Here is a 57,671-nt window from a genome sequence, read left to right on the forward strand (position 1 = left end):
CTGTGAGGTATGCTGGAGGTATCAGAAGTGCGAATGCTGACATAAGTAACGATAATGCGGGTGAAAAACCCGCACGCCGGAAGACCAAGGGTTCCTGTCCAACGTTAATCGGGGCAGGGTGAGTCGACCCCTAAGGCGAGGCTGAAAAGCGTAGTCGATGGGAAACGGGTTAATATTCCCGTACTGGTGGTAACTGCGATGGGGGAACGGAGAAGGCTAGGTTGTCCGGGCGACGGTCGTCCCGGTTCAAGCATGTAGGCAGAGTGATTAGGCAAATCCGGTCACTTAATGCTGAGGTGTGATGACGAGCCACTAAGGTGGTGAAGCAATTGATGCCCTGCTTCCAGGAAAAGCCTCTAAGCTTCAGGTTACCAACAATCGTACCCCAAACCGACACAGGTGGTCAGGTAGAGAATACTCAGGCGCTTGAGAGAACTCGGGTGAAGGAACTAGGCAAAATGGTGCCGTAACTTCGGGAGAAGGCACGCTGGCGGTAAGTGAAGTCCCTTGCGGACGGAGCCGAAGCCAGTCGAAGATACCAGCTGGCTGCAACTGTTTATTAAAAACACAGCACTGTGCAAACACGAAAGTGGACGTATACGGTGTGACGCCTGCCCGGTGCTGGAAGGTTAATTGATGGGGTTATCCTTAGGGAGAAGCTCTTGATCGAAGCCCCAGTAAACGGCGGCCGTAACTATAACGGTCCTAAGGTAGCGAAATTCCTTGTCGGGTAAGTTCCGACCTGCACGAATGGCGTAATGATGGCCAGGCTGTCTCCACCCGAGACTCAGTGAAATTGAACTCGCTGTGAAGATGCAGTGTACCCGCGGCAAGACGGAAAGACCCCGTGAACCTTTACTATAGCTTGACACTGAACATTGAGCCTTGATGTGTAGGATAGGTGGGAGACTATGAAGTGTGGACGCCAGTCTGCATGGAGTCAACCTTGAAATACCACCCTTTAACGTTTGATGTTCTAACCTAGGTCCATAATCTGGATCGGGGACCGTGTCTGGTGGGTAGTTTGACTGGGGCGGTCTCCTCCTAAAGAGTAACGGAGGAGCACGAAGGTTGGCTAAGCATGGTCGGACATCATGCGGTTAGTGCAAAGGCATAAGCCAGCTTGACTGTGAGAGTGACGGCTCGAGCAGGTACGAAAGTAGGTCTTAGTGATCCGGTGGTTCTGAATGGAAGGGCCATCGCTCAACGGATAAAAGGTACTCCGGGGATAACAGGCTGATACCGCCCAAGAGTTCATATCGACGGCGGTGTTTGGCACCTCGATGTCGGCTCATCACATCCTGGGGCTGAAGTAGGTCCCAAGGGTATGGCTGTTCGCCATTTAAAGTGGTACGCGAGCTGGGTTTAGAACGTCGTGAGACAGTTCGGTCCCTATCTGCCGTGGGCGTTGGAAGATTGAGAGGGGTTGCTCCTAGTACGAGAGGACCGGAGTGAACGCACCACTGGTGTTCGGGTTGTCATGCCAATGGCATTGCCCGGTAGCTAAGTGCGGAAGAGATAACCGCTGAAAGCATCTAAGCGGGAAACTTGCCTCGAGATGAGTCTTCCCTGTCACCTTGAGTGACCTAAAGGAACGTTTAAGACTAAGACGTTGATAGGCTGGGTGTGTAAGCGTAGCGATACGTTGAGCTAACCAGTACTAATGAACCGTGAGGCTTAACCTGACAACACCGAAGGTGTTTTATCTGAGAGACGAAGAGTAGATAAAGTAGGCTTGTTTAAGATTGATATTACTGGCGACTAACCGAAAGGAAAGAAGCGGGTAATAAAACCGAATTTGCTTGGCGGCCATAGCGCAGCGGTCCCACCTGATCCCATGCCGAACTCAGAAGTGAAACGTTGTAGCGCCGATGGTAGTGTGGGGTCTCCCCATGTGAGAGTAGGGAACTGCCAGGCATTAAATAAGACGAGAAAGCCAACCCACTGGGTTGGCTTTTTTGCGTTTAAGGTTTTTAAATAAAAGTTACAAAGTTACTTTAATTGTTGATAAAGTAATGAGCCTGCCGTCGCGCCAGCAACATCATAAGCAAAATCATGCCAACTCCAACCTGTTCCTTCGGGTCTACTATCATAAAGCTCTTTTGCTACTCCCAAACTAATCGAAAACGATAGACCTATTAATACACCTTCTTTATGGCCATAATTTTGATGTTCTGCATAAGCATTCGCACCCGCTGATGTCACCATAGAAAATAAGAAATGCTGAGCTTTATCTTTGCCTTTCCAATTGTCATTAGCAAAATGAAATGATCGACAACCTGTTAAAGCTATTATTGATAATAAAATAATAGCAGAACTATATTTGAGCTTTAGTTTCATAAAATAAAAGCCTTATTACGGACAATTGATGTTCTTAAATAAGATACATAGAGTATAGAAGATGATTATTGATACAAAAAAGCCTTACTAATATTAAGCAAGGCTTCGGGGGGAGGAAGTGTTAGTGTTAAAGTATACGGCTAATTAATCTATCAACACGAATACGTCGTAACCGTTTGATCAATTTTTTCACTTTAAGTGGGTAAAGTTTAATACTTTCTAGCTCTTGGTAATGTTTTATAATACGTGTTTTTTGGCGAATATAGGCTAGCTCTTTATGCCGTTGCTCATGTAATTCATGTTTAGGATCATGAATTAATATCGCATTTTCTAAATCTAATCCCCATGCCCGTGGGTTAAGATTATTACCTGTAATCAATTGCCAATTATCATCAACCCACACACCTTTTAAGTGATAGGTATTATCACTGTCTTTCCAGAGTCTTACTGTTAATTGGTCATTATCAATAAACCGTTGGAAACGCTGGGTAAATTTACGTAGATTGATCTCATAGAGATAAGGCAGGGCACCAATAATTTTAAACGGCTCTTCAGGTGGGATATAAAAGTCATTTGCCGTTTTATCACCAATAATAATTTCGACTTGTTTGCCATTTCTTAATAAATGGCTGATTTGACGAACAAGGATCGCAGGTAAATTAAAATAAGGTGTGCAAATAACTAATTTTTCTTCTGTAGAAGCCATTAGGTGAGAAATGGTCTTATTTAAGATATTTTTCTTACCTAAACCTACTAAAGGCGTTACTGCTAATTCATGATTAGAAGCATTGGCTTTAATATCATAGCCATCACGTGTGCGTAAATTAAAACGAAATTGGCGTATGCAATTTTTTATTTCAGCACAACGAACTCTATCTTTAATATCAAGACGTTGAATAGCTTCAGATTGCAGAAGATCACTCACAATAAATTGTTTCATTGTGGTCGCTAATTCACTATTTTGAATAATGTGATATCGGTCATAGCGATATTTATCTAGCTTATGCAAATACACATTATTAATACTTGCACCACTATAAATAACCGTATCATCAAAGATAAAGCCTTTAAGGTGTAACACACCTAGCGCTTCACGGGTATTAACAGGGATCCCATAAATAGGGAGCTCTATACCAGGGTGTTGCTGTGCAACATGGTAATACCAATCTGCATTTGTCGCATCAGCAGAGGCACCAATACGCCCACGTTGAGCACGGTGCCAGTCAACAATAACGGTAATGGATAATTCAGGACGTTGTTGTTTTGCGGTGTAAAGCGCATCAAGGATCTCTTCACCAGCCTCATCGTGCTCTAAATAAAGAGCAGTAATAAAGATCTCTTTTTTTGCTTGAGCAATATATTTCAATAAGGTGCTGCGAAACGCGGACGTCTGATAAAGCGTTTCAACATCAGCAACTGACTGAGCTAATTTAGGCAGTTGTGCAAGGTGTTGTTGATGCTTAGCAAGTTTTAGTTTAGACAACATCACAGTGCTTAGTTCTCTTGTTTATGATGGCAGATGGAGCCATCGTCCATGTGGATTTTCTTTAACCGATCTTCTGATCATAACATTAGTTATATGGGATGTACGCATAAAATCATCTTATATAGCTAATTTATCAAAGGATGTGTGAATAATCACACAACAAAACTTTCCCTTATGATGATAGTGCTTACACATTTTTTGGGGCATCAAGAAGTAAGTCAAGATTCACTATTCCTTCATCAAACTGCACTTCTACTGAAAACCCTAACTTCTTCGCTAAACTTATCATGTTACGATTTTCAGGCATGGTTATGGCGGTTAAACGTTTAATACCATGCTCTCTAGTATAGTTGATAAGTTTAGTCATAAGTTGATGACCTAGAGTATTCCCTTTTAAATCAGATCGCACAAGGATAGCAAATTCAGCATGTTGATTATCTGGATCTGCCATTGCGCGGGCTACCCCAATGATTTCCGGATTTTTTTCTGGATTTCGGATAGCGACAAATGCCATTTCTCGATCGTAATCAATTTGAGTCATATTTGCGAGATCGTCATGAGTAAACTCGCTGATCTCACTAAAATAACGATAATAAAGATCTTCTTTTGTCACTTGGTTAATAAAGGTTTTTAGTAGCGGTTCGTCTTCAGGCAAAATAGGGCGAATAAAACAAGGATTGCTGTCTCTTAGGAAAAATGTTTCTTCTAATTCATTGGGATAAGGACGGATTGAGAGCCTTTGATGTGGATCACCTTGTAGTGGTGCTAGCTCCATTGCGACATCTAATAATGTAAAATCATTACCAGAAGCTAGTAGTGGGTGAATATCTAACCTAACAATTTGTGGGCAATCTAAAAGTAGATGAGAAACCTGCACTAAAAAATGACTTAAACTTAAAATATTTAGAGGCTGTAAAGCGCTTCTTGGCTGTATTTTTCCACTTTTAATCGCATTAATCACTAAATAACGGGCAAGAGCCATATTCAGCGGTGGTAAAGCAACAGCAGCCTTAGTTTCAATTTGCCACTCAACGCCTCCCTCACCTAATAAAATTAACGGACCAAAAATCGGATCTTGCTCTATAGCCACTCGCAGTTCTTGAGAGCCGGCTCGATTTGCCATACTTTGCACTAATAAACCCTGAATTTGAGCCTGAGGGTAGAGTTCTGAGACTCGTTCGATAATAGCATGGGCCGCAGATGATACTTCAGAGCTATCACGCAGATAAAGCATGACACCTTGAACTTCAGATTTATGAGGAATATCAGGGGAACGCAATTTTAGTGCAACAGGATAGCCAATTTTTTCAGCTATACTCACCGCTTCTTGTGCATTATGAGCAATCCAAGTAGGGAGTGTATTGAAACCATAAGCTTCCATAATAGGCTGAACTTGGTGTGTATCTAATCGATATTGCTTATTCTGTAATGCCTTTTCAATGCAACGATGTGCTTGTTGTGTATTCATTTTGACATCTAAAGGCAATGCGGGTGTTTCTTTTAACTGTTTTTGATTTCGACGATATTCCACCATATGCATAAATGCAGTAACGGCACCTTCGGGAGTACGATAAGTGGGAATACCCGCTTCACTAAATAGTTTTCGTGATTGTTGAGATGAATATTCTCCGCCCCAGTTAGTGAAGACTGTAAGCCATTTACGTCTTGGGTGTTTATTTATGGTCTCTATTACACGTTGCGCGGTTTCAATGCTCGGTGCAATGGCACTTGGGGTATGAATAAGTAATAAAGCATCATGATCATGGCTATCTAATAAGCAATTGAGCGTCGCAATATAACGCTCAACCGTTGTATCATCACCCAAATTTAGTGGATTACGGATGGTATTTTCTGCTTGGATAACACTTTGTAGCTTTTGTGTCGTTTCATCGGTAAGTTGCGCCAGCTTTCCTGAATGCAAAAATAGTTCATCTATCGCCATTGCCGCAGGTGCAGAACCATTGCTCATAATCATTAATTTTTCGCCTTTTAAGGGCGTCATATAACTTAAGGTTTCAACGGCGGAAAACATTTCATGGGTATCTTGTACGCGCAATAAGCCTGCGCGTTGAAATGCTGCATCATAAGCAATGTCATAACTCGGTGTATCACCCAATAGCAGTTGAGCTTTTTGGGTTCGACCACTTTTTATGACCAAAATAGGTTTATTACGTGACGCACTTCGAGAGGCAGACATAAAACGGCGAGCATCTTTAATATGTTCTAAATGCAATAAAATAGCGCTAGTTTTGCTGTCTCTTGCTAGAAAATCTAGTAAGTCATCGACTTGTATATCTTGGTTATCTCCTAAGGCAATAAAGTAAGAAAACCCAATATTGCGATAATAAGCCCAATCTAAAATCGTATTGGCGACAGCCGCTGATTGTGAAATAAAAGCAAGTTTTCCTTTTTTAACAGGGAGAGGTGAAAAACTGGCATTTAGTCCCTGCCAAGGTGCTAAAAGGCCCAGGCTATTAGGGCCTAGTAAACGGATATGATATTGCTGGCAGAGTGATGTTATTGGCTGAAACTGTTTAGGTTGAGCTGAAAGAACAATAACAGCCTTACAACCTGATTCACCTAATTGCCTTAGCAATTCAAGATTACGGTGATGATGAGTACAGATAATGGCTAAATCAGGAACTTGAGGTAACTTATCAATAGACGGGTAAGTAAAAACACCAGAAACAGAACCACGAGAAGGATTAATTGGAAACACGGGACCGTTAAACCCACCACTGAGCAGGTTTTTCATCATAGTAGTTCCTGCTCGACCTAATTTTTCAGAGGCGCCAATGACTGCAATAGATTTAGGACGTAATAGTGCTTCAAGACCTCGTTGGCTCATATCCACTCCAGAGTTTCATTATCAACTGCTATTCAATGTAGCTGATTTACTCTTCTTTTGCCTGACGTCGATCTGGTTTTCCAAGTAAATATTGTTGACGAAAGTAACTAAAATGAGAAAAAAGTTGTTGTGAGGCTTGAATATCGCCGACATTCTCTAAAATAGAAGCGGCTACTTCTGCTGTACAATGTTGATCTTCTCTTGCTGCCTGGCGAAGTACATACTCACATTTACTTGTTTCATTTAAAGAAAAGAGAGGTAATGAATCGAGATAAGGGCTTTTACGAAACATTTTGCGAGCTTCACTCCAAGTGCCATCAAGGAGGATAAATAAAGGTGGTTTGCTATTTGCAGGGAGTTGGTTATACACAATACGTTCATTTGACGCATAACTTTCAGGAAATACAACATATGCTTGTCTATCAGGGGTATTTATTGCCTCTAATAAGGCTTGTTCAGGCGCTGTACGAGACCATAAAAATGCTAATGTATTGGGCAAAACATCAGCGATAAGCTTTCCTGTATTGCTGGGTTTCATCACTTCTGTATCATACATCAGTAAACAAAATTGGCTTTTTGCTGATTGATCGACGATTGTGTCACAAAGACACTGTTTTTCAGGCAGTAAGCAAAAAGTACAACGTTTTGTACGAAAACCTCGTGCTTTAAAAGGGCGAGTTGAAATTGAGAGTCGATATTGACGAAGTCGAGAAACTGCATTGTCACGCATAACAGATTGACCAATACTCATAAAAAAGAAGCGAATATTATCATGTTCAAAACAAACAAACTATTCGATGTATTTTTATGATAAAAATCATATTGATATACCAGCTTAGTATGATATGAATTAAATTATCAATTGTTCCTGATTAGTTTATCGATTCCTGTGCGTGATTCTCTCGGTGACAGTTGCTAAACTATCATGTAATCTGCGCCCCTATTGCAGTTGGAGAGACAAATGAACGATTCTTATGAAGGTAAAAACGGCAAAGTAAAAGTGATGTATGTCCGTAGTGAGGATAATGCCGATAATAAACCTAAAAAACCATCCCGTCGTCCTGAAAATGGTCGTGGTGATAGCCGTGACAACAGACGCGGTGATAACCGTGACGACAAAAATCGTGATAATAGACGTGGTGATAACAAATTTTCTCGTCGTGATGACCGCAGTGCAGGTAAGCCTTCAGGGCGTGGCGCATCACGTAACGAATCGAAACCTTCTCGCGATAGCGAAGGTGGACGTTTTTCTCCATGGAAAACGGTTTCTCGCCCTGTTGGTGAAGAAGCAATTAAAGAGCATGATGGTATTACAGGTAAGAGCCAAATCGATCCTGAACAGCTTCGTCGCCAACGCTTAGAAGAAACGCGTATTTATGGTGAAAATGCTTGCCAAGCAATGTTTAAAAATCGTCCTGATGCGATTGTACGTGCTTGGTTTTTACAAGATGTTACACCACGTTTTCGTGATGCCTTAAAATGGATGGCTGCAAACCGTAAAGCTTATCATGTTGTTGAAGAAGAAGAGATGGTCAAAGCCGCTCGTACCGATCACCATGGTGGTGTGTGCTTCTTAATTAAAAAACGTGTGGGTCATGATGCAGAAGCTTATCTAAAAGATGCGCCTGAGAGTGATTGTGTGTTAGCACTGGAAGATGTGGGCAATCCACATAACGTAGGTGCAATTATGCGTAGTTGTGCACACTTTGGTGTGAAAGGGGTCATCTCGCCTGATTCTGCGGTATTAGAATCTGGTGCGGCTGTTCGAACCGCAGAAGGTGGTGCTGAATATATCCAAGGTATTGATGCTGATAATTTTGCACAAACCTTAGATAAATTTAAAAAAGCAGGTTATACGCTGGTGGCAACATCAAGCCATAAAGGGAGTGTGCCATTATCAAAAGCACAATTGCCAGCGAAAATGGTGCTTATCTTAGGCCAAGAAAAAGATGGCTTAAGTGAAAGTACGCTAAATCAAGGTGATATGAGCATTTACATCGGTGGTACAGGACATGTTGAGAGCTTAAACGTTTCTGTTGCTTCAGGGGTATTATTAGCAGAATGGTGGCGCCAGCACCAAGGCTAATCGCTTTATTATTTTAATAAATGATAAAAAATCCCGCTTAGTCATGATGATTTAAGCGGGATTTTTATTTATAAGGCCGTACGGTAATAGCCTTATTTCCCAGGCGAGAATGGGGGTTTTGCAAACCAAACTACGATCATCATGACAAGGAAAATACCTGCGGCTAACCAGAAAATCTCATTGGCTGAAATAATTAATCCTTGTTCTGTAATGGTTTTCGCTAAATAGGCGGATGCTTGTTCATTTGAAAGACCAAGATCATTCATTTGTTGGAATGCCATTTGTGAATCTGGATCAAATGGATTAATTTTTTCTACCAAGGTTTCATGGTGAAGTGATTCTCTTTGTGTCCACATTGTAGTTGTTAATGATGCACCAATTGCCCCAGCCAATGTTCTTAAGAAGTTCGAAAGACTTGACGCTGATGCCATTTTTTCTGGCGGTAATCCAGATAATGTCATCGTAGTTAATGGCATAAAGAAACACGCAACCGCTAAACCTTGCCAGAATTGTGGCCATGCTACAGTAGCAAAATCCATTCCTGGCTCGAAGGTATAAGCTCGCCAATAAAAACACACAGAAAACATAATAAAACTGAAACTGATGATATAGCGTAAATCTACTTTACCACCAAATTTACCTATAATCGGTGTGATAATTAAAGGTAATAAACCAACAGATGCTGATGCTAAGCCTGCCCATGTTGCTGTATAACCAAAGACTTCTTGTAAAAGCAGTGGCAGTAAAACAATGGTGCCAAAATAAATCATATAGGCGAGGCTGAGTGTGACACACCCAATGGTAAAGTTCCGACTTTTAAAGAGTGAAAGATCTATCACCGGATGATCATCTGTAAGCTCCCACACAATTAAGAAGCTAAGCGCAACCACGGCCACAATGGTGAGCACAATAATTTCTGTTGAGTTAAACCAATCAAGCTCTTTACCTTGATCGAGCATGATTTGTAAAGCACCTATGCCAACAACGAGTAAAACAAGGCCTATGGTATCAATTGGCTTAATTTCAGTTTTTGTTTCTCGCCCAGCTAAGGTGTTTGTGATACACATAATAATCAACACACCAAACGGAACGTTAATAAAGAATATCCATCCCCAATGATAGTTATCGCTAATATAGCCACCTAAAATAGGCCCTAAAATCGGAGCCACAACAATGGTCACAGACCATAGCGCAAGTGCCATATTTCGCTTAGCGGGTGGATAGTTATTCAATAATAAACTTTGTGATAAAGGGATCAGTGGCCCGGCAACTAATCCTTGAAGTACACGGAAGAAAATAAGCATTTCAAGACTTTGTGAAATACCACAAAGCCAAGACGTTAACGCAAAAAGCGCTGTTGACCACATAAAGAGTCGAACTTCACCGAAGCGTTTTGCTAGCCAACCTGTAATTGGAATGGATATTGCATTTGCCACACCAAAAGAGGTGATAACCCAAGTACCCTGAGAGTTAGATGCACCGAGGTTTCCTGCAATAGTTGGAATAGCGACGTTAGCGATTGTAGAATCGAGAACTTGCATAAAAGTTGCCAACGCAAGTGCGATGGTCATTATGGCAAGTTTTCCACCTTGTAATGGCTCTTTGATCACCTTTACACCTCGCCTTTATTGTCCTGCATTTTGTTCAATAATTTCATTGATCAGTTTATTTATTTCTGACATATCAATCGTTAGAGCATCAGTATGATAAGCAGGTACTTGGCGTTCGCTGTGCGATAGTACTTTTCCATCGAGGTTAATCGTGTCAACGGTTACTTCAGAAGAAAGGCCAATACGTAGTGGTTTTTCTGCTAATTCTTTTTCATCTAATGAAATACGAACAGGTAAGCGTTGAACGACTTTTATCCAATTGCCACTTGCATTTTGAGCAGGTAATAATGAGAAAGCACTTCCAGTTCCCATATCTAAACCTAATACAGTGCCATGATAAATCACTTTTTTACCATAAAAGTCGGTAGTGATTTTTGCTGGTTGGCCGATACGCATATTGGCGAGTTGGGTTTCTTTAAAATTGGCATCAATCCACATACCTGTAGTGGGAACAATCGCCATTAATGGTTTACCTGGTGATACTTGTGCGCCAACTTGCACGCTACGACGTGAAACATATCCGTCAGTCGGGCTTAGAATTTTAGTGCGTTCTAAAGCGAGCCATGCATTACGAACATCGGTTGATGCTTGTAAAACAGAGGGTTGTTGTGCAATGGGCGTATTCAAGATAATCGCTTGATTAGCATTGTATTGTTCTTTAGCAACTTCTAATGCAGCTCTTGCCGTGGAAACCGCTTCTCTTGCGTGTTGAAGCTCTTCTTTACCAATCACATTACGTTCACCCAACACTTCACGGCGACGAAGGTCATTTTGTAATTTAGTGAGCTCGGTTTCGCGTAAAACGATGTTTGCTTTTAATTGACGACCATTAATGATTTGCTGATGCATTTGGCGAACACTGTTAGCTAATGCTGTTTTTGCTTTTTCCAATGCCAGTTTTTCATCACTTGAATCTAATAAAACTAATGGTTCGCCTGCTTTGACAAAATCGGTGTTATCAACATAAACGGTAGTTACTGAACCAGAAATTTGTGGCATTACCATTATTTGATTGCCAGTAACATAAGCATTATCAGTTGTTTCATGATGCCTTAATACCATAAACCAATAAGCGGTGTAAGCCACTCCAGCAAGAATAAATAGAATAGTTAGTAACAGTAGAACATTTCGGCGAGTTCGTTTTTTATTGCGAATGGGAGCCTGAGGGGGGGTATTTTCCTCATTAACACTCATTTAGAAGATCTCCATAAAACCAGAAAAACATCATTAGATATGTTTCCAGTATTGAAACTGGAAACATAATTATAAGGTCAATCTTAGAATAATGATTAGCGTGAAGGTAAATTATAAATGCTAATGGGTAAGTATGTTTGCCGTTTTATGGCGTAAATAGGATTAGATCAATAAAACTATTTATTGTACTACTTATTCACACCCGTTCTCAGCCAAAGTATCTAATTGTAATAACAACTTACGCATGAGCGCTTCAAGTTGTTTTTGTTCTGCTTGATCTAAAACAGACCAGATTTGTTTTAAACATTGATGCTGTGGCGGTAATAAGCTATTTAAAAACTCTTCACCTGCATCAGTTAAGTGGAGATGTAAACAACGACGGTCATTATGACTTTCACGACGCTCAATCCAACCTTGTTTTTCAAGTTCATCGGCAATACGTGTTGCATTTGTTCTTGAAGAACCTAGCGCAGCACTTAGCTCTGAAGGTTGAATACTTCGATTTTCTGTCGTATCTAAAATCATTAGTGCCATAAATAATGTCTCGTTAATACCTTGAGACTTCAGCATATTATTACGACTTTCAAGAAGTTTGCTTTGAACATGCATAGAAAGGCGAGTTAACAAAATTTCTTGATAAGGAATATCTTTGTTAAGTGATTTCTGTTGTGTAGCGCGAGTGTTTAGTAATTCTTCTGTTGGCGTAAATGAGCTTTCCATTTTTAGACACCTTGTTAGTTTCGAAAATTAGGATAATGCTGTTATCAACATGTTAAATGGTATATTAAACACACAATTTAGCAATTTTTATTATTTATAGTCACTATGTTTTTTTGATTATGTTACCTGATTCATAAATTTTTTGAATGATAACATAAAAAAAAGGATAGGTACTTATCTCTTTGCAATAAGTTAGTAAAATCAATTTATCACTTATCTGACAATGAATAGTAGTCTATTTGCGAAAAAACGGATCGTTTTTTACGATAAAACACGTAATAAATTTATTTTTACTGCTAATGGTTACCATGATGATAATAACGATTTTAAATTATCGCCAATGTGCTTTATTGGTAAGATTGATATAATTTTCTTAATAAAGAATGGGATGATGATATACATCAATAGTAATCACGCTGTTAAAACATTCACATTTTATTCTGATTAGAGTGGGATTGTAGGAATAATATAACCCTTCCGTGGGCCTAAAGATTATTCAGCATGGATGATTGGATCATTTCTATAACCTAATAACCAAACAATAAGGCCTATAACGGCAATAACTAATCCAGCAATAGAAACTCCCATCCATCCGTATTGATGATAGGCATAACCGGATAATAAAGAGCCTAATGCCCCGCCAATAAAATAGCTTGTCATATACGCTGCGGTCAGACGGTTTCTCGCATCAGGTAAAATACGATAAATGGTGCTTTGATTCGTGACATGTACTCCCTGAACAGCTAAGTCTAGCAGGACAACGCCAATAATAAAGCTGATGAGCCCAACCCAGTGATAATAAGGTGCAATAATGATAAAACCCCAAGAAAGAAGGAGAATAACTAATCCTATTGTGGTGGTTTTCTTACCTTTTCCTTTATCAACTAATACACCGGCTTTTCCCGCCATCAATGCACCCGCGGCCCCCACAAGACCAAACAATCCAATCACTGCATCAGAGTAGTTAAAAGGATCTGATGCCAGCAAAAAGGCCATCGATGTCCACAATAAACCAAAGTGAGCAAAAATTAGTGCACCAATTAATGAACGAGTTCGAAGTACAGGGGTTGTAACAAATAATTTGAAGATAGAACCTAATAATTGAACGTAATTTAAGTCTGTTTGACTTTTATAAGTAGGTAAACAGCGCCATAACGTAATAGCTAAGATTGTTAGAAAAACACTCGCAACCCAAAAAATACCTTGCCAATTTGTAAATGATGCCATCAGCCCAGACACTGTTCTAGCCAGTAAAATACCCAATAAAAGGCCACTCATAATCGTGCCAACAGCTTTCCCTCGTTGGTGTGGTGCAGCGAGAGTGGCTGCAAAAGGAACTAGAATTTGGGCGACTACAGAGAACATACCAGAGAGCGCGGTACCAATTAACATTACCCAAATGTTCGTTGCCATAGCGGTAATTAATAGCCCACTGGCTGAAATTAATGTCATGGTAATAATGAGTGAACGGCGTTCAAAAATATCTCCCAAAGGCACCAATAGCATCAGTCCTACGGCATAACTGAGTTGCGCCGTGGTAACAATAAATCCGGCTAATGTCGCTGATATATGAAAATAATTTGCGATAGAATCAAGTAGAGGTTGTGCGTAGTAGTTACTGGCGACAACCATGCCTGTAGCAACGGCCATGAGCAGAATAAGGCCTTTACTAAGTGATGTTTGTGGGGCGGTGTTTTCCATAATACTCATAACAAATCATTTGTAAGGTTAATGATAGTAACATGAGTCATTTTTTTGAGAAAAGAATTACTGTGATAAAAATGTTCAATTAATTTGATATAACTCTTTATATTTAATTATTATAACATATTGTTTTATGTACTAAATAACATTATTAATAGTGCTTTTTAATAACTAAAAAGGGTAATAAAGAGAGTAACTAGGTTCCATATCCATTGAATTGAAATGCCAATTATTGCAAAAGAGAATAGGCGCTTCGTTCCTAGCCAGCGAGCTTCCATTGTTTGTTTTTGGGGGCGTTTAGGAAATAGTGTAGAGAGGCTTTTATCAAAGCTAACATCATCTTGATAGCGATATAGAGCTTGAAAAAGATGACTATCAAGCCATAAGCGAAAAAGAGAGTATTGGGTTAATAGAAACAAAACGGAAGCAACAAAAAAAGCCAGTTTATTATGAAAATGAAGGCTAAACACAGGCCATGTACTCAAATAAGGTAAAAGTGATAAAAACAGTAAATAACGCCAACTTTGTGTTAAAGAGCCAATTACTTTGCCACTAGTTTTAGTTGTTAACATGGTTGCCTCGTTATTTAATGTGCTGAAAATGTGAATACCAATTTTGTAGCGCCTCTTGTGTTTCTGGATTTAAAATAACGTGAGGACGAGCTTGAGAGACTTTTTTTATCGCATCCTCTAATGTCGCTACTGTGCCATTATAAACTAACCAAGCAACAACAACGGTTGCACTACGCGAATAGCCTAGTTTGCAATGAATATAAACAGTTCCAGCTTGATTTAGTTGCTCCATTGATAACATTGCTTTGTTAATATCATCTGGAGATAAAGGCAATAAATCGATTTGGGGTTGCGCTAAATAAAGCTTATTTTGACTAAATTTATTTCTTGGCCATTCACAGGTTAAATCAAAGACCGCATTGGCGTTTAATTCGTAAAGAGGGCGACCACCTAATAAAATGCCTTCAGTGACTAAACTTGGTGTTTGGCACTGTTTTAAATAATAACGATAAGTACACCATGCAAAAAAGCGATAAGGTAAGAGGATTATTCGTGCAGAAAGGGGAATTTCACCTTGTGTGTTTTTTTGAAAAATAGAAGCGCCAGCGCCTAAATAACCTAATGTCACAAATGTTAATGTGATTGCAGGCCAGAGAGCAAACCAAAAAGGCCCTTGTAACACAAAGGCTAACAAATAGAACACAGTCGCAGATAATGCATAGTTTTTGGCAATACGCAAACTGCGTTTACTGCCAGTAAAATGCCATCTCCAACGTGAACTTATTGGTAATAAATAGCAAATAAACACACCAGCACCAAAGCCGGTAATAATATCAATGAAATGATGTTGCCACGTTGTGAGTACAGAAATAGCTATTAACAATGACCATAAATTTAAAAAACACTGCCACGATTTAGGTGTATGGGCACGGAAACGTAACCAAATAATCCACAATAAAATAATGTGTAAAGAAGGGGCTTGGTTATAAGGTAAATCGAAGCCTTCTAATTGGGTAAATAACCAACCAGAAAAGCCCTCTGTTGTTGGGCGAATAAAACTAAATTTTAAAGGGAATAATAAAAAACCGGCACAGGCTATAAGAGAGGCAACAATTAAACGCACTCCATGTATAAATTGTTCTCTTAATGTTGTACATATAAGTAGGGAAATACCATAAGCAATATTCACACTCCAATAGGGAATGATTGTCCACGGTAAAAAGGGAATTGCCTTTTCCCATGAATAAACAAAAGAAGGAATATTAGATAAGGTGGAAGTGTAAGTATTGACTTGCATATAAGTTAAATAGAAAAAAGGAGCTAGAAATAACAGCCATACAATCCCAGCAAGCCAGATATTTTTTCTTGATGATGTTATTTGAGAGCGCTGAGTTCCCTCCATACTAAATTTCCTTTTTTGTTTATCGTTTTTTCTATTTTTACAGTTTGCTTAAAATTATCGCTATATGGCAACATATAGCGATAATTCATTTAGCTATAGCGTATTTCGTTAGCGACGTTTTGCTATAGATACACTAAAAATACCCCAGTGATCAATTTGTTGATCGAGCTTTTCAAAACCCGCTTCATCCACTAGTGCATCCATTTCACCTTGACTGCGACAACGCATGATCCATGGTTGGCCATTTTGGTGACTAGGTAATACACGGGCAATCATTTCAAGTTGAGGGTGCCAAGGCTGACAAGTGTAAATCAGTAATCCTCCACTTGGAATTGCTTGTGATAATCCTTTTAAAGATGTTTTTAGCAGATGATTTTCAGGGAATAATTCATAAAGTCCACTCACGATACCTAATGTTGGTGATGGTGAAACTGCACTTAGGCTTTCTGCATCAAAAGCGTTACCCTCTTCAAAACGTACTTTATCTTCTAAATGACGTTCTTTTATGGCAATTCGGCCTTGTTCAACGTTAATAGCGCTATAGTCGCGCATTAAAATTGAATCGACTTTAGCATAGTCATTAATTGCATCAAAAAGATAGCGACCTTGTCCTGCAGCGATATCCATAATATGCACAGGCATATTATTTTGTATTAATTGGCGAATTGCATAGCGGATAGTATTTTCAATATTGATTTTACGTTGGCGAATGCCTTGCCAACCAATACTATTTAAATATTGTCTATCAACAACCCGACCAAATAAGCCTTTCCCTTGAGGCTGATTACGATAGACATAGTCCAGCGTCGATCCGGAATCAAAACCTTTATCGTAACCTAGAGCAACACCTTCAGATGCTTTACCTAAAGTACTCATCGAACGACTAAGCACTTTGTAATAGAGTCTTTTTGGACAATATTTAGGAAGTGGTGTCTGTAATGCGCGATAAACATCTGCACTATGGCTCCAAGTATCTTCATGTTGGTAATCATGTTGATAAAGTGGTTGTGCAAATAAAGTTTCAATAAAACTGCGCATTTTATTGATAGGAATAACTCTGTCTCTCTCACCTAAAGTGTCGTGGTAAAAGCCTGGTAAGACATGTTTTTCTTTGATAGATGTATTTAAACGTTCATAGAAAAGATGTTGAGGATTAGCGTGAACCACATGATCATTGCCTGAAATAAATAATTGTGTTGGTAAAGTAATTGCACTTGCATCTTCAACAACACGATCAGCCGTTTTATAAAGCTCTAATAAAATATTGACGGCAATAGGGCGAGTGATCAGCGAGTCTTGGTTAAAAGAGTCGATGCGACTTTGATCATGAGTTAAGTATTTGGCTTTCACGTATGAATTAACATAAAAGAGCCCGCGAGCTTTTTGCATCAAGGCAAGACCTGTGCGTGCAAAAGGGACATATAATTTCACTTTAAATGCAGGGGAAGCTAACACCATACCGCGGATCTTAGGGGCATAATCGTGTACCCAACCAGTAACTAAAACGGCGCCTACACTTTGACCAACAACCAGAATATTCTCCATTGGAATATTATAGTTGGATGAAACGTAATGAACGAATTCGTCTATATCTTTTATTGAAGTTCCCATTGATGGGCTATAACCGCGAGCACCTTGATTTTTACCATGTCCACGAGCATCCCAAGCAAACATTGAAAAATCAGGAAGATCTAACTCATCCACTAGATGAGAAACACGACCTGAGTGTTCATGGCCTCGGTGAAATAAAATAATTGCTTTTGGTTCAGTGGTAATTTGAGCAGGCCAATGGCGATAATACAAAGATGTTTTATCGCTGGTGGTAAATTCAGACTCAAACATATTCCTTTGAGTTTGATATTGCGGTTGTTGATTCATAACGATGTATCCTTATCTTTATCTGTCATCGTTGATTCTTTTAGTGCGCGATGAATTCGGTGATAACAAGTCAACAAAAGTAATAAATTAATAATAATAAAAAGATAATGCGTGTTTTCTGATAATGTCAGGGAAGGGAATAATCCGATAAAAAAAGCGATAGCACCGAAAATAAAGGCTCTATCACTTTTTCCCATCGGGCCATCATAACGACGAGACGCATGAATAGTTTGGGCAAGCACGCCTAAAAACTCAGTCATTATCATTAAAAAGAGTGCCAGCATGATCCACCAATAGGCTTGTGGAAAAATAAAAGCAAAAGGGAGATAGAGTGCAATATCTGAAATAACATCGCTGGCTTCATTTAATATCGCCCCAAGCGCACTTTTTTGATTATGTTCTCGTGCAAGCATGCCATCTATGGCATTAAGCGCCATACGAAAAAAGAGGACAAAAGGGAGCAATAAAAATAAATGGGGATAAGGATAAAGCAAAAGTAATCCACCAACAGCAATGGATAACAGTAAGGCAAAAAGTGTGACCTGATTTGCTGTGATCCCTTTTGTGAATAACTGTTTTACATAAGGGCGTAAAAGAGATTGAAACTTGGGTTTTAGGTCATAAATTGTCATGACGCATCCTTGTGTTCAAAAGTGCGTATATTACCTCATATTATTTATTTTATTATTAACTGATTTTTATCTCGTTGAATATCATTATTTTAATTGTTTAATTTATTCAATAATTAAAAGAGAATGTGATATTTGAAATTTACTTGAATTAATAATTAGATAGCTGATTAAATAAAGAAAAAGAGAAGGAGTATAATGATAATTATCAGATTGTTCTGTGTTTTTCTTATCATTTCTCTTTATAATTGATTAAATTTTCTTTAGTAATTTTTATGTAATCATGATTCGTTAAGCAAATGAAATGAACTAAAAATAGGGATAAGTTATTTCCTCATAATAACCAATGAAATTAGTTTAATTCATTATAAATATTATTTTAGATGAGATTTAAATCTAACAAGAATGTATCAATAGTGTAGTTATCTGTATTGAGTGATAAATGCAAAAAAACTAGATAATGATAATTATTATCATTATCATAATTGGCGATGTTAGTTACAGCTCTAATCATTTATCAAACCAATAACCATATAAAAGATACGACTATTATGATCCATTTCTTAGCAAAAAATGATGCTTATCGTCAGGGAATTGGGATATTTTCATTTTCATCATCAGCGATTGCATTATTATTGACTTCACTTACTTCGTTAAATAGCTATGCGACTGAAAGTGTAAAACCAGAAATAACGACACCGGCTAAATCTGATATATCTATACAATCAAAACCGCGTGAGAATATTATTATTGAGCCTATTTACGTGATGGGGGAGCTTAATTCGAGTGTTGATGCTGGGAGTACGGTTCTGACACTAAAAGATATTGATCGAATTCAGCCTAATAATATTGCAGAGCTGGTGGACAAATTACCCGGAATTTCATCTTCTGGTTCCCCAAGGCCTGGTGGTCAAACATTGAATATCTGGGGGATGGGTAATCCTGAAGATATTAAAATCACACTTGACGGTACGCCCAAAACCTTTGAAAAATATCGTCAAGGTTCAATTTTTATTGATCCCGAATTAATACGTCGCCTTGATGTTGATAAAGGCCCTCATAATATTACTCAAGGTAATGGTGGGTTTGGTGGTTCAGTAAGAATTGAAACCAAAGATCCCGATGACTTATTATTACCCGATCAGAATATTGGGATGTTTTTAAAATATGGTCACCATACAAACGATAGACAAAATCGTTATAGTGGTGCGGTATACGGTAAATTACTTGATGGGCAAGCAGACGGATTATTCTATTTTAACCGTCGTGAAAGTGATGATCTGAGACGTCCTGATGGAACTAAATTTGGTTATTCACAATCTGATCAAGATTCTTTTTTAATTAAAACCAATATCTACCTAACCGAAGCACAAACATTAACGTTATCAGCATCGCGCTCAGAAAGTGATGGCTGGACACCTTGGGCGGCTAAACGTGATGAATTAGCTAAACCTAGTCAAGCTGACGTAGATAAATATGGCTTTGATGCGGCGATGAAGCGCAAATTAGTTTATCGTGATCAAAAAGATGACACCTTCAGTGTGAAATGGAATATTCAGCCAGTTGATTCCGATTTAATTAATTTAACACTGACTTATGGTTATTCAAAGACAAAACAGAATGATAACCGCCCTGAGAATGCAAGTTCCTATTTTAGTAGCAGTATGGGAAATCAAAGCTGGGTTGATTATCGCAATCATCAAATTGAAATTAAGAACGAAAGCACCCTTATGCAAGGTGCTTTAGAACATAAGGTATTAGTGGGAACACGCTGGCATCGTAATGATCGTGATGTTTTAATGTTTACACGAGATAAAGCGAAAAATCCAAATTATAATTATGGTTATTATGCTCCACCTTATATGCCTGAAGGAACGCAAACGACAACCAGCTTCTATCTTCAAGATTCAATAAGTTATAGAAATCTGACGATAACACCGGGAGTGCGCTACGATATTGTTAAAAACAAAGGTAAAGGTAGTCGAGCTATTACCTATCAAGATCCTGATCCCTATTATGGTCATGATTACTCTGATGTAACCTATCGAGGGGCAACACCTCATTTAGGTTTATTATGGAAAATGAACAAGAATTTCAGATTCTTTGGTGATTTAACCTATACATGGCGAGCACCATTGATTGATGAGCAGTATGAAGTACAAGGAAGTATTTCTAGCTTAACAGGCACGAGCCGTCATCTAGACAAGGAAACAGTAAGAGCTACACGGATTGGCGCAATTGCAGACTTTGAAAGTGTTATTCAACGAGAAGACCAACTGCAGTTAAGAACAACACTGTTTGATACTCGAGGTAAAGACGAAATCTTCCGTCGTCGCGGTGTTTATTGTGAAAGCCAAAAGGTGGATGGACATAATAGAAATTGCCCGCCTTCCATCGGTAACTACCGTAATTTACCAGGTTACCATATTCAAGGACTGGAAATTGAAGCCTTTTATAATAGCCCTAATGTATTCGGTCGTTTAGCGTATTCAACAATGAAAGGAAAACGGGATCAATCACCACGTGATCCGTGGTTTGGTCAGAAAACATGGATTGCTGAAATTCAACCGGATGCTTTACATGCCACAGTTGGTGTAAAAGTCCCTAGTATTAATATTAATATGGGGTGGACTGGTGATTTTATTGGTGCTCAACGACGTTCACCAACAGATGCTGATCCTAATGCCACTTATTGGTCTCTACCAAAAAGTAAAGGTTATGCAATCCATGGTTTATTTGCGAATTGGGAACCGTCTTTTATAAAGAATACGGAGGTGCGTTTTACTGTCGCGAATATATTTAACCGTGATTATTATCCTTATTTAGGGGAATCAGTTTCAGGTGTAGGACGCGACTATCGATTTACTGTGGTAAAACGCTTCTAATATTAACGCCAGTTGATATATACGTTAAAAAAATAAACCCCATGATAATATGGGGTTTATTGTAAATTTAGAGGTCAATACCCAATATATTGAATCAATAACCTTGTGATGCAGAAGTTGCAATCATTGCCATCATGGTAGTGAAGAAGAAAATAAAGAAAATAACAGCCATAATGATGCTGATAATAAAGTAAATAAAGCCCGCTCTATTCCATGTTTCTTGTACTTTCATAAAGGTTTCAACAGAATCGTAGTCACCCTTCTTCCATGCCCATTCATTACCTTTAATACCACAGATAAAAATCCAGATAAGATTAAGTAAAGGAACGAGTGCTAATAATGGAAGATAGGATTTATTGCCAAATCCCCAAATAATATTAAACATGAAAGCCCCCCAGTTCCAACGTTTAATTTCTTCAGGTACAGGTTTGTTAGTATAAGACACAATTTATTCCTTATCTAAATCTTCAATATGAGAATGAGCATGCCAAAAATGGCAACTGGAGAAAAAAATAATCATAATTGAAGAAATGAGTGAATGAAAGAAAGGGAGATTTAAGTGTTTAATAAGGAGAATAATCTTAACTATAGAATAGTGTTAAAATGATTTTTTATTGTATAAATGTATTTTGTTTAATGATGTATAATTTTAATTATTTATAAAAAAACAGACCACAATATTGTAGCCTGCTTTTAGTTATCATCTTTTTAGATTATGTGTTATTTCATCATATTACTTTGCTGCACTTCGAGCTTGTTCAACCCAGCCATCAAACGTTTTCTGATGGGCTTTGATCCATGCATTTGCATGACGCTCAATATCAGCTTGTGATTTTTGACCATTATGCATACGCAAATTCTGCGCATTGATATCGGCAACAGACATTTTCATGACTTCAAAGAGTTTTGCTGCTGCTGGATTATCTTCTGCCCACTTTTTATTTGCAGCGATATGCATGGTGCTTGGTGGAAAACCGTAGTTTTTCCCATTTGCCAATGTGGTGTCTGTTTTATCATCACCGGGTAAAGATGAGAACGGTACTTGTAACCAAACAACATCTTTACCTGGCTTTAATACATCACTTATCCAATATGGCGTCCATGTATAATAGAAGATAGGTTTACCTTCTTTATAGCGAGTAATAGTATCTGCCATCATCGCTGCATAGTTACCTTGGTTATGTGTAACCGATTTTTCTAAATCATAGGCTTTTAAATGATTATTGATAGCTTCTTCACAACCCCAACCCGGGTTGCAACCTGTTAAGTCGGCTTTACCATCACCATTGGCATCAAAGAGTTTGGCGATTTTAGGATCTTTAAATTGCTCAATATTGGTAATGTTGTATTTTTCAGCCGTTTTCTTATCAATTAAGTAACCTTGAGCTGCGTTAACGACATAATCACCTTTACGATAAAAAGTGTTATCGCCACCCGCAGCTTCATATTGTGAGTTATGAAGTGGAACCCAACTTACGGCCATAAAGGTGGCATCACCGTTGGCGATAGAGGAATAAGCAACATTGTAATCGACTTCTTTAATCGGTTGAACCGTGTAGCCTAATTGCTCTAGTGCTTTGTTAACGATTAAGGTTTGAAAGGTTTCTTCAGAAATCGTACTTTGCACAGGTTGAACCGAAATCCCTTTTCCAGGTAAATCAGCAGCGGATAACTGGGTGCTTATCAGTGTGGCGGACAATACGGTTGCCCAGATAACTGGATTACGCATAGTTTTTCCTTCTGTTGTGATGGTAAGAGATAAATAGCGACAGCGAACTGTCGCCTCTATTTCTTATATTGATTGAACGTGATGTTTTTTATAGATTTTTAATTAATAGTGAATATATATTACGATGCTTTTTTGCCAAAGAGTCGGCAAATTAAGCCAATAGGACCTGTCATATACCAGCATCGGTTACCTTTATGACGGCTATTTTGACCTAAAGATTGTGTTAATCGGTCAAGGATAATCGCAAGAATAACAATACCGGCCCCTCCGACGGCAGCAAGCCCCATATCAAGGCGACCAATACCACGCAATACCATTTGACCTAATCCACCAACGGCTATCATTGATGCAATAACAACCATTGAAAGTGCTAACATCAAGGTTTGGTTTACACCAGCCATAATGGTTGGCATAGCGAGTGGCAATTGCACTTTAAACAACATTTGTCGAGGATTTGCCCCAAATGATTGAGCAGCTTCAATTAAATCCTCTGGCACTTGTTTGATCCCTAAAATGGTTAGTCTCACAATAGGTGGCAATGCAAAAATGATAGTGACTACAACTCCCGGTACATTACCAATACCAAATAGCATCACGATGGGCACTAAGTAGACGAATGCGGGTGTGGTCTGCATGGCATCGAGCAAAGGACGGACGATTTTTGATGCTCTATCACTACTAGCAAGCCATATCCCTAAAGGAAGCCCGATTATTAGACAGAATAGTAAGGAGGTAAGAACTAAAGCAAGGGTAACCATGGCTTCAGACCACGCGCCAATAGCACCAATTAATATCAGTGAGATAAACGAAGTGATCCCCATTACTTTGCCTGAAAGTTGCCATGCAATCAGTGAAAATAGAATAATGGCAACAGGTGCTGGCATTGAGGTTAAGAAATTTTCAAAACCACTTAACACAAAATCAACGGGTACACGGATGCCTTGGAAAACGGGGCGAAAGTGTAACACGATCCAGTCAATCGCTTCAGTAACCCATGAATCTAAAGGGATAAGTGTGTTGTGAAAGGGATCCATAAGATTAAAAGAATCTGACGTAACATCGGTAGGTGTTGCATCTAACCAGTCAGTGCCTGTAGATGATGTATTAATATTTTCACTACCGCTACCTGTTGTTCCCCATGGATCGGTATCTGCTGATGAACTATCAGTACTACTCCAAGGGTCGCTTTCGGTTGTACTTGTATTGGTTGTTGCCCAAGGATCATCATTTACGCTATGGGGTGTCTCTTGTGTGGTATCGCTTGTGGTTGTTTCTTGGGAAGTGGTATCCCATGCAGTATCTTGATTATTTGTATTACTCATTTGGCGTCTCCTTATCCAGTGCTTGTAGTAACATTCCTTTAGAAATCAAACCTATATAACGGTTTTTTTCATCAATAACAGGAATAGCACAGGGAGATTGTGCAACCGTTGAAATCAGCTCATTTAGAGGGGTATCACCATTAATGGCACAGGGTTCGGATAAAATAGCTGATTCAATAGACCGTTTATTTTTGAGAGCCTCTTCAAGAGAATTTACCGAAACAATACCGATAAACTTTCTACCTCGCTCAATGAGATAACCAAAATTTCTATCTTCATCTTCAAGCACTTTTAATGCTGAGCGAGGACCAAAGCCAGGTGCGATATGCAATAAGGTTTCAGGGCGACGTTTGGCGATATCTTTGGCACTAAATACGTGGCTAATATCAACCCCACGGAAGAATGTACGCACATAATCATTAGCTGGGTTATTGAGTATTTCATCCGGTGTACCGATTTGGACTACAACTCCACCTTGCATAATGGCAATTCGATCACCAATACGCATTGCTTCGTCAAGATCATGAGAAATAAATACAATAGTACGCTGTTTATCGCCTTGTAAGCTCAATAATTCATCTTGCATTTCGGTACGAATTAAAGGGTCAAGTGCTGAGAAAGCCTCATCCATTAATAAGATATCGGGATCATTGGCTAAAGCACGAGCTAGGCCAATACGTTGACGCATTCCGCCTGATAGCTCATCAGGCCAAGAATGAGCATAACTACCAAGATTGACTTGCTCTAATGCATCCATTGCTTTTTTATAACGCTCGTCTTTGCTTAATCCTGCGAGATCCATTCCGAAGGCTGTGTTATCAAGTATGTTCATATGTGGCATTAAGGCGAATGACTGAAATACCATACTGATTTTTTTACGGCGTACTTGGCGTAACTCTTTATCCGACATAGTCGCAATATTTTCGCCATCAATAAGCACTTCTCCTTTTGTAGGAGAGATCAGACGATTGAGAAGGCGGACTAGTGTGGATTTACCGGAGCCAGATAAGCCCATAATGACAAATATTTCGCCTTCTTCAATTGCCAGATTTGCATTTTGAACGCCTACTGTAAGCCCTGTTTTATCAAAAATCTGATCTTTATTCATACCAGATTCTAATAATTCAAAGGCACGTTTAGGATGTTCGCCAAATACCTTGTAGAGGTTTTTCACTTCAAGTTTAATTGCCATGCAATATATAGTTTCCTATTTAAATATTAGAAGGAATAAATTAAATATTAATTAATGAGTATCGTTATTTTCCTAAAATAAAATTTTTAGTAAGGGAAATACCCTACCACAATGATCGAGTCTGACAACCCTATGTTCATTATAATTAATTAAAAAAAATCTCTTTTTTTAATTGTTTTTTTAATGATTAATAATTAAATAAAGTGAAATATAAATTTATTGTTAAGCGTTGATATATTGGTTAACCAACTGAAATAACTTTCTTTTTTTAGATATTGAGATTTTAATTAGGATCTCAATAAAAAGAATAATGAAAGAGTAAAGAAACAGCAGAAAGTAAGAAAAATAAAAATGAAAAAAAACCAAAATACATTAGATAATCTAATTAATGTTACCCTGATCTGAGTGGCTATTTAAGAAAAACTGAAAAATCATTCGTAAAAAATTGGTTATTTGAATAAATCGAACGGTAAAAATCATACAATTAGTTGCTTTTATGAACAATAAAAAATGCATTAAAAAATAAATTATATTTTTCAATGCATTATGTTTTTATGTTGATATATAATTAATTTGAATGTATTGCTATTCTGTGGTCATATTTGATAGTTAATAAGAGAAATTAAAAATCCCAATCATCATCTTCGGTGTTAATGGTTTTTCCAATAACATAGGATGAACCCGAGCCAGAAAAGAAATCGTGATTTTCATTAGCATCAGGTGACAGTGATGATAGAATAGCAGCACTGACATTTGTTATTTCATCAGGGAATAAGGCCTCATAACCTAAATTCATTAATGCTTTATTTGCATTATAATGAAGGAATTTTTTTACATCTTCAGTCCAACCAACTGTGTCATAAAGATCTTCGGTATATTTAACTTCATTGTCATATAAATCTAATAATAATGAGAACGCAAAATCTTTAATATCTTGTTTTTCTAATTCAGATTTACTTAATAAATGATTTTGAAATTTATAGCCAATATAATAACCATGAACGGCTTCATCACGAATAATAAGTCGAATTAAATCAGCTGTATTCGTTAATTTTCCTCTACTTGACCAATACATAGGTAAATAGAATCCGGAGTAAAATAAAAATGATTCTAAAAATACGCTAGCGATTTTCTTCTTTAAAGGATCAGGGTCTTGGTAGTAGCGCAGAATAATATCAGCTTTCTTTTGTAGATAAGGATTTTCTTCACTCCAACGATATGCTTCATCAACATCTGCTGTTAAACAGAGGGTGGAAAATATTGAACTGTAAGAGCGAGCATGAACCGCTTCCATAAAACAGATATTGGATAATACCGCTTCTTCATGTGGCGTCAGTGCATCGGGTATCAATGTCGGCGCCCCCACAGTATTTTGAATAGTATCCAGTAATGTTAATCCAGTAAAAACACGAATAGTGAGCTGTTTTTCGGCTTGTGTTAAGGTGCTCCAAGAAGGAATGTCATTAGAGAGTGGAATTTTTTCAGGTAACCAAAAATTCATGGTTAAACGATTCCAAACTTCTAAATCTTTTTCATCCTCAATACGATTCCAGTTAATTGCATTAACGTGACTTAATAAAGGTGATGACATGTTATATTTTCCTTCTTGTAATTATTAAAGTGCACACGAAACACAGCCTTTTATTTCAGTGCCTGCTAATGCGGATTGTCGGATACGAATGTAATACAAGGTTTTAATACCCTTACGCCATGCATAAATTTGCGCTTTGTTAATATCTCTTGTTGTGGCTTCATCAGAAAAGAACAACGTTAGTGATAAACCTTGATCAATATGTTGTGACGCTTCTGCATAGGTGTCGATAATTTTTTCTGCACCAATTTCATAAGCATCTTGATAATACTGGCGATTTTCATTAGTCATAAATGGGGCTGGATAATAAACCCGTCCAATTTTACCTTCTTTCCTGATTTCTATTGGGGCTACAATAGGATGAATGCTTGATGTGGAATGATTGATATAGGAGATAGATCCGGTCGGGGGGATCGCTTGTAAGTTTTGGTTATAAATCCCATATGTCATAATAGACAACTGGAGTGTTTGCCAATCTTCTTGTGTAGGAATATGAATATTCGATTGGCTAAATAACTGGTGGACTTTTTGTGTTTTAGGCAACCATTGTTGTGATACATACTTATTAAAGTATTCACCTGTTGCGTATTTTGAATTCTTAAAACCTTTAAAGTGTTGTTTTTTTTCAATAGCTAATTGGTTTGAAGCTAATAACGCATAATAAGTGACGGTATAAAAATAGATATTGGTGAAATCTAATGCTTCTTCAGAGCCGTAATAAATTCCTTCACGTGCTAAGTAGCCATGCAAATTCATTTGCCCTAAACCAATCGCATGAGAAGTGAGATTACCTTTTTCAATAGAAGGAACAGACTCAATTTTCGTCATTTCAGAGACATTGCTTAATGCTCTAACTGCAGTGCTGACGGTATGAGCGAAGTTAGGGGAGTCCATTGCCATAGCAATATTCATAGAACCTAAGTTACAACTGATGTCATGACCGATATGGCGATAGCTTAAATCTGGATGATACTGACTTGCGCTGTTGACTTGTAAAATTTCAGAGCAAAGATTACTCATGTTAATTCTACCCGCAATAGGATTTGCTCGATTTACCGCATCTTCAAACATGATATAAGGATAGCCAGATTCAAATTGAATTTCGGCAAGTGTTTGGAAGAACTCTCTCGCTTTAATTTTCTTTTTACGAATTTGTGAGTTATTCACCATCTCACTGTATTTTTCGCTAATACTGATTTCTGACATTGGTACGCCATAAACACGCTCTACATCATAAGGTGAGAAGAGATACATATCTTCATTGCGTTTCGCTAACTCAAATGTGATATCTGGAATTACTACGCCTAAAGAGAGTGTTTTGATCCTGACTTTTTCATCTGCATTTTCTCTTTTTGTATCAAGAAAATAATAAATATCAGGGTGGTGGGCATGAAGATAAACTGCTCCTGCGCCTTGCCTTGCACCTAATTGGTTTGCATAGGAAAACGCATCTTCAAGCATTTTCATAACAGGGACAACCCCTGAAGATTGATTTTCAATTCGTTTAATGGGTGCACCGGCTTCACGTAAATTAGTGAGTAGAAATGCGACACCACCTCCCCGTTTAGAAAGCTGTAATGCCGAATTTACCGATCGACCAATAGATTCCATATTATCTTCGATACGCAATAGAAAGCAGGAAACCAACTCACCACGCTGTTGTTTTCCACAATTTAGGAATGTTGGTGTGGCGGGTTGGAAACGACCACTAATAATTTCATCAACAAGATGAATGGCAAGCTCGGTATCACCTTTTGCAAGGGTGAGGGCAACCATACAGACGCGATCTTCATAGCGTTCAAGGTAACGCTCGCCATCAAATGTTTTTAAGGTGTAACTGGTATAGTACTTAAAAGCCCCTAAAAAAGATTGAAAGCGAAATTTTTTGCTATAAGCATGTTTGAATAGCTGTTTGATAAAGGCAAATTCATATTGTTCTAGCACTTGAGTTTCGTAATAGTGTTGCTGTACTAAAAACTCGAGCTTTTCTTTTAGATCATGAAAAAATACCGTATTTTGATTTACATGTTGACGAAAAAAATGATGCGTTGCTAATTTGTCTTTATCAAACTGAATATTACCTTGCTCATCATAGAGATTTAGCATGGCGTTTAAGGCATGGTAATCAAGTTGTTCTATTGATGTTGTCATGTTAATTATCTCGTGACACATTGGTCTGCCAGATTAGACCAAAACGTCCTTAAGCCGGTTTTTACGCGTTTTTCATCTTCTGGTGTGCCTAATAATTCAAATCGATACAAAAAAGGGATTTGGCATTTTTGTGCAATGATGTCACCTGCTAACCCATAAGCTGCACCAAAGTTTGTATTTCCAGAAGCAATAACACCACGTATTAATTGACGATTTTCAGGAATATTTAAAAACTGAATAACCGCCTTAGGAACTGCACCTTTAGTTCCACCGCCACCATAAGTAGGGCAAAGCAACACAAAGGGTTGTGTTGCGAGCAAGATTTCATCTTCAATAATTCTAGTCGCTTGTAAATTGAGCTTTTGCACAAAGCGATGACAGTTTTCTGAGCGACTTGAGAAATAGATCAAAGGTGCAGTTTGCATAAGAGGCTCCTTTAGAGCGTAATTTGTCCTATCTTATCAGGGCAGAAACCGGACCAATGTTGTTCTCCATGAACAACGACGGGAACTTGGCGATATCCCATAGAGACAATTTGCGCTAAGGCTTGTGTATCTTGGGTCAGATCAACTGCAACAAATGGAATGTTTTTTTGTTTTAACGCACGCTCTGTGGCGCTGCATTGAACGCAATTTGGCTTGGTATAGAGGATAACAGACATAAAAAATAACCCTTATAAAAATATGGATGCGTCTGTTTTCACATCCATAATGAGAAGTACTTAAATACTATATATAGAGTTATTTATTTTCAACCATACAATATATGGTGTTTTTGTATTTTGATAATGATTATCATTAAAATTAAAAGGTTAGCGCACTAATTTTATTTTTTCATCACTCGATGGATCAATTTTTATTAGATATACGAGTAATTAGATGATTGCTTTATCAATCCAGCATGATTTAATCTTATTGTTACAGACAAATCAGCAGAGAAAATATTATGTACCAAGACTATCTCGATGCACCTATAGGTTTCCCAAAACCCTATATCTCTATTACAGCAAATGAAAAAGGGATCACCAGCCTCTATTTTGTAAATGATAAAGATATTGCTGTGAATTCAAGCACTGTTATTAAACAGTGCATAAAACAACTAAAAGAGTATTTTGCAGGTAATCGTACAACTTTTTCTATCCCGTTGGCGCCAGAGGGAACAGAATTCCAAAGTCGAGTTTGGAAAACATTACAAACTATTCCTTTTGGCGAAGTTTGGAGTTATAAAAAATTGGCACTTACATTAGGTTCAGTCAATTATTGCAGAGCGGTAGGAATGGCGAATTCACGAAATCCGATTTCTTTAATTATTCCTTGTCATCGTGTTATTGGCCATAACGGCAAGTTAGTCGGTTACACGGGGGGGGTGGATATTAAGCGTTGGCTACTTCAATATGAAAAAATAGAGATTGATGAATAGTTCAGATTGTAAGTATTAAGTATTGTTTCTTAAGTGAACGCTGTGTTAAGTCATGGGATTTGTCTGAATATTAATCATTTGGCAGAAAAAAAATGTGAGTTTCGTGATCTAGACTGTGGACAGGGAATCATCATTTTTGTTTTACTATAGCCAACGCAAAACGCTTGCGTTTATTTTCTATTTTAAAGGTAAACTTGATGTCTAAATTAAAAGGTAACGTTAAGTGGTTTAACGAAACTAAAGGTTTTGGTTTTATCACTCCAGAAGATGGCAGTAAAGATGTATTTGTACACTTTTCCGCTATTACATCAGAAGGCTTTAAAACCCTTGCTGAAGGTCAAAAAGTAGAGTTTGAAGTTACTGACGGCGCGAAAGGGCCATCTGCTGCAAACGTTGTCGCTATCTAATTAACGACTTCTTTGAGACAGTAAAAACCCGTTGAATAACGGGTTTTTATGTTCTTATATAGTTAAACCCGTTGAATAACGGGTTTTTATGTTTCTAGTATTACATTTCACGTAATAACCAAAATGCAAATGCAGTCATTAAAAATGATCCCGCTAAGTTAGCGCCCATTGTACTTAATGCCCATCCAATTTTACCTTCCGTTAAGAGTGCAACCACTTCAACCGAAAAGGTTGAGAAGGTTGTCAAACCGCCACAAAAGCCCGTTGTTAGCATAATTTTCCAAATAGGATCAATATGCGGTGCTTTGCTAAACCAAGCAATACCAAAAGCAATAATAAAGGCACCAATACAGTTAGCAATAAAGGTGCCTGTGGCAAAATGTGGAAGAATAGAATTTAGGCGGTAGCTAATCAGCCAGCGTAATACGCTACCTAAACCACCACCTATAAATACAGCAATTGCAATATTAAGCATGAGAGATTAATTGTTATTTAACCTCAATCCCCTGAGCTTGAAGATCGGCATGATAAGATGAGCGAACAAACGGCCCACAAGCTGCATGGGTAAAACCCATCGCAAGTGCTTGCTCTTTCATATATTCAAACTCGTCAGGACTGACGTAGCGTTGAACAGGAAGATGGTGACGACTTGGCTGTAGATATTGCCCTAATGTCAGCATCGTTACCCTATGTTTACGCAGATCACGCATAACGTCAATGATTTCTTCGTTGGTTTCCCCAAGGCCAACCATTAAACCTGATTTTGTCGGAATATCAGGATGTGCTTGCTTAAATCGCTCTAGCAATGTTAATGACCATTGATAGTTAGCACCTGGACGTACTTGGCGATAAACACGAGGAACGTTCTCTAAGTTATGGTTAAAGACATCAGGTGGCGTATCTGTGAGGATCTCAAGAGCTTTATCCATACGGCCACGAAAATCAGGAACTAATGTTTCAATACGAATAGTGGGATTTTTTGCGCGAATAGCTGAAATACAATCAGCAAAATGCTGAGCGCCACCATCACGTAAATCATCACGGTCTACAGAGGTAATAACGACGTAGCGTAATCCCATATCTTTAATGGTTTGAGCAAGTTTTTCTGGCTCTTGTGGATCGGGTGCATTTGGGCGACCATGTGCGACATCGCAAAACGGGCAACGGCGTGTGCAGATTGCGCCTAAGATCATAAAGGTCGCTGTTCCATGGTTAAAGCACTCTGCAAGGTTAGGGCAAGATGCTTCTTCACACACAGAATGAAGGCCATTTTTACGCATTGCTGCTTTGATGCCTTGAATTTTACTTGAATCAGCGGGCAGCTTTATTTTCATCCAATCAGGTTTGCGTAGCAGTTGTTCACGTTCTGTAGCGACTGTTTTAACAGGAATAAGTGCCATTTTATCGGCATCGCGATATTTGACTCCGCGTTCCATCTGAATAGGTTTACTCATAATTGTGCCAGTTCCAGTTATCTAGAGTGATTAACACGATGTGACTGAGGTAATCAGGGTTTTAAAAAAAAATGACAAATGTTAAAAAAATTATAGCATTTTTATTACTGTGGTTGGAATCCTAGTTGTGTACAAAAATGCTTAACTAATAATGGTGCTACCTGTGTAGTTGTCGTATTAGGAGCAAAATCAATTAACTGTGTCATTTTCAGATCAGAATAACCACAAGGATTTATTCGTGCAAAAGGGGATAAATCCATATCGATATTGAGGGCTAAGCCGTGAAAGGAGCAACCTTTACGGATACGTAACCCTAATGAACAAATTTTATCGCCTTTAACATACACACCCGGTGCATCCGCGCGAGCATAGGCTTCTACATTAAATTCCGCTAGCGTTTTAATAACGGTATTTTCAAGTGCTGTGACTAATTGGCGAACACCAATATGGTTACGTTTTAAATCCACTAAAACATACATGACTTGTTGGCCTGGGCCATGATAAGTCACCTGACCTCCACGATCAGATTGAATAACAGGAATAGACCCTGTGTTTAATAAATGTTCAGCTTTACCAGCCTGACCTTGAGTAAAAACTTGTTCATGTTGAACGAGCCATATTTCATCAGGCGTGTGACTTTCCCGTTTTTCCGTAAACTGATGCATAGAATCAGAAACCGGTAAATAGGGTTTCACACCTAATTGGCGAATAATGATTGTTTTGTCTTGCACCGTGAAAATCTTCATTTGTAGCGTAATTGTGAAGAGCAGTATAACGCCCCAGTAAATGAACTACCAGATTGAGATGTTTTTTTTCCGAAGAAGAGAGAAAATGAGAGGGATTAAGATAAGAAAAAGCGCCTTAGGAAGGCGCTTTTGAAAAAATGATCTTTTAAGTAAAGGGATTAAAGAACCATACGAACTAGTTCAAGCTCACCTAACTCTTTATAGAGCGTTTCGACTTGATCGATATGAGTTGCATTGATGGTAATAGACACGGAATGGTAATTACCTTTACTACTTGGCTTTACCGAAGGTGTGTAATCACCAGGGGCATGACGTTGAATAACTTCAACGACTTGATCAACTAATTCTGGTTTTGCATGACCCATCACTTTATAAGTGAAAGAACATGGGAACTCTAACAGTTCGTTTAATTTTGTTTTCATCATAATGTAATTCCTTAAGACAACAGATACTGTTGTTTTAATAATCTATTTTTACACCTAATCGTAATAAATAAAAAGCGCATTCCTTTATTAATAAGGAATGCGATACTGGTAATTAGGGTAAATAAAGGAATGATAAATGTATTTATGCCAATATCTATATAAGCTATATGTGGTCACATTTACCTTTTTCAACTCTTAGCCAAACCAGTGGGAGAATAATAATTTGATGTAATCGATAATGCGACTAAAGAAACCACCTTCTTTTACTTCATTCATCACTACGAGAGGGGACTGTTCGATAATTTGCCCATCAAGTTGGAAATTAATGGTTCCAACAACTTGGTTTTTAGTGACGGGGGCATGCAGTTCTACATTATCAAGTACATAACTCGCTTTTAAGTCTTTTAAACGGCCACGAGGAATAGTTAAATAAACATCTTTATCTACACCTAATTGTACTTTATCTGTTTCGCCATACCAAATTGGCTCTGCCGCAAATTCTTTACCCACTTGTAGTGGCTTTACCGTTTCAAAGAAGCGAAATCCCCAAGTCAGTAGTTTTTTACTTTCAGCATCACGGCCTTTAGATGAATGCCCCCCCATTACTGCTGAAATTAAGCGCATGTCGCCTTCGGTTGCAGAAGCGACTAAATTATAACCTGCTGATGCGGTGTGACCTGTTTTAATACCATCCACATTTAAACTGGTATCCCATAACAATCCATTGCGATTTACTTGGCGGATATTGTTGTAAGTATATTCTTTTTCTTTGTATATGGCATATTCGTCAGGTACATCACGAATTAATGCGGCACCAATCAGCGCCATATCACGAGCAGAGCTATATTGCCCCGGGGCATCAAGACCATGTACTGTTTGGAATTGCGTATTTTGTAAACCGAGGCGCTTAACGTAATCATTCATCATAGTCACAAATGTATCTTGACTACCTGCGATATAAGAGGCCATTGCCACACAAGCATCATTACCTGATTGCAAATTAATACCACGGGTTAATTGTGCAACAGTAACTTGGTCGCCTGGTTTTAAGAACATTAAAGAAGAGCCACGGAAAACTGGATTACCTGTTGCCCAAGCTTCTTCACCAATAGGGACAATATCATTATTAGTAATTTTACCTGCGCGAATAGACTGTCCAATAACATAACTGGTCATCATTTTGGTTAAACTCGCAGGATCACGACGAACATCCGCATTCATTTCAGCCAGCACTTTCCCAGAATTATAATCAATAAGAATATAAGATTCGGCTTCAATATTAGGAACAGCGGGTATCATTGTTTTTAGTGAATCATCAGCCAGACTTTGATGCGTTACTGTCAATAAAGCAAAAGTGGCACTTAATAGGCTCGTTCTTAGTGATTTAGCGGGTAGTGTTTGTTTCATTCTGTTTGTTTAATCCGAAAATTCAGGGAAAAATAGGGGCTGATAAATAAAACATCAGCAAACTCAGACGATTCTACGCTTGAGTTTGCTGATATAAAAAGGATTTTACGTCACCTTACCTTTATTGGGTAATAATAAACCCAGAGATATCTTTAATCTGTTTCAGTTTGCTTCTTATTGCTTCGGCTTGATCTTTTGAGGAATAAGGGCCAAGTTGTACTTTATATAGTCCATCTGCTTTATTAATCACACCTTGAGTACTAAATGATGACGACAAATCATTGAGCCAAATTTGAGCATTATTTTCGTTACTGAGTGCGCCAACCTGTACATAAAAGCCTTGTTGTATCGCGTTTGAGGTTGGTGCTTTTGTCTCTACTGGAGTAGGCGTTAAAACTGGTGCAGGGGGTGACGTTTTTGCTGGGGCTGGTGGCTCAATGGGGCTATTGTTATTGATTGGCGTTGATGTCGTTAATGGTGCAGGTGTTGCTGGCTGAACATTAAAATTAGGGCGTTCGGGTAAGGCGGTTGTTTTTTTCTCGATCTGCGCTCCATGTGTGCCAATACCGCTCATATGACCATTTTGATCAACGACAATTCCTTCAATTTGTAAGGGGGTTGTTGGCATCAAACGTAAGCTATCAGAAACAGCCGGAGTGACTTGGATTTGTTTGCCATTGATGTAAGGGCCTCGATCGTTAATACGGACAACCATGGTGCGTCCATTAAGTAAATTGGTGATCTTCACATAGCTCGGAATGGGTAATGTGGGATGTGCGGCCGCAAACTCATAAGGATTGATTCGTTCACCAATCGTTGTTAAACGACTCATTGCTAAACTATCATAAACAATAGCTTCTCCTCGTTCACTAAAGTTAGCAGGATCAGTGACAATACGATAGATCACCCCATTTTTTCTGTAATCTTGATTTGCCGTTGGGTGATAAGGCTCGTAACGAGGTTCAGCACCGAGAACACGTTGAGCTTGCACATTAGGTAATGGTGCTGGCTGTTTATTGGTGTTGGATTTATTAACAACACACCCCGAAAGTAGCAATGCACTGATACCTATCAAAACCCATTGCAGACGCATAGAAACCTCATTATAAACTTTTTGATAATAGTTTTCGGTGTGTATGAATAGACATAACAATGCCAAATCCTGCCATTAAGACAATTAGGGCAGAGCCTCCATAACTCATAAGCGGTAACGGAACACCGACAACAGGAAGAATACCACTCACCATTCCTATGTTGACAAAGACATAGACAAAGAAAATTAGCATTAATCCGCCAATCATTACTCTGCCAAATGTATTTTGTGCTTTTGTTGCAAGGTAAAGGCCTCGCGCAATTAAGAGTATATAAAGAGCTAATAGTATCAAAACACCAATTAATCCGAGTTCTTCAGCCAATACAGCAAAAATAAAGTCTGTATGGCGCTCTGGTAAGAATTCTAATTGAGATTGCGTGCCTTGTAACCATCCTTTTCCATGTAATCCGCCAGAACCAATGGCAATTTTAGATTGGATGATATGATATCCAGCACCAAGTGGGTCTGATTCCGGATCGAGAAGCATCATTACCCGTGCTTGTTGGTAATCATGCATCAGGAAAAACCAAAGTATGGGGATAAAGGCAGCAACAAGAATGATAGCTATAGTGATAAGACGCCAACTCATTCCTGCAAGGAAAAGAACAAATAACCCTGAAGCAGCAACAAGGATGGACGTTCCTAAGTCAGGTTGTGCCGCAACTAATAAGGTTGGAACAAAAATAAGTACCAATGCAATGGCTGTATTACGTAATGTCGGTGGACATATATCGCGATTCATAAATCGCGCTACCATTAAAGGTACCGCAATTTTAGCTATTTCTGAAGGTTGAAAACGCACAATACCTAAATCTAACCAACGTTGTGCCCCTTTACTAATTTGACCGAAAACATCCACAAGGATAAGCAAGATAACGCAAAAAAAATAGAGATGAGGAGCCCAACTTTCATAGACTCGTGGTGGTATTTGTGCCATGACAATCATGATCATAAAACCCATTGCAATCTGCCCTAATTTGCGTTGCATCATTTCTGGATCTTGGCCACTTGCGCTCCACATAATAAATGCGCTGTATCCCAATAAAGCAATAATACAGAGCAAGAATAAAGGGTCGATATGAATTCGAGTCCAGAAGGATTTTTTCTTATTATTTTCAGTCATATGATTATTCCTCTGAACCACGCGGAGCGGGGGGTGAATCAGGTAATACTGTGTTGTTATCACCAAGGAGAATGTGGTCAAGAATTTGTCTTGTAATATCACCGACTGAAGGACCCGCACCACCATTTTCTAAAATAATTGAAATCGCTACAGTTGGATTATCATAAGGGGCAAATGCAATCATTAGTTTATGGTCACGAAGGTGCTCAGCTAATTGGCTAGCGTTATAAGTTTCATAACTAAAGACCTGGGCTGTTCCTGATTTAGCCGCAATTTTGTAGGGCGCATCAGCAAAACTACGACGACCCGTACCATTAGGAAAATTAGCAACACCATACATACCATGCTTTGCTAATTCCCAATAACCTGAGTTGATATCACCAATTTGGCGCGTTTCAGTATCAACATAAGGTAACATCTCATTACCAAGCTTCGTGCCATAAAGCAGGTGAGGGGTTTTCACTTGTCCATCATTTATTAATGTCATTAAGGCTTTTGTCATTTGAATAGGTGTTGCTGTCCAATACCCTTGTCCTATACCAACCGGTATTGTATCACCTTGATACCAAGGTTTTTTATAACGCTGTTGCTTCCACTCTCGTGTTGGCATTATACCGTTTCGCTCTTCTGATAAATCGATCCCCGTATATTCACCATAGCCGAAACGACTCATCCATGTAGATATTCGGTCTATTCCCATATCATAAGCAACTTGGTAAAAGAAAGTATCTGCAGATTCAACAATCGATTTTGTGACGTTGAGTTTGCCATGTCCCCAACGTTTCCAGTCGCGATAACGTTTTTCAGAGCCAGGAAGTTGCCACCAGCCGGGGTCGTGAATAGTCGTGTTTGCAGTGATAACACCTTCGCTTAATGCAGCAACAGACATAAAAGGTTTAACTGTTGATGCTGGAGGATAAAGACCTTGTGTTGTTCGATTTATTAAAGGCCTATCTGGGTTATTTAGTAATCCTTGATAATCTGTATTAGAAATACCGCCTACAAATAAGTTTGGGTCATAACTTGGGTTTGAGACTAGGGCTAAAATTTCACCATTGCGAGGATCAGTCACTACAACCGCGGCTCGGCTTGTAGTAAGTAATGTTTCAATATAAGTCTGTAATTCAAGATCAATGGTAAGATAAATATCTTTACCTGCTTGTGGGGGTTGTTCGTGTAATTGGCGAATAACACGGCCACGGCTATTGACTTCAACTTCTTCATAGCCAGTTGTTCCGTGTAATACTGACTCATAATAACGCTCAATACCTAACTTACCAATATCATGAGTCGCCGCATAGTTAGGTGATAAGCCTTCTTTATCAAGGCGTTCAACATCTTTATCGTTAATTTTTGCTACATAACCAATGACATGTGTCAAGGCTGAGCCATAAGGGTAATAACGGCGTTGATAGCCTTTGATTTCTAAGCCAGGATAACGATACTGATTGATAGCAAAACGCGCGACTTGTACTTGGCTAAGTGTAGTTTTTAAGGCTATAGAGCTAAATCGGCGAGAACGCTTACGCTCTTTTTCAAAGGTCGCAATATCTTCATCAGTCAAGTCAACAACATCTCTTAAACTTTCAAGCGTTTCTTGTAAGTTTGTGACTTTTTCAGGTACAACTTCTAGCTGATAAATAGTACGGTTAAGAGCAAGGGGGATCCCTTTGCGGTCATAAATAATACCTCGACTAGGTGCAATTGGGACGAGTTTAATTCGGTTATCATTTGAACGTGTTTGGTAATCGTCATGGCGAACGATTTGTAAGTGATTGAGGTTAAAAACCAAAATACCACTTAGTATAATAATTACTGAAAATGCGACAATTACACGGCGGATAAACAATCTTGATTCCGCAGTATAATCTCGAAACGGGGTACGTTTTTTTCTCTTCATCCCATTTGACTTCACTTACTGACCCGCCAATTTATTGATTATTCACGATGATAAGGATGGTTTGTCGTAATACTCCATGCTCGATAAAGGCTTTCTGCAACCACGACACGAACAAGAGGGTGTGGCATTGTTAACGGGGATAAAGACCAACTTTGTTCAGCGGCAGCTTTACAAGCGGGTGCTAATCCTTCAGGGCCACCAATGAGTAAGCTGACATTTCTACCATCTAGCTTCCATCGTTCAAGTTGTTCTGCAAGTTTTGGCGTATCCCAGCGAGAGCCAGGAATATCGAGAGTAACAATACGATTCCCTTTACCGACAGCGGCTAACATTTGTTCTCCTTCTTTTTCGAGAATACGTTTTATATCCGCATTTTTTCCGCGTTTACCTGCGGAGATTTCGATGAGCTCTAAAGGCATATCTTTTGGGAATCGGTTAAGATAATCCATAAAGCCGGTCTGTATCCAGTCCGGCATTTTTGTACCAACGGCAATGAGCTGTAATTTCAAACTCAGCTCCAGAGTTTTTCAAGTTCGTACATACGGCGGCTGTCTTCTTGCATCACGTGTACCATGGCTTCACCAAGATCGACGACAATCCAGTCAGAAATGCCTTGTCCTTCAACACCTAAAGGTTGTAATCCCGCTTGACGACAATCATCAACGAGATTATCTGCAACAGACATGAGGTGTCTGCTTGATGTACCCGTACAAATAATCATGTAATCAGTTACACTTGATTTTCCACGGACATCTAATGCAATAATGTCTTGAGCTTTAGAATCTTCAAGTTTATCAATAATAAATTGCTGTAATTCAGAGCCTTGCAAAAGGATCACCTTTAATCTAATGAGTTAATTCAATCGAAAAAATAATAAACGCTATTTTAAAGGAATTTATACCAATAAATCTATTTTACTTGATGATTAATTCCAGTTAGCGATAACAAGAACATAAACCTCATTTTCTTGTTTTTCGACGTTTGATTTAGAAAATTTCATATATGCCCATTAACTGCGCCATAATAAATAACAAAAAGAAGGCAGATAAGAACTTTTCAGTTAGACGACAGTTTTACCTTGCAGTTCCCTTAAGGGAACAGAGGGTGAGAATAACAGCTAAACATCGTCTGTCAATGCTCATGAAACACCTAATTACGGTGTTTTAACTTTGTTAAATTCATATTATACCGCCTATTGCTTATATTTTTGGGTTGGAGAGAAAAATAATGGAAAGAAAAGAGAGTTATCTTGGGCTATCTTCAGAAATCATGAGTAACAACAATAGCCAATTACAAGCAGAATTAGAGCAACTTTGTCATATTATGGGGACTGAGAATATAGGTATTGTGCAGATCGATGCTCATGATACAAATAACCCATTTCTAATTCAGGGATATATAGGAAAAGAAGGCGATCATTTTGCCTCTTCATTGGATGCTGTATTTCCACAACTCTGCGTTGAACAACTCTCGCAACCCAAAGCATTAGATAATTTTCTTACCTGGTTTTTTACACGAGTAGATTATCAACAACAGGTTTATCAATCATTAAGCAAAGGGGCGCTAGTTAAGTTTCATAGCCGATATAAATATTTGATTATGGCTTATTCACAAGTCGCTTATCGAGAGTTAGGGCGTTATATTGCTAATTTATCTGATGATATTCCTCTTGAGAACATTGCGATGAAATATCAACGAAAGCTAATGGAGGCATTGAGTATAGCACCAAATCGGGAAGGGCAAACAAACGCTTTAATGCATATGGCGGGATATTTTAAGCGAAGTTTAAATTCACAACAAAAACAAACAATGGCACAAACAATTTTACAATATCGTCAAGGTGTTGTGCCTTTTGCTAAGCCTTATGAATTGCTCCAATATTGGTTAACTGTTTATCCTGATGATTATTTGATTAACCAACGCTATTTTTCGCCTTATCCACCTGCTTTTAATTATTTAAGAGATCAACTTTAGGATAAATACATTATTTATAGAGTTGTTGCTGGCGAATATAGTCTTCAACGGGGCTTGGTAGTAAATCGTGACAATCTAATCCTGCTTTATGGCGAGAACGAATATCGGTTGCTGAAATATGATAAAGAGGCGTATCAGCCAGAAAAATTTTACCCGCAGGTAAACAATGGATATCTTCTTGTTGCTTCGTTTGGTGTTTAGCCAGCCATGATTGCATTTGTGCAGACTCAAAATGTGTTTGATAGCCAGGGCGAGCACAAACTAACAAATGACATACATCTAATAATTTTTCCCATTGGTGCCAAGTATTAATTGAAAGTAATGAATCCTGACCAATAATAAATGCTAAAGGTTGTTTATTACCAATTTCTTGTCTGAAGTCTCTTAATGTCTCAATAGTATAAGAAGGTGTTGGCTTCTCAAGCTCACGAGTATCCACTTTAAATGAAGAATATGGCTCAATAGCAAGACGTACCATATCAAGACGTTGTTGAGAAGATGCTTCAGGTTGTGGGCGATGAGGGGGAATATTATTGGGTAGCCACACCACTTCTTTTAAACCAATTAATCCTGAAAGGGCTTCAACAGGACGTAAATGTCCATAATGAATAGGATCAAATGTGCCTCCGTATAAGGCGATAGCTTGGTTAATTAAAGGCGTTGAGTGATGATTTTTAGGCATGATCCACAAATCCTTCCGGTAATGCTTTCCCACAAAGTAATAAGCCCAATGCGCCAAGTGATGGCCAAACAGGTTGACCATAATCTTGTTTAATGGTTATTTCGATACTGGTTAATAACCGTATTGCGGTCAGTAGTTGATGCTCTGATAAACGTTGCAATGCAGCTGTAAAAATTGGGCGTCGGTTTTGCCAAATTCGATGCTTATCAAAAATGGTTTTTAACGAAGCTGTTTTTGATTCACGGTGTAACGTCATTAATTGCATTAATTCACGTTGTAAGGTTCTGAGTAAAATAACCGGTTCGCTATCTTCTCTTTTGAGTTGTTGCAAAATATGCCATGCGCGTTGTGTTTTACCTGCGAGTAATGCATCAACCCAGTGATAAGGAGTAAAATGTGACGCGTCATTGACAGCTGCTTCGACTCTAGGCAATGTCAACTTACCATCAGGGTAAAGCAGAGAAAGACGCTCTATAGCTTGTGCTAATGCGAGCAAATTACCTTCATAGCAGTAGCAAAGCAGTTGGTTACCTTGTTCATCTAGCGTTAATCCTTTTTGTTTTACTCGTCGAGCAACCCAATTAGGTAATTTATCAAACTCAGGTGTGAGACAAGAAATATAAGTCCCATTTTGGCTTAATGTTTTAAACCATTCACTGTTTTCTTGAGCCTTAGTCAGTTTATTGCCACGTAAAATCAACAATAAATCTTGATGTAATTCTTGAGACAATCTTGTGAGTTTTTCTGACATGGCTGCATTAGGACCATTTTCAGGTAAATGCAACAAAATAGATTGTCTTTGAGAGAAAAGACTTAATGATTGACAAAGTGAGTAAATTTCATTCCAGTCCGTATTATTATCAAGAGTAAATTGATAATGTTCAATAAATCCTTGGGCTTTAGCGATAGATTGAATGGCATCTTGAGACTCTTGGAGCAACAATGGTTCATTGCCCCAGAGTAGGTAACTTTGGCGCAACCCCTCTTGGAGTTGCGCATTCAGTTGTTCTGGATATAAGCGGATCATTGGGCTGGTGAGATTATCTGTTTTGCCTGTTCAGCTTGTGCGGCTTTTTGGCGTTCAGCATTGTGAACAACCAACAATTTACGCACTAAAATGGCTGTCGCCTGTTCACGCATCTCTTGTTTGATAATGTCATTTTCTGCGTCTTTTGCTAACGCTTCTAATGGGTTATCGAAGAATGGGCGTGAAACCTGTGATGAAATAGGGTAAATCGTTCCGTCAGGCATAATCACTTGTGTATCTAGTACAAATGTTAATTGACGTTCTGCTGATTTACCGTCTTGATACACAGAAACGGTTTCTTTACTCTCTGACGATCCCACAATTTTGAGAATAGGGATATCTGCTGTTGGGTTTTCAACAAGCTGAACACCACTCAATCTGAGTTGTTGACGCATTACACGAGATAATGGGCCATAGGGGTCACTAGAGCTGAGATAAAGCGTTTTTAATTCTGCTGGAACTTGAGTTTTCCCTTGTAAATGAAAACCGCAACCAGCGGTGATTAACACCGCTAAACCGAAAAATAGCGAAAGTAGATATCGCACTAGGCCTCCTTATCAGCCAACAACGATGTTCAGTAATTTTCCTGGAACATAGATGACTTTACGAATAGTCACATCTTCCAAGTATTTAGCAACACTGTACTCTTTTGTTGCCATTTCCTGAACATATTCTTTTTCTGAATTAGCCGGAACAGTGACACGACCGCGAACTTTACCATTCACTTGAACGATAATCAGTTTAGTGTCATCAATCATGGCTTCTTTATCAGCAATAGGCCATGGTGCAACATCAACGTCTTCTTTTCCACCTAATGCTTTCCACATCACAAAACAAGCGTGAGGGATGATAGGTGAAAGCATACGAACGATGGCTTCTAATGCTTCTTGCATTAATGCACGATCTTGTTCTGTTTCTTGACTTGCACGAGTTAATTTATTCATTAACTCCATGATAGCAGCAATCGCAGTATTGAAGGCTAAACGACGGCCTACATCATCAGATACTTTTGCGATAGTTTTGTGTAAGTCACGGCGTAAATCTTTTTGTTCTTCTGTTAATGAAGACAGATTAAGCGATTGTGTCGCTCCTTTTTGAGTGTGCTCGTGCACTAAACGCCATAAACGACGTAAGAAGCGGTTAGCACCTTCAACGCTAGATTCTTGCCATTCAAGTGTTAATTCTGGTGGCGCCGCAAACATCATAAATAAACGAACGGTGTCTGCACCATAACGTTCAACCATTGTTTGTGGGTCGATACCGTTATTTTTAGACTTAGACATTTTGCTCATGCCGGCATAAGTCAGTTCATGACCAGCACTGTCAGTCGCTTTTATGATGCGATTTTTTTCATCACGTTCAACAATCGCTTCTGCTGGTGATACCCAGTGGCGAGCACCATCTTCACCCGTGTAATAGAACGCATCAGCGAGTACCATACCTTGGCATAGTAAGCGTTTGGCGGGTTCATCTGAGTTTACCAAACCTGCATCACGCATCAGTTTATGGAAAAAACGGAAATACATTAAGTGCATGATTGCGTGTTCAATACCACCAATATACCAGTCAACAGGTAACCAATAGTTAGCAGCTTTTGGATCTAACATGCCTTTATCATAATCAGGGCAGGTATAACGAGCGTAATACCAAGATGATTCCATAAAGGTGTCAAAAGTATCCGTTTCACGCAGTGCGGGTTGACCATTAATGGTGGTTTTCGCCCACTCAGGATCGGCTTTGATTGGACTGGTGATACCGTCCATTTTTACATCTTCTGGCAGGATAACGGGGAGTTGATCTTCAGGAACAGGAACAACAGTGCCGTCTTCTAAGGTTGCCATTGGAATTGGCGCTCCCCAGTAACGTTGACGAGAAACTCCCCAGTCACGTAAACGATAGTTAACTTTGCGTTCACCAACACCCATTTGTGCAAGTTTATCTGCAATAGCGTTAAAGCCAGCTTGATTATCTAAACCAGAAAATTCACCAGAGTTAATTAGGCTATTTTTCTCGGTTAATGCACCTTCAGATAAGTCAGGTTGGTTACCTTCAGCATCAGCAATAACGGCTTTAATAGGTAAGTTATATTTGGTTGCAAATTCCCAGTCACGTTCATCATGACCCGGAACTGCCATCACGGCACCTGTGCCGTATTCCATTAATACAAAGTTAGCAACCCAAATAGCCACTTTTTCTTTGGATAATGGGTGAATAGCATAAAGACCAGTGGCAATCCCTTTTTTCTCCATTGTCGCCATATCGGCTTCTGCCATTTTCATGTTGCGGCATTCATCAATAAAGTGCTGAATTTCAGGGTTATTTTGAGCGGCTTTTTGTGCTAATGGGTGACCAGCTGCAACAGCGACATAAGTCACGCCCATAAAAGTATCAGGACGTGTTGTGTAAACTGTCATTTTGTCGTTGCTATCGGCAACATCAAATGTGATTTCGACACCTTCTGAGCGGCCAATCCAGTTACGTTGCATGGTTTTTACTTGTTCTGGCCATTCATCTAACGTATCTAAATCGTTTAACAACTCTTCTGCATAATCGGTAATTTTGATAAACCACTGTGGAATTTCTTTACGTTCAACAGGGGTATCACAACGCCAGCAACAGCCATCAATAACTTGTTCATTAGCTAATACGGTTAAATCATGTGGACACCAGTTAACAGCAGAGGTTTTTTTATACACTAAGCCTTTCTCATATAACTTAGTAAAGAACCACTGTTCCCAACGATAATATTCTGGTGTACATGTTGTGACTTCACGATCCCAATCGTAACCAAAACCCAGTTTCTTTAACTGGTTTTTCATGTAATCGATGTTTTCGTAAGTCCATGGCGCAGGCGCGGTATTGTTTTTTACTGCGGCACCTTCAGCGGGTAGACCAAACGCATCCCAACCGATAGGTTGTAAGACGTTTTTACCTTGCATACGTTGATAACGGGAAATCACGTCACCAATGGTGTAGTTACGGACGTGTCCCATGTGTAGTCGACCAGAAGGATAAGGTAGCATTGACAGGCAGTAATATTTTTCTTTGTTATTATCTTCTGTCACTTTAAATGTATTGTTCTTTTCCCAGTGTTCCTGGATAGTTTGCTCTATATCTTCGGGACGATATTGTTCTTGCATGGCACCGATAATCCTATGGTGAATTAATGGCTACCGGAGGGTAACCGCTATAATGAAATTAAGACTCGCATAGCATAGCTGATTTTGTCTAATAGCCACAACAGTCTTTCTTAATGAAAGCCATTGTTTGCCTAACTTTTTCTAGAGAATTGCGAGATATGCTGAAAATAAACACTATTTTAGTGTAATAAATGCGTGATTTTTGGTGAAAATGTTTTGATATTGCGGAAAATAAGAATTAATTGATATTAAGTTGCAAGGTTTATTTAAATCAGTTTGTTTGCTGACGCACATAAAGTACGTCAGCAAATATTAATCATGATGAGGTGAATAATTAGTGTAGAATTTTTGCGAGGAAATCTTTTGCACGATCTGATTTTGGATTATCAAAAAAATCATTTTTAGGTCTATCTTCTACAATGCGTCCTTCATCCATAAAAATAATGCGGTCAGCAACTTTTTTAGCAAATCCCATTTCATGGGTTACTACCATCATGGTCATACCTTCATTAGCTAGCTCAACCATAACATCCAGTACTTCATTTATCATTTCAGGGTCAAGTGCGGAAGTCGGTTCATCAAACAACATTGCGATAGGATCCATACACAAAGCACGAGCAATTGCGACACGTTGTTGTTGGCCACCAGAAAGTTGAGCAGGATATTTATTCGCATGACTTGATAAGCCAACACGTTCTAATAACTTTAAGCCTTTTTCTTTTGCCGCATCTTTATTTCTATTGAGTACTTTGACTTGTGCCAGTGTAAGATTTTCAATAATAGAGAGGTGAGGGAAGAGCTCAAAATGTTGAAACACCATACCAACTTTTGCGCGTAATTTGGCAAGATCCGTATGCTTATCATTAACTAGGGTTCCATTAACGAGGATCTCGCCTTGTTGTATGGGTTCTAAGCCATTAACAGTTTTGATCAGTGTTGATTTACCTGAACCTGAAGGCCCACAGACAACAACAACTTCCCCCTTTTTAACTTCAGTGGAACATTCAGTCAGTACTTGAAACTGACCATACCATTTTGATACATCTTTTAGGGAAATCATCTAGGTAGTCCTTTTTTTAAGAAAGTTCACTAACATTGAAGCTGCGAAGCTAATGACAAAATAAACAAAACCTGCAAAGAGGATCATCTCAACTTGTGTACCGTCTCGTTCACCAATATTTGCCGCCGTTCTGAAGAAGTCAGTGAGGCTTAATACGTAAACTAAGGATGTATCTTGAAATAAGACAATACCTTGGGTGAGTAAAAGCGGGATCATAGCTCTAAATGCTTGAGGTAAAATCACTAAACGCATTGTTTGTGATTTGGTCATTCCTAATGCAAGTGAGGCGGAAAATTGTCCTTTACTCACACTTTGAATACCTGCTCTTATAATTTCAGAGTAGTACGCTGCTTCAAATAAAGAAAACGCTATCATTGCTGAAATTAAACGGATATCACTTTTCGGTGAAAGCCCTAGAACATTTTGTAATATGTTAGGCACAATTAAATAAAACCACAGCAATACCATGACTAATGGAATAGAACGAAAGGTATTAACGTAAGCAACCGCAAACCAACTAATTGGTTTAAAGGTAGACAGGCGCATAACAGCAAGCACCGTTCCCCATAAAATACCAACCACAATGGCGGTGATAGTGATTTTTAAAGTGATTGCCATGCCATCGATTAAAAATGGTAGGCTTGGAACAACGGAACTCCAGTCAAATTCGTACATTATTGACCTCCTGTTGTGCCGGGTAAGCGAACGCGTTTTTCAAGCCAATGCATTATTAACATAATGACGACGTTGATGAAGACATAGGCAAGAGTGATGGCTGTGAATGACTCATACGCTTTCGCTGAATAATCGAGTAGCTTGTTTGCTTGTGCAGCCATATCAATTAACCCGATAGTAGAGGCAATCGCCGAGTTTTTTACGAGGTTAAGCATTTCTGAAGTCATGGGGGGAATAATGACACGATAAGCATTAGGCAATAAAACATAACGATAGGTTTGAGGTAAGGTTAAACCCAAAGCAAGCCCTGCAGCTTTTTGTCCACGAGGTAATGAGTTGATTGCTGCTCTGACTTGTTCACACATACGTGCCGCAGTAAATAAGCCTAAGCAGAGAACTGAAGAGACAAAAAATTGTACATTTGGCGCTAAGTCCATTTTAAACCAGTCGCCAATAGATTGAGGTAAAAGTTCAGGGATGACTAAATACCACGTAAAGAATTGTACGATAAGTGGCACATTACGGAATAATTCAACATAAACAGTGCCTAAGCTAGAAAGCCAACGATTAGGTACAGTCCGTAGAATTCCGAATAGAGAACCAACAAGAAAGGCAATAACCCAAGCGCATAACGATAAGGCAATGGTGACTTGGAAACCGGAAATCAGCCATCCTAAGTATGTGGTGTTTCCGAATGGGGCTTCTTGGAAGAATATCCCCCAATCCCAATCAATCGACATGATTTCACCTCCGGTGAAAAATAGGGGCAGGGAACGACTGCCCCAAACTTCACTGATCTGTCTGTCCAACAGATACTTTATAATTATTTGTTTGTATCAACTACGTATGTATTTTTAATTCAATGCTTTATCATTTGGCGATGCAAATAAGGCTTTCATTTCATCAGAGATAGTGAATTCTAGATTAAGGTTTTTAGGTGGAATAGGGGCGTTAAACCAGCGATTGAATGATTTTTCTGCCTCACCGGATTTTTGTGCATTCGCGATAGTCTCATCAATTAACGCTTTGAATTGGGCATCGTCTTTACGCAACATACAGCCATAAGCCTCTTCAGATTGTGGGGTTCCTACAATTTCCCATTGACCTGGTTTTTTCGCTTTAGCACGTTCTCCAGCAAGTAATGCATCATCCATCATAAAGGCAACAGCACGTCCTGATTCAAGTGTACGGAATGAGTCTCCATGATCTTTTGCGCTGATAATGCGCATATTCATTTTTTTCTCATCATTAAGTTTGTTGAGTAATATTTCAGACGTTGTTCCTGAGGTGACAACGACGTTTTTACCAGATAGATCAGCAAAATCTTTAATTCCACTGTCTTTTTTTGCGAGTAAACGTGTACCTACGATGAAAATAGTATTAGAGAAACTGGCTTGTTGCTGGCGAGCTTCATTATTGGTTGTTGAGCCACATTCAAAATCAAAGGTGCCATTTTGTAATAATGGAATACGATTCTGAGAAGTGATAGGAATGAGGCGAACTTGCAGGTTAGGTTTGCCTATTTTATCTTTCACAGCTTGTACAATCAGGTTGGAATAGTCTTGGGAATAACCCACCACTTTTTGTTGATTATCATAGTAAGAGAAAGGAACTGAGGATTCCCGGTGCCCGACGATAATAATATCGTTGTCATTGATTTTCTTTAAGGTTCCAGTGAGTTCTTCTGCCTGCACAGCTCCTGCAGCCCCTAAAATCATTAATGATAATGCTAGTTTACGCATGCGCATAATAACTCCTGTCGTAGTGATAAGTGATATTGGTGATTTGCTTTGTGTTGCTTTTTTGTTTTAATTTGTTTTGATAATGTTAATAGATAGAACAAATAACATACTGTTGGGAAGTGCAATTTGTGAAATACGAGAGGTATCTCTCAATAAAAGAATGAAATCAAATATGATTGATTGTTTTTTTGGAAGTTGTTTTCAATATTTAAAATTATTGTAGTAGAAACCTTATAGAAATAAAGGTTAAAGATGAAAAATTGAGATAATAGAAAAAATAAAATAAGTAGGGATTTGTAAAGTTTGTCTTAAGGAGTTGTTTGTCTGTAGATTACCGTTAAGATAACGGGTCATATTGATGAGGAACATCTATGAGTAATTGGCGGTCAGGTCGCTGGCTAGTGGTGATAACAGTTTTGCTGATATTGTGTTGTATTGTTCAGCGTTCATTAGGTGCCCACATCATTAGTGAGCGCTTAGCAACGGCTGTTTCCCAAACACAATACCCACTATCAATACCAATTGCTGATGAGAATAGTGCAATAGAACATACTTATTCACTGTCTACCTGTGAATTAAGTGCTAAATCATTATTATCTGTACCTCCAATAACCATAGAGCCGTTTTTCCATTCATGGGCAGTACTATTATTGTTGAGTATGGCTGCTATCTATGTTTCACGTCAGCGTAGCCAAAAAAAACACCATCATCCACCTCCACCGATAAGACTTCACCTTCATTATTGTATTTTGAGGGATTAGAAATTTCCTTTTAGCTAAAAAATTGCACGTCTATTTTAGGACGTCGCTTTGTGTGTAGCGTTGTAGGAATTTTTAGGGAGTTGTTATGTTTCGTTCTTTTGTTATAGCGTTGGTATTAACGCTATTTACGTTATCTCCATCTCAAGCAGCAGATACAGGTTGGTTAGCCATGCCTGATAATTCTCACGCACAAGTTAGGGCGACAGCACAAAAGTCACCAACGGGTGATGTGAAAATGTTACTTGAAGTACAACTTGAATCTGGGTGGAAAACCTATTGGCGTTCACCAGGGGAAGGTGGCGTTGCACCTGAAATTAATTGGTCACAAGATGTGAGTACGATGATATGGCATTGGCCATCACCTTCAGCTTTTGATGTTGCAGGTATTCACACTCAAGGCTATGACAAACAAGTTACTTTTCCTATTGAATTAACATCCGTTAATGCTGAACGTTTAACGGGTGTTTTAACGTTATCAACATGCAGTAATGTCTGTATTTTAACGGACTACACTTTAGATTTGGATCTCACAGAGCCTGCCCCTTCTGATTTTGAATGGCAATATAGTCAGGCGATGGCAAAAATCCCTGTTGGTACAGGACTCATCTCTTCGGTTTCTTCTGCTTATAATAATAGTCAGCTCACAATCTCTTTACAAAAAGAGCAAGGAGATTGGGTTAAACCTAATATTTATCTCGATCCTCCAGAAGGTATGCTTTACGGTATTCCCAAGTTAAATCATAAAGATAATAATTTGATTGTCTCTGTTGATGTGACTGATGATTGGGGCGATGATGCGGGTGATATTTCAGGTAAAGCTCTCTCATTTGTTATTACTGACCAAGGTTTTTCTCGTCAAGTTAACGACACAATAGGGAAGGGAGAAATAGGTACTGTTTCTTCTTCTCATTCAAGTGTTGGACTATGGAGTATTCTTGCTTTTGCACTATTAGGTGGGTTGATCCTAAATTTAATGCCTTGCGTATTGCCAGTGCTCGCGATGAAATTGGGTTCGATTTTACATCTTGAAAATCGTGATAAAGGAGTTATTCGTAAGCAATTTTCGGTGTCTGTTTTAGGTATTTTAGTTTCTTTTTGGGCACTTGCTCTATTTATGACAGGCTTACGTTATAGCCAAGAAGCTTTAGGTTGGGGAATTCAGTTCCAAAGCCCTTGGTTTATTGGGTTTATGGTGTTGGTGACCGCTATTTTTACAGCTAATTTATTGGGTTTATTTGAGTTACGTTTAAGTAGCAATATGAATACTAAAATGGCAACGGCGGGAGGACAGGGATATGGTCGTCATTTTTGGGAAGGTGCTTTTGCTACTTTGCTAGCCACACCTTGTTCCGCACCATTTTTAGGTACCGCAGTCGCTTATGCTCTGATTGCTCCGTTAAGTGAGTTATGGCTTATTTTTACTGCATTAGGGATAGGAATGAGTTTGCCTTGGATCTTAGTGGCAGTATTCCCATCTGTTGCAAAAGTGCTACCAAAACCCGGAAAATGGATGAATCGTCTAAGAGTTGTTTTAGGCTTTATGATGCTACTGTCTAGTATTTGGCTTATTACACTTTTAATCCCTCATTTGGGAATGCCTATTGTTGCCGGTATTTTTATTACGATTACTTTGCTTTTATTACTCGCAATTGCACGGCACTATGGTAAAAAAACGGTACTTATTTCTACGGTGATTGCCCTATTTTTAGGGGGAAGTACTTACTTTTTTGTTGCTCAACCAGAAAGCCATACATTTACAGGTCAAGATTCAGTCAATTGGCAGCCTTTATCTGAAGAAGCAATACACCAAGCATTGGCTGATAATAAACGTGTATTTGTTGATGTGACGGCAGATTGGTGTGTAACCTGCAAAGCAAACAAATACAATGTATTATTGCGAGAAGATATTCAGGCGGCATTGTCAGCACCGGATGTCGTTGCATTAAGGGGGGATTGGACTAAACCCTCTGATAAAATCACCCAGTTTTTAAAACAACGTGGTCAAGTTGCTGTGCCTTTTAACCAAATTTATGGACCTTGCCATAAAGATGGCGTGGTTTTACCCCCACTTTTAAATAAAGATTCAACATTGACTATTCTTTCAGAGGCTAAAGGAGCCCAATAATGAAAAAAACACTTTCTGCACTGGTTATCTCGTCATTACTTTTGGGTGCAAATGTGCAAGCGGCGGCATTAAGCGCTGATCAGGAAAAAGAAGTTCGTGCGCTGGTTCGTGATACCTTAATCAAAAATCCAGAAATTTTGGAAGAAGCTATTACTGCATTACAAGCACAAAAAGCCGATGAGCAACAAGCTCAATTTCGTACTGCCTTAAAGGCAGAACACGACGCATTATATAACGATGCAGCAAGTCCTCGTATTGGTGCAAAAGACGCTAAGTTAGTGTTGGTTTCTTTTACTGATTATAATTGCCCTTACTGCAAACGTTTCGATCCATTATTAGAACAAATCACAAAAGATTATCCTGAAGTTGCTGTGGTAATTAAACCATTACCATTTAAAGGCGAAAGTTCTGCGAAAGCATCTCAAGCGGTACTTTCTGTATGGAAAGAAGATCCTAAAGCGTTCTTAGCGTTACACCAACGTTTAATGCAGAAGAAAACAATGCTAGATAATGCAAGTATTGATGATGCAATGAAAACAACCAATACAAGCAAAGTAAAATTAACGGATGACAGCTTAAAAGCGTTACAGAATAATTTAGATCTTTCTCGTAAATTAGGTATTCAGGGGACACCTGCAACGGTTGTTGGCGACATGGTTATCCCTGGTGCAGTAGATTACGCCCAGCTAGAAGTGATTGTTAAAGAACAACTGGCTAAAGTGAAAAAATAATGCATAGTCGCTTACGAAAATGGAGTAAAGAGCTGGTTGTTCTGGTGGTCATTTTCGTTGTAGCCTCTTTTGCAATGGATTGGTGGCGACAACCTACGCCACCCTCCTTAACGAATTTACCTGAACTTTATACGGTTGATAATAAAGTTGTTTCATTGACAGAATTGAGTGCTGAAAAGCCTTTATTAGTCTATTTTTGGGCAACTTGGTGTGGGGTTTGTAAATTTACGACACCGACCGTAAATTCGTTAGCCCAAGATGGTTATAACGTGACATCAGTGGCAATTCGATCTGGTGATAGTGCAAAGCTAGAGCGCGGTATTCAATCTAAAGGCCTTGTTTTCCCTGTTATTAATGATGAGCGCGGAAACATTTCGCAGCAGTGGGGAATTAGTGCTACACCTTCATTTGTGATTGTTTACAAAGGTGAAATGGTCGGCTTTACGAGTGGTTGGTCTTCTTCATGGGGACTAAAATTACGTTTATGGTGGGCTTCTTTTTAAATTGGTTATCAGAGTTTAAGTGAAGAAAAAATGATGCCAGGTAAGCTCGCAATAAAATAGATTATCTCATAAAGAAGATTCTTACGTCTGTGTTTAATTTTTTTTCTTGTGTATGTTGAGTCATTAACGCCTTTTCAGCAGTAATGCGTTTTGAGGTATTTATGTGTATTGGCACAATATTAATAGGAATAACGATTAGAGAAAGCCCAACCTAATTAATATTAACTTAATAGGGTTGGGCTTTATTCATTTTAATTACGGCGTTTAATAAAGGCGATAATAAAAAATAATCCAACCAGTATCCACAATGGTGTATTACCCCATTTGTAATAAGGGGTTAATCCTGTTGTTGGTGTGATTTTTTCCGCTAAAGCACCTTCTTCAAATTGAGGAAGTTGAGAAATTACATCACCATTAGCTGCAATAAAGGCTGTAATACCGTTATTTGTCGAACGTAATAAGGGTCTTCCTAACTCTAGAGAACGCATTCTCGCCATTTGGAAATGCTGCCAAGGGCCGATTGAATTACCAAACCAAGCATCATTAGAAATCGTCAACAAAAACCGAGTATCAGGTTTGAAGTTAGCACGAACTTGTTCACCTAAAATAATTTCGTAGCAAATAGCTGCGGTTATTTTGGCATCATTGACAGTAAGCTGAGGTTGTACATATTCACCCTGGCTCAATGATGACATCGGTAAATTAAAGAAAGGTGCAAGTGGGCGTAATAGTGATTCTAGTGGTACATACTCACCAAAAGGAACAAGGTGATGTTTATTATAGCGATCCGTTGCTGGATATTGATAAGCATAGTGTTCACCTAATGTGATAACACTATTGTAGAAACGATAACCTTTTAATGTTGGTCGAGCATCAATAATTCCCGTCATTAAATGGGTGTCTTGCTCTCTTAGTTGCTTATCAAGCTCCGCTAAAAAACCTTGTTGTTGAATTTCGACATCAGGGATCGCAGATTCAGGCCAAATAATCAGATTCGCCTTACCGATAAAAGGGCGACTTAAGGTGAGATAGGTTTTTAGCGTACTTTCTAATGTGCCCGGTTCCCATTTTAATGATTGTGCGATATTGCCTTGGATTAATGCAATTTCTTGCGTTTCATCCTGTAAAGGCTGATACCACTGATAAGATTTAAAGCTGACCGGTAATACTAATAAAAGAAGAGCAACGACAAGGCTGTAAATTGATTTTCGATAGAGTGCAAATGCCAGAAGGCCACTGATAACGGTAAGTAGTAGTGTTATCATGGTAACACCAAAAATAGGCGCAATACCTTTTAATGGGCCATCAATTTGGCTGTAACCGAATTGTAACCATGGAAAACCAGATAATACCCAACCCCTTAAAAACTCTGTAATTTGCCATAGTGCAGGGGCTGCGAATACAAACCGCCATAGTGTGGGGGTTGGAAAAAATCTATTTAGTAAGCCTGCAAATAACAGCGTATAGAGTGATAAATAGAGTGCTAATAAAATCACTAAAAAGATGTTTATTGCAAACGGCATACCACCAAAATCAGCAATGCTGACATAAACCCAATTTACGCCAGTACCAAATAAGCCAAAACCCCAAGCAAAGCCAAGGAATGCACCTTGTCGAGATGTGCGCTGTGTGATTATCAGTAATAGACCAAGCAGTGAAATTAAAGCCGCAGGCCAAAAGTCAAAAGGCGAAAACGCAAATGTGCCGATAGCACCGAAAAAAACCGCCAGAAGGGCACGAACCCACTGGCGGTTTAAGAAAGAGATATTATTCATTGATATCCTATGCATCATTACCTAGTTCAGGAATGGGCGCATCATCGGGGATATGCACATAAACCTGAATGATCTTACGGCTGTCTGCCATAACAACTTTAAATTGGTAATTATCAATAGTAATAGTTTCACCACGAGCAGGAAGGTGACCAAAGGCTTGCATAACTAAACCGCCAATAGTATCAACTTCTTCATCGCTGAAATGTGTACCGAACGCTTCATTGAAATCTTCTATCTGGGTTAAAGCTCGAACTGAGTAAGCGTGGCGACTTAGTGGACGAATATCAATATCATCCTCATCGTCATACTCATCTTCAATTTCGCCTACGATAAGTTCTAGAATATCTTCAATTGTGACAAGCCCTGATACACCTCCGAATTCATCAATTACAATCGCCATATGATAGCGTTGTGAGCGGAACTCTTTTAATAGGCGATCGACCCGTTTACTTTCAGGTACAACAACCGCTGAACGTAAGACTTTATCCATACTAAATGGCTCTGCGTCAGTACGCATAAATGGCAGTAAATCTTTTGCCATCAATAAGCCTTCAATATGATCTTTGTCTTCGCTTATGACTGGGAAACGGGAATGTGCTGAATCAATAATTACATCTAAACATTCATCAAGAGTTTGATTACGTTTTAGTGTAACGATTTGGGAGCGCGGGATCATAATATCCCGAACGCGCTGTTCAGCAATATCCATTACCCCTTCAAGCATGTCGCGGGTATCAGGATCAATTAATTCTTTCTGTTCAGAATCGCGGATAAGCTCCATCAGATCATCACGGTTTTTAGGTTCACCGTGGAACCACTGATTAAGCAGTGTGAGAAACCCTTTCTTAGGACCAGGGTTATCGTTACTCGAAGATTGGTCGTCGCTCATGGCGTTTTAACTATTTTTCCTCATTGAATGGTTAATTGGATATAATATTTATCATAAAAATAAGATAACTGTTACTCTTTTTCAATTAAATAGGGATCTGCATAACCTAAATTTTGTAAGATTTCTGTTTCTAAACTTTCCATTTCTTCGGCTTCATCATCTTCTATATGATCATAACCTAAAAGATGTAGGCAACCATGAATCACCATGTGTGCCCAATGTTCTTCAACCGTCTTACTCTGTTCAACCGCTTCCTTTTCTACCACCTGGCGACAAATAATTAAATCACCTAATAGAGGCAATTCAATTTCAGGCGGTGCTTCAAAAGGAAAAGAAAGCACGTTAGTGGGTCTATCTTTACCGCGATAAGTGAGATTAAGCTCGTGACTTTCTGCTTCATCAACAATACGAATAGTGACTTCACTGACTGGCTGAAACTGTGGTAATACCGCTTCGAGCCATGTCATAAATTGGGCTTCACTCGGAAGCCCTTGCGTATTTTCACTTGCAATTTGTAAATCAAGGATAACTTCACTCATGATTTTCTCTCTGAAGCTTCTCTTTTTCTGCTTTGATAGCTTGACGACGTTTTTGGTCTTCGGTTTCCCAAGCTTCATAAGCGATAACAATTTTGGCAACCACAGGGTGACGAACAACATCTTCACTATGGAAAAAATTAAAACTTAAATCATTCACATCTGATAAAACTTCGATGGCATGACGTAAGCCCGATTTATTGCCTCTTGGCAAGTCAATCTGAGTTATATCCCCAGTGACCACGGCTTTAGAGTTAAAACCAATACGCGTTAAGAACATTTTCATTTGTTCAATGGTGGTGTTTTGGCTTTCATCAAGAATGATGAAAGCATCATTGAGTGTACGTCCACGCATATAAGCGAGAGGTGCAACTTCAATAACATTACGCTCTATTAGTTTCTCAACTTTTTCAAAACCCAACATCTCAAATAACGCATCATAAAGTGGTCGTAAATAGGGATCGACTTTTTGACTTAAATCACCTGGTAAAAAACCTAATTTTTCACCCGCTTCAACTGCAGGCCGCGTCAACAAAATACGACGCACTTCTTGGCGTTCAAGGGCATCAACAGCGGCAGCAACAGCTAGATAAGTTTTCCCTGTACCCGCAGGCCCAATACCAAACGTAATATCATGAGTCTGAATATTGGCAATGTATTGTGCTTGATTTGGTGTACGAGGTTTTATCACACCACGTTTAGTTCGAATATTGGTCGATTTTCCAAACTCAGGAACATGCTCATCACTTTGTTCAAGCACACGGCTTTCTTTGATAGCAAGATGAATTTGTTCAGGGT

At 38.8% G+C, this 57,671-nt stretch carries 51 protein-coding genes and 2 rRNA genes (1 of these 53 running past the window's edge); 11 read left to right on the forward strand and 42 right to left on the reverse strand.

Going from position 1 to position 57,671, the window contains the following annotated elements; genetic code table 11:
• Window positions 1-1,685, forward strand: a 23S ribosomal RNA gene (locus tag GWJ05_RS16285); the annotation flags it as partial.
• Window positions 1,686-1,801: 116 nt separating this feature from the next.
• Window positions 1,802-1,917, forward strand: a 5S ribosomal RNA gene (gene rrf, locus GWJ05_RS16290).
• A 75-nt stretch (window positions 1,918-1,992) separates the two neighbouring features.
• Here rrf and GWJ05_RS16295 read toward each other — a convergent pair.
• From GWJ05_RS16295 to GWJ05_RS16310, 4 genes are all read right to left on the reverse strand, one after another.
• Window positions 1,993-2,340 (reverse strand): YfiM family lipoprotein, encoded by a 348-nt coding sequence (locus tag GWJ05_RS16295; RefSeq protein ID WP_036938637.1) that lies wholly within the window; start codon window positions 2,338-2,340, stop codon window positions 1,993-1,995.
• Window positions 2,341-2,467: 127 nt separating this feature from the next.
• A complete protein-coding gene (gene pssA, locus GWJ05_RS16300) occupies window positions 2,468-3,826 on the reverse strand; it encodes a CDP-diacylglycerol--serine O-phosphatidyltransferase (protein ID WP_161681558.1) in 1,359 nt (452 codons plus the stop codon).
• A gap of 187 nt (window positions 3,827-4,013) precedes the next feature.
• Window positions 4,014-6,674: a bifunctional acetate--CoA ligase family protein/GNAT family N-acetyltransferase gene (locus GWJ05_RS16305; RefSeq protein ID WP_036938631.1), complete on the reverse strand. Its 2,661-nt coding sequence runs from the start codon at window positions 6,672-6,674 to the stop codon at window positions 4,014-4,016.
• Window positions 6,675-6,720: 46 nt separating this feature from the next.
• A complete protein-coding gene (locus GWJ05_RS16310) occupies window positions 6,721-7,404 on the reverse strand; it encodes a tRNA-uridine aminocarboxypropyltransferase (RefSeq protein WP_036939097.1) in 684 nt (227 codons plus the stop codon).
• A gap of 231 nt (window positions 7,405-7,635) precedes the next feature.
• Between GWJ05_RS16310 and GWJ05_RS16315 the strand changes: the two genes are divergently transcribed.
• Window positions 7,636-8,760, forward strand: a complete 1,125-nt coding sequence (locus GWJ05_RS16315) for a tRNA/rRNA methyltransferase (RefSeq protein WP_036938628.1) — start codon at window positions 7,636-7,638, stop codon at window positions 8,758-8,760.
• A 92-nt stretch (window positions 8,761-8,852) separates the two neighbouring features.
• Here the strand turns inward: GWJ05_RS16315 and emrB are convergent, their stop codons facing one another.
• From emrB to GWJ05_RS16355, 8 genes are all read right to left on the reverse strand, one after another.
• Window positions 8,853-10,370 (reverse strand): multidrug efflux MFS transporter permease subunit EmrB, encoded by a 1,518-nt coding sequence (emrB, locus tag GWJ05_RS16320; RefSeq protein ID WP_036938624.1) that lies wholly within the window; start codon window positions 10,368-10,370, stop codon window positions 8,853-8,855.
• Window positions 10,371-10,385: 15 nt separating this feature from the next.
• Entirely contained in the window at window positions 10,386-11,564 is a 1,179-nt protein-coding gene (emrA, locus tag GWJ05_RS16325; RefSeq protein WP_036938621.1) for a multidrug efflux MFS transporter periplasmic adaptor subunit EmrA, read from the reverse strand.
• Between the two features lie 192 nt (window positions 11,565-11,756).
• The gene (mprA, locus tag GWJ05_RS16330; protein WP_087802748.1) at window positions 11,757-12,284 is read right to left on the reverse strand and encodes a transcriptional repressor MprA; all 528 of its coding nucleotides are present in this window, start codon (window positions 12,282-12,284) and stop codon (window positions 11,757-11,759) included.
• Between the two features lie 492 nt (window positions 12,285-12,776).
• The gene (locus tag GWJ05_RS16335; protein ID WP_036938616.1) at window positions 12,777-13,985 is read right to left on the reverse strand and encodes an MFS transporter; all 1,209 of its coding nucleotides are present in this window, start codon (window positions 13,983-13,985) and stop codon (window positions 12,777-12,779) included.
• Window positions 13,986-14,152: 167 nt separating this feature from the next.
• The gene (locus GWJ05_RS16340; RefSeq protein ID WP_036938613.1) at window positions 14,153-14,560 is read right to left on the reverse strand and encodes a hypothetical protein; all 408 of its coding nucleotides are present in this window, start codon (window positions 14,558-14,560) and stop codon (window positions 14,153-14,155) included.
• Window positions 14,561-14,570: 10 nt separating this feature from the next.
• The gene (locus GWJ05_RS16345; RefSeq protein WP_161681506.1) at window positions 14,571-15,902 is read right to left on the reverse strand and encodes a phosphatase PAP2/dual specificity phosphatase family protein; all 1,332 of its coding nucleotides are present in this window, start codon (window positions 15,900-15,902) and stop codon (window positions 14,571-14,573) included.
• 108 nt (window positions 15,903-16,010) lie between these two features.
• Window positions 16,011-17,780 (reverse strand): bifunctional alpha/beta hydrolase/class I SAM-dependent methyltransferase, encoded by a 1,770-nt coding sequence (locus tag GWJ05_RS16350; RefSeq protein ID WP_036938606.1) that lies wholly within the window; start codon window positions 17,778-17,780, stop codon window positions 16,011-16,013.
• Complete coding sequence (locus tag GWJ05_RS16355) at window positions 17,777-18,412, reverse strand: CDP-alcohol phosphatidyltransferase family protein (RefSeq protein WP_036938605.1); 636 nt, start codon at window positions 18,410-18,412, stop codon at window positions 17,777-17,779. The genes GWJ05_RS16350 and GWJ05_RS16355 overlap by 4 nt, the downstream gene beginning before the upstream one ends.
• 548 nt (window positions 18,413-18,960) lie before the next feature.
• On the opposite strand from GWJ05_RS16355, the gene GWJ05_RS16360 reads away from it, so the two are divergent.
• On the forward strand, window positions 18,961-21,294 hold the full coding sequence (locus GWJ05_RS16360; RefSeq protein WP_226905402.1) for a TonB-dependent hemoglobin/transferrin/lactoferrin family receptor: 2,334 nt from the start codon (window positions 18,961-18,963) through the stop codon (window positions 21,292-21,294).
• 94 nt (window positions 21,295-21,388) lie between these two features.
• Here GWJ05_RS16360 and GWJ05_RS16365 read toward each other — a convergent pair whose 3' ends face one another.
• From GWJ05_RS16365 to nrdH, 8 genes are all read right to left on the reverse strand, one after another.
• Window positions 21,389-21,739: a hypothetical protein gene (locus GWJ05_RS16365; protein ID WP_036938603.1), complete on the reverse strand. Its 351-nt coding sequence runs from the start codon at window positions 21,737-21,739 to the stop codon at window positions 21,389-21,391.
• Between the two features lie 288 nt (window positions 21,740-22,027).
• The gene (proX, locus tag GWJ05_RS16370; RefSeq protein WP_087802737.1) at window positions 22,028-23,023 is read right to left on the reverse strand and encodes a glycine betaine/L-proline ABC transporter substrate-binding protein ProX; all 996 of its coding nucleotides are present in this window, start codon (window positions 23,021-23,023) and stop codon (window positions 22,028-22,030) included.
• Window positions 23,024-23,142: 119 nt separating this feature from the next.
• On the reverse strand, window positions 23,143-24,345 hold the full coding sequence (gene proW / locus GWJ05_RS16375; protein ID WP_161681507.1) for a glycine betaine/L-proline ABC transporter permease ProW: 1,203 nt from the start codon (window positions 24,343-24,345) through the stop codon (window positions 23,143-23,145).
• Window positions 24,338-25,537, reverse strand: coding sequence for a glycine betaine/L-proline ABC transporter ATP-binding protein ProV (proV, locus tag GWJ05_RS16380; RefSeq protein ID WP_036938597.1), 1,200 nt, complete (start codon window positions 25,535-25,537; stop codon window positions 24,338-24,340). The genes proW and proV overlap by 8 nt, the downstream gene beginning before the upstream one ends.
• 622 nt (window positions 25,538-26,159) lie before the next feature.
• On the reverse strand, window positions 26,160-27,128 hold the full coding sequence (nrdF, locus tag GWJ05_RS16385; protein WP_036938595.1) for a class 1b ribonucleoside-diphosphate reductase subunit beta: 969 nt from the start codon (window positions 27,126-27,128) through the stop codon (window positions 26,160-26,162).
• Window positions 27,129-27,152: 24 nt separating this feature from the next.
• Window positions 27,153-29,279 (reverse strand): class 1b ribonucleoside-diphosphate reductase subunit alpha, encoded by a 2,127-nt coding sequence (nrdE, locus tag GWJ05_RS16390; protein ID WP_161681508.1) that lies wholly within the window; start codon window positions 29,277-29,279, stop codon window positions 27,153-27,155.
• A gap of 5 nt (window positions 29,280-29,284) precedes the next feature.
• Window positions 29,285-29,704, reverse strand: a complete 420-nt coding sequence (gene nrdI, locus GWJ05_RS16395) for a class Ib ribonucleoside-diphosphate reductase assembly flavoprotein NrdI (RefSeq protein WP_036938593.1) — start codon at window positions 29,702-29,704, stop codon at window positions 29,285-29,287.
• 11 nt (window positions 29,705-29,715) lie between these two features.
• On the reverse strand, window positions 29,716-29,940 hold the full coding sequence (gene nrdH / locus GWJ05_RS16400; protein WP_036938591.1) for a glutaredoxin-like protein NrdH: 225 nt from the start codon (window positions 29,938-29,940) through the stop codon (window positions 29,716-29,718).
• Between the two features lie 284 nt (window positions 29,941-30,224).
• On the opposite strand from nrdH, the gene GWJ05_RS16405 reads away from it, so the two are divergent.
• Both GWJ05_RS16405 and cspE read left to right on the forward strand, forming a co-directional pair.
• Window positions 30,225-30,698, forward strand: coding sequence for a methylated-DNA--[protein]-cysteine S-methyltransferase (locus GWJ05_RS16405; RefSeq protein ID WP_036938589.1), 474 nt, complete (start codon window positions 30,225-30,227; stop codon window positions 30,696-30,698).
• Between the two features lie 197 nt (window positions 30,699-30,895).
• The gene (gene cspE, locus GWJ05_RS16410) at window positions 30,896-31,105 is read left to right on the forward strand and encodes a transcription antiterminator/RNA stability regulator CspE (protein ID WP_023581133.1); all 210 of its coding nucleotides are present in this window, start codon (window positions 30,896-30,898) and stop codon (window positions 31,103-31,105) included.
• A 100-nt stretch (window positions 31,106-31,205) separates the two neighbouring features.
• On the opposite strand, the gene crcB is transcribed toward cspE, so the two are convergent.
• From crcB to rsfS, 10 genes are all read right to left on the reverse strand, one after another.
• Window positions 31,206-31,580 (reverse strand): fluoride efflux transporter CrcB, encoded by a 375-nt coding sequence (gene crcB / locus GWJ05_RS16415; RefSeq protein WP_036938587.1) that lies wholly within the window; start codon window positions 31,578-31,580, stop codon window positions 31,206-31,208.
• Window positions 31,581-31,593: 13 nt separating this feature from the next.
• A complete protein-coding gene (gene lipA, locus GWJ05_RS16420) occupies window positions 31,594-32,559 on the reverse strand; it encodes a lipoyl synthase (protein WP_161681509.1) in 966 nt (321 codons plus the stop codon).
• 104 nt (window positions 32,560-32,663) lie between these two features.
• On the reverse strand, window positions 32,664-33,305 hold the full coding sequence (gene lipB / locus GWJ05_RS16425; RefSeq protein WP_036938582.1) for a lipoyl(octanoyl) transferase LipB: 642 nt from the start codon (window positions 33,303-33,305) through the stop codon (window positions 32,664-32,666).
• Between the two features lie 158 nt (window positions 33,306-33,463).
• The gene (ybeD, locus tag GWJ05_RS16430; protein WP_036912266.1) at window positions 33,464-33,727 is read right to left on the reverse strand and encodes a DUF493 family protein YbeD; all 264 of its coding nucleotides are present in this window, start codon (window positions 33,725-33,727) and stop codon (window positions 33,464-33,466) included.
• Between the two features lie 198 nt (window positions 33,728-33,925).
• Window positions 33,926-35,137, reverse strand: a complete 1,212-nt coding sequence (gene dacA / locus GWJ05_RS16435) for a D-alanyl-D-alanine carboxypeptidase DacA (protein ID WP_036938579.1) — start codon at window positions 35,135-35,137, stop codon at window positions 33,926-33,928.
• A gap of 121 nt (window positions 35,138-35,258) precedes the next feature.
• A complete protein-coding gene (gene rlpA, locus GWJ05_RS16440) occupies window positions 35,259-36,230 on the reverse strand; it encodes an endolytic peptidoglycan transglycosylase RlpA (RefSeq protein WP_087802728.1) in 972 nt (323 codons plus the stop codon).
• A 10-nt stretch (window positions 36,231-36,240) separates the two neighbouring features.
• Complete coding sequence (mrdB, locus tag GWJ05_RS16445) at window positions 36,241-37,353, reverse strand: peptidoglycan glycosyltransferase MrdB (RefSeq protein ID WP_036938573.1); 1,113 nt, start codon at window positions 37,351-37,353, stop codon at window positions 36,241-36,243.
• 4 nt (window positions 37,354-37,357) lie between these two features.
• Window positions 37,358-39,253: a peptidoglycan DD-transpeptidase MrdA gene (gene mrdA, locus GWJ05_RS16450; protein WP_087802725.1), complete on the reverse strand. Its 1,896-nt coding sequence runs from the start codon at window positions 39,251-39,253 to the stop codon at window positions 37,358-37,360.
• Between the two features lie 38 nt (window positions 39,254-39,291).
• Window positions 39,292-39,762 carry a 23S rRNA (pseudouridine(1915)-N(3))-methyltransferase RlmH gene (gene rlmH / locus GWJ05_RS16455; RefSeq protein WP_036938567.1) on the reverse strand — a complete coding sequence of 157 codons (471 nt, stop codon included), beginning with the start codon at window positions 39,760-39,762 and terminating at the stop codon, window positions 39,292-39,294.
• A gap of 2 nt (window positions 39,763-39,764) precedes the next feature.
• Entirely contained in the window at window positions 39,765-40,091 is a 327-nt protein-coding gene (gene rsfS / locus GWJ05_RS16460; protein ID WP_082239483.1) for a ribosome silencing factor, read from the reverse strand.
• Window positions 40,092-40,480: 389 nt separating this feature from the next.
• Here rsfS and GWJ05_RS16465 point away from each other — a divergent pair, with 389 nt between their 5' ends.
• Window positions 40,481-41,227, forward strand: a complete 747-nt coding sequence (locus GWJ05_RS16465) for a YbgA family protein (protein WP_161681510.1) — start codon at window positions 40,481-40,483, stop codon at window positions 41,225-41,227.
• Between the two features lie 10 nt (window positions 41,228-41,237).
• Here GWJ05_RS16465 and nadD read toward each other — a convergent pair whose 3' ends face one another.
• From nadD to GWJ05_RS16505, 8 genes are all read right to left on the reverse strand, one after another.
• A complete protein-coding gene (gene nadD / locus GWJ05_RS16470) occupies window positions 41,238-41,909 on the reverse strand; it encodes a nicotinate-nucleotide adenylyltransferase (RefSeq protein ID WP_052038529.1) in 672 nt (223 codons plus the stop codon).
• The gene (holA, locus tag GWJ05_RS16475; protein WP_161681511.1) at window positions 41,902-42,936 is read right to left on the reverse strand and encodes a DNA polymerase III subunit delta; all 1,035 of its coding nucleotides are present in this window, start codon (window positions 42,934-42,936) and stop codon (window positions 41,902-41,904) included. The genes nadD and holA overlap by 8 nt, the downstream gene beginning before the upstream one ends.
• A complete protein-coding gene (lptE, locus tag GWJ05_RS16480) occupies window positions 42,933-43,481 on the reverse strand; it encodes an LPS assembly lipoprotein LptE (RefSeq protein ID WP_036938555.1) in 549 nt (182 codons plus the stop codon). The genes holA and lptE overlap by 4 nt, the downstream gene beginning before the upstream one ends.
• A 12-nt stretch (window positions 43,482-43,493) precedes the next feature.
• On the reverse strand, window positions 43,494-46,076 hold the full coding sequence (leuS, locus tag GWJ05_RS16485; RefSeq protein ID WP_036938552.1) for a leucine--tRNA ligase: 2,583 nt from the start codon (window positions 46,074-46,076) through the stop codon (window positions 43,494-43,496).
• Window positions 46,077-46,410: 334 nt separating this feature from the next.
• A complete protein-coding gene (locus tag GWJ05_RS16490) occupies window positions 46,411-47,136 on the reverse strand; it encodes an amino acid ABC transporter ATP-binding protein (protein ID WP_087802719.1) in 726 nt (241 codons plus the stop codon).
• Window positions 47,137-47,811 (reverse strand): glutamate/aspartate ABC transporter permease GltK, encoded by a 675-nt coding sequence (gltK, locus tag GWJ05_RS16495; protein WP_036938549.1) that lies wholly within the window; start codon window positions 47,809-47,811, stop codon window positions 47,137-47,139.
• Window positions 47,811-48,551 carry an amino acid ABC transporter permease gene (locus tag GWJ05_RS16500; RefSeq protein ID WP_036938546.1) on the reverse strand — a complete coding sequence of 247 codons (741 nt, stop codon included), beginning with the start codon at window positions 48,549-48,551 and terminating at the stop codon, window positions 47,811-47,813. Before GWJ05_RS16500 ends, gltK begins: the two co-directional genes overlap by 1 nt.
• Window positions 48,552-48,665: 114 nt before the next feature.
• Entirely contained in the window at window positions 48,666-49,559 is an 894-nt protein-coding gene (locus GWJ05_RS16505) for an amino acid ABC transporter substrate-binding protein (RefSeq protein ID WP_036938544.1), read from the reverse strand.
• Between the two features lie 365 nt (window positions 49,560-49,924).
• Between GWJ05_RS16505 and GWJ05_RS16510 the strand changes: the two genes are divergently transcribed.
• From GWJ05_RS16510 to GWJ05_RS16525, 4 genes are all read left to right on the forward strand, one after another.
• A complete protein-coding gene (locus GWJ05_RS16510; RefSeq protein ID WP_036938541.1) occupies window positions 49,925-50,314 on the forward strand; it encodes a hypothetical protein in 390 nt (129 codons plus the stop codon).
• Between the two features lie 85 nt (window positions 50,315-50,399).
• Window positions 50,400-52,439: a protein-disulfide reductase DsbD family protein gene (locus tag GWJ05_RS16515; protein WP_036938538.1), complete on the forward strand. Its 2,040-nt coding sequence runs from the start codon at window positions 50,400-50,402 to the stop codon at window positions 52,437-52,439.
• The gene (locus GWJ05_RS16520; protein WP_036938535.1) at window positions 52,439-53,170 is read left to right on the forward strand and encodes a DsbA family protein; all 732 of its coding nucleotides are present in this window, start codon (window positions 52,439-52,441) and stop codon (window positions 53,168-53,170) included. The genes GWJ05_RS16515 and GWJ05_RS16520 overlap by 1 nt, the downstream gene beginning before the upstream one ends.
• Complete coding sequence (locus GWJ05_RS16525; RefSeq protein WP_036938532.1) at window positions 53,170-53,673, forward strand: protein disulfide oxidoreductase; 504 nt, start codon at window positions 53,170-53,172, stop codon at window positions 53,671-53,673. The genes GWJ05_RS16520 and GWJ05_RS16525 overlap by 1 nt, the downstream gene beginning before the upstream one ends.
• Window positions 53,674-53,924: 251 nt before the next feature.
• On the opposite strand, the gene lnt is transcribed toward GWJ05_RS16525, so the two are convergent.
• From lnt to GWJ05_RS16545, 4 genes are all read right to left on the reverse strand, one after another.
• A complete protein-coding gene (lnt, locus tag GWJ05_RS16530; RefSeq protein WP_087802713.1) occupies window positions 53,925-55,448 on the reverse strand; it encodes an apolipoprotein N-acyltransferase in 1,524 nt (507 codons plus the stop codon).
• A 7-nt stretch (window positions 55,449-55,455) separates the two neighbouring features.
• A complete protein-coding gene (gene corC, locus GWJ05_RS16535) occupies window positions 55,456-56,337 on the reverse strand; it encodes a CNNM family magnesium/cobalt transport protein CorC (protein ID WP_023581153.1) in 882 nt (293 codons plus the stop codon).
• A 71-nt stretch (window positions 56,338-56,408) separates the two neighbouring features.
• A complete protein-coding gene (gene ybeY / locus GWJ05_RS16540; RefSeq protein WP_036938524.1) occupies window positions 56,409-56,876 on the reverse strand; it encodes an rRNA maturation RNase YbeY in 468 nt (155 codons plus the stop codon).
• Window positions 56,869-57,671, reverse strand: the 3' portion of a protein-coding gene (locus tag GWJ05_RS16545) for a PhoH family protein (protein WP_036938520.1). The gene runs 259 nt beyond the window's last position; only the last 803 of its 1,062 coding nucleotides appear in the window; its start codon lies off the right edge, out of view; it ends in the stop codon at window positions 56,869-56,871. The genes ybeY and GWJ05_RS16545 overlap by 8 nt, the downstream gene beginning before the upstream one ends.

The sequence above is a fragment of the Proteus sp. G2626 genome (assembly GCF_009915985.1).
GTDB lineage: Bacteria > Pseudomonadota > Gammaproteobacteria > Enterobacterales > Enterobacteriaceae > Proteus > Proteus vulgaris.

Bases quoted from the DNA above. Each gene is read 5' to 3' on its own strand.
- GWJ05_RS16520 (WP_036938535.1), top strand. From the start codon at position 52,439: ATGAAAAAAACACTTTCTGCACTGGTTATCTCGTCATTACTTTTGGGT.
- lipA (WP_161681509.1), bottom strand. From the start codon at position 32,559: ATGAGTAAACCTATTCAGATGGAACGCGGAGTCAAATATCGCGATGCC.
- gltK (WP_036938549.1), bottom strand. From the start codon at position 47,811: ATGTACGAATTTGACTGGAGTTCCGTTGTTCCAAGCCTACCATTTTTA.
- corC (WP_023581153.1), bottom strand. From the start codon at position 56,337: ATGAGCGACGACCAATCTTCGAGTAACGATAACCCTGGTCCTAAGAAA.
- emrA (WP_036938621.1), bottom strand. From the start codon at position 11,564: ATGAGTGTTAATGAGGAAAATACCCCCCCTCAGGCTCCCATTCGCAAT.
- proW (WP_161681507.1), bottom strand. From the start codon at position 24,345: ATGAGTAATACAAATAATCAAGATACTGCATGGGATACCACTTCCCAA.
- ybeD (WP_036912266.1), bottom strand. From the start codon at position 33,727: ATGAAAACAAAATTAAACGAACTGTTAGAGTTCCCATGTTCTTTCACT.
- GWJ05_RS16335 (WP_036938616.1), bottom strand. From the start codon at position 13,985: ATGGAAAACACCGCCCCACAAACATCACTTAGTAAAGGCCTTATTCTG.
- crcB (WP_036938587.1), bottom strand. From the start codon at position 31,580: ATGCTTAATATTGCAATTGCTGTATTTATAGGTGGTGGTTTAGGTAGC.
- leuS (WP_036938552.1), bottom strand. From the start codon at position 46,076: ATGCAAGAACAATATCGTCCCGAAGATATAGAGCAAACTATCCAGGAA.
- GWJ05_RS16345 (WP_161681506.1), bottom strand. From the start codon at position 15,902: ATGGAGGGAACTCAGCGCTCTCAAATAACATCATCAAGAAAAAATATC.
- pssA (WP_161681558.1), bottom strand. From the start codon at position 3,826: ATGTTGTCTAAACTAAAACTTGCTAAGCATCAACAACACCTTGCACAA.
- GWJ05_RS16510 (WP_036938541.1), top strand. From the start codon at position 49,925: ATGAGTAATTGGCGGTCAGGTCGCTGGCTAGTGGTGATAACAGTTTTG.
- holA (WP_161681511.1), bottom strand. From the start codon at position 42,936: ATGATCCGCTTATATCCAGAACAACTGAATGCGCAACTCCAAGAGGGG.
- GWJ05_RS16315 (WP_036938628.1), top strand. From the start codon at position 7,636: ATGAACGATTCTTATGAAGGTAAAAACGGCAAAGTAAAAGTGATGTAT.
- nrdE (WP_161681508.1), bottom strand. From the start codon at position 29,279: ATGACAACATCAATAGAACAACTTGATTACCATGCCTTAAACGCCATG.
- mrdA (WP_087802725.1), bottom strand. From the start codon at position 39,253: ATGAAGAGAAAAAAACGTACCCCGTTTCGAGATTATACTGCGGAATCA.
- dacA (WP_036938579.1), bottom strand. From the start codon at position 35,137: ATGAAACAAACACTACCCGCTAAATCACTAAGAACGAGCCTATTAAGT.
- GWJ05_RS16515 (WP_036938538.1), top strand. From the start codon at position 50,400: ATGTTTCGTTCTTTTGTTATAGCGTTGGTATTAACGCTATTTACGTTA.
- nrdI (WP_036938593.1), bottom strand. From the start codon at position 29,704: ATGCAAACTGCACCTTTGATCTATTTCTCAAGTCGCTCAGAAAACTGT.
- nadD (WP_052038529.1), bottom strand. From the start codon at position 41,909: ATGCCTAAAAATCATCACTCAACGCCTTTAATTAACCAAGCTATCGCC.
- GWJ05_RS16360 (WP_226905402.1), top strand. From the start codon at position 18,961: ATGATCCATTTCTTAGCAAAAAATGATGCTTATCGTCAGGGAATTGGG.
- ybeY (WP_036938524.1), bottom strand. From the start codon at position 56,876: ATGAGTGAAGTTATCCTTGATTTACAAATTGCAAGTGAAAATACGCAA.
- GWJ05_RS16490 (WP_087802719.1), bottom strand. From the start codon at position 47,136: ATGATTTCCCTAAAAGATGTATCAAAATGGTATGGTCAGTTTCAAGTA.
- GWJ05_RS16355 (WP_036938605.1), bottom strand. From the start codon at position 18,412: ATGACAATTTATGACCTAAAACCCAAGTTTCAATCTCTTTTACGCCCT.
- cspE (WP_023581133.1), top strand. From the start codon at position 30,896: ATGTCTAAATTAAAAGGTAACGTTAAGTGGTTTAACGAAACTAAAGGT.
- proX (WP_087802737.1), bottom strand. From the start codon at position 23,023: ATGCGTAATCCAGTTATCTGGGCAACCGTATTGTCCGCCACACTGATA.
- lnt (WP_087802713.1), bottom strand. From the start codon at position 55,448: ATGAATAATATCTCTTTCTTAAACCGCCAGTGGGTTCGTGCCCTTCTG.
- GWJ05_RS16505 (WP_036938544.1), bottom strand. From the start codon at position 49,559: ATGCGCATGCGTAAACTAGCATTATCATTAATGATTTTAGGGGCTGCA.
- proV (WP_036938597.1), bottom strand. From the start codon at position 25,537: ATGGCAATTAAACTTGAAGTGAAAAACCTCTACAAGGTATTTGGCGAA.
- GWJ05_RS16465 (WP_161681510.1), top strand. From the start codon at position 40,481: ATGGAAAGAAAAGAGAGTTATCTTGGGCTATCTTCAGAAATCATGAGT.
- nrdH (WP_036938591.1), bottom strand. From the start codon at position 29,940: ATGTCTGTTATCCTCTATACCAAGCCAAATTGCGTTCAATGCAGCGCC.
- nrdF (WP_036938595.1), bottom strand. From the start codon at position 27,128: ATGTCATCACCTTTATTAAGTCACGTTAATGCAATTAACTGGAATCGT.
- rlpA (WP_087802728.1), bottom strand. From the start codon at position 36,230: ATGCGTCTGCAATGGGTTTTGATAGGTATCAGTGCATTGCTACTTTCG.
- GWJ05_RS16310 (WP_036939097.1), bottom strand. From the start codon at position 7,404: ATGCGTGACAATGCAGTTTCTCGACTTCGTCAATATCGACTCTCAATT.
- GWJ05_RS16500 (WP_036938546.1), bottom strand. From the start codon at position 48,551: ATGTCGATTGATTGGGATTGGGGGATATTCTTCCAAGAAGCCCCATTC.
- GWJ05_RS16305 (WP_036938631.1), bottom strand. From the start codon at position 6,674: ATGAGCCAACGAGGTCTTGAAGCACTATTACGTCCTAAATCTATTGCA.
- GWJ05_RS16295 (WP_036938637.1), bottom strand. From the start codon at position 2,340: ATGAAACTAAAGCTCAAATATAGTTCTGCTATTATTTTATTATCAATA.
- lipB (WP_036938582.1), bottom strand. From the start codon at position 33,305: ATGAAGATTTTCACGGTGCAAGACAAAACAATCATTATTCGCCAATTA.
- GWJ05_RS16350 (WP_036938606.1), bottom strand. From the start codon at position 17,780: ATGAATCAACAACCGCAATATCAAACTCAAAGGAATATGTTTGAGTCT.
- GWJ05_RS16405 (WP_036938589.1), top strand. From the start codon at position 30,225: ATGTACCAAGACTATCTCGATGCACCTATAGGTTTCCCAAAACCCTAT.
- GWJ05_RS16525 (WP_036938532.1), top strand. From the start codon at position 53,170: ATGCATAGTCGCTTACGAAAATGGAGTAAAGAGCTGGTTGTTCTGGTG.
- mrdB (WP_036938573.1), bottom strand. From the start codon at position 37,353: ATGACTGAAAATAATAAGAAAAAATCCTTCTGGACTCGAATTCATATC.
- GWJ05_RS16340 (WP_036938613.1), bottom strand. From the start codon at position 14,560: ATGTTAACAACTAAAACTAGTGGCAAAGTAATTGGCTCTTTAACACAA.
- mprA (WP_087802748.1), bottom strand. From the start codon at position 12,284: ATGGAAAGCTCATTTACGCCAACAGAAGAATTACTAAACACTCGCGCT.